This is a genomic window from Streptomyces sp. NPDC037083, from assembly GCF_055606485.1.
In genome coordinates this window covers 391659-449329 of record NZ_JBVJSQ010000006.1, presented here as the reverse complement: position 1 = coordinate 449329, position 57671 = coordinate 391659, and the positions used below count along the sequence as shown (strand labels likewise).

Genomic DNA, 57671 nt, shown 5'->3' with positions numbered 1-57671 from the left:
TTGCGGCAGAGACCTTGCTCACACGGGGATCCCCACCGCCGCGAGGGCCTCGCACTGCCGGGTGCTGGGACGCGCGGGGAAGTAGAGATAGCAGACGCCTCCGGTGCCGGATGCGACCTTGCCGCTCGCGTTGTGGCGCTTGGTCCGCAGCCAGACGTTCTCGAACTCCCGCCGCGGGTACACGCGCCGCACCGCCGCGTCGTCCGCCGAGAACGGGTCGTTGGCGATCACGTCGCCGGCGGCCGTGAACCCGATCACGGTCATCAGGTGCCCGGAGGTGCCGTATCCGGCCCCCGTGAGCTCCCCCTTGAGGAAGGACTGCGAGGTCATGGCCGGGATCCCGGCGCCGATCAGTCTCTCCAGGTCGGTGAGGGAGCCGAGCCGGGTGACCACGCCCTGCAAACCGGCGAAGGTGGCCGCGTAGGCGGCGTTGAACGGCCAGTTGCCGCAGCCGCCGTACTGGTAGTCGTACGTGGAGCGGGCGGCGTGGCACACCTGCGGGTCGCTGTAGGAGGGGTCGACCCAGGCCAGCTGCTCGGCGGTGAGCCGGCCGCCCCAGTACTCGACGATCATCTGCGAGGAGGTGGGGCTGCACCAGGCCTCGCCGCCGTTGTCGTACTCGGGGTAGCGGCCCCGGTGGATCTCCTGCGAGTAGCGCGGGACCTTCAGCTCGTGCGCGAGACCGGGCACGGAGGCCGGGACGGTGAAGCGGTCCGGGACGTCGGAGCCCATCGCGCCCAGCCGCCACACGGTCGGGGTGGCCTTCGCGCCGGGGCGGCGGTACAGGGTGAGACGCAGGCGGACGGCGTCCAGGCGCAGGCCCGTCGAGGCGTCGTCGACCGCCACGGTGTCGGTCCAGACGGTGCTTCTGCCGTCGGTCTGGCCGTCGACCGAGGTGCGCCTGATGTCCTGGTCGCCGGAGGCCCAGCGGCCCATCACGTACCACGGGGTGTCCGTGCCGTCGGAGTACCTGCCCTTCAGTTCCACCTGGAGCCAGGTCCCGGCGGGGGTGCTCGCGTTCCAGGAGGCGATCACCTCCGTGGCGGGGACGGCGAGCGCCTGGACCGGAGAGGTCCAGGTCGCGTACTCCCAGGCGGCGGTGGCCTTGGTGTGCGGGTCGGTGTAGTCGACGGCGCCGAGGGGGGTGGCGATGGCGACGCCCGGGCGGAGGCCCGCCACGGCACGGGTGCCGGCGGCCGCGCCGGCCCGCCAGTCGGCGTACGTGGTCCAGGCGCGGTAGTCGACGGACCGGGCCGGGGCGGTTTCCACCTCGCCGGTGTCCGCCGCGTCGGCGGCCGGGGCGGAGCCCCCGGCCACCGCGGCGGCGACGGCCGCGGCGAGGACCGTGCGGCGGGACGGCTGTTCGGCTCTGCTCATGGGCGGACGGACCCCCGAGGTGTCGGCGCGGCTGTGCGCCCACTATGGACAAAGGCGGGCGGGCCTTCCAGCACCCCCGCCCGTGCCACGCCCACCGAGCGGGGTCCGATCCACCGGTGTGGGCGTACGGCCGTAGACTTCCGGGCCGTACCGGCGTCTGCACCGCGCCGCTGTCCGGCCCCCGGCTCTCCGCGCCCCGCCCCCTCCCCTCTCTCCTCCCTCCCCTCTCTCTTCGCACCCCAGGACCCGCCATCCACCAGCTCGCCTCCCGGCTCCGCCGCCTGCCGCCGTCCTGCGGGCCGGTCCGTCTGATCGGCGTCGACGGCCACGCCGGCTCGGGGAAGTCCACCTTCGCCGGCAGGCTCGCCGAGGCCGTCGGCGGCGCCCCGGTGCTGCACCTCGACGACCTCGCCAGCCACGACGAGCCGTTCGCCTGGACCGGGCGGCTGACGACCCAGGTGATCGAGCCCTTCGGCCGCGGCGAGAGCGCGCACTACGCCCCCTACGACTGGCACGCACGCCGTTTCGGCCCGCCGCTGCCGCTGCCCGCCGCCCCCGTCGTCCTGGTGGAGGGAGTCGGGGCGGGCCGGCGCGCCCTGCGGCCGTTCCTGGCGTGCCTGCTGTGGATGGACGTGCCGCCGGAGCAGGCCTGGGCGCGGGGACGGTCGCGCGACGGCGAGGAGCAGCGGGAGTTCTGGGACGGCTGGGTTGCGGCCGAGGTCGGCCACTTCGCCGAGGATCCCTCACGGCCCCACGCCGACTTGCTGGTACGGCAGTTGAAGGAGGGGTACGAGGTGCTCAAGGGGCCGGCGGGAGAGTTTGGTCCGGACCAGGATGTCACCCACCGTGAGGGACCGCCCGCTATGTGGTGAACCTGTGAAGGCCCTTGCGTTCGAACTTCGCCAAGTGCTTCAACTCGGCTTGACCGGCGGCCCGTACAGGACTTACGTTCTCAATGTGCGGCATTCGAAGCCGCCCTCAGACGCGAAGCCCCCGGTTGTTCCCCCGTGATCGGGGGCTTCGTTCTGCCCTCCCCCGGTTCAGCGCCCCCGTTTCGGACGCCACGGGACACGGTTCGCTCACCCTGGGTCACCTTCCACTGTGCGCCCCGTGTGCTCCCACCTCGTCAAACGGCCTGTGCGGCACCCTACGGCGGGCGACGCCCGCGCGGGTACGATGCCTTCGGTGCGACCTGGACGACTGCTGCGCGCACCTTGCAACTCCGGTCCGCGGCACAGCGGTTCGACCAAGGCAGCCGACGGGCGACGGCCCGGCGGCAGACCGACGGGGCACGGTTTGTGGGGGACGTGATGGACTTCGGCACGCAGGGCCCCGAGGCCCCGGCCGACCTGGCCTGGCTGCGAGGCGTGGACGCCTACACCATGGGCGCCTATCCGCAGGCGGAGGAGGAGTTCCGCACCGCCGTGCGGATCGACCCCGGGATGGCCGACGGCTGGCTCGGGCTGCACGCGCTGCGCGTCGACACCACGACCGCGCTGCTCCGGATGTTCCGCCACCGTGAGCGCTTCGGCGAGCAGCGGACCCGGCACCGCCGCACCCTCAACTCCTGGTACTGGCTGGGCTGGTGGGTGCAACCGGTGCTGGAGAGCCCGCGCGACCTGCTCCTCGCGCACGCCTCGCACTGGCTGGACGGCCGCCACGTGCCCGAACTGGACCGGGCCCTCGCCGGACTCCCGCCCGTCGACGCCGACCATCAGGTCCGCTTCCTGCACGCGTGCCGCGCCTACCTGGTCAAGGACTGGGAGCAGCTGGTCCGGCACACCGACCCGCTGCTGGACGACTCCCTGCTCGGCATCGAGGCCGGCCTGTTCGGCGGGATGGCCCGGGTCCGCCTGGAGATGTACGGACAGGCCGAGCCGCTGCTCTCGGCCGCCCTGATGCGCTGCCGCAGTGAGCAGCCGCAGCGCAAGGAGCTGCGGTACTGGCTGGCCCGGGCGCACGAGGGCACCGGCCGTTCGGCGGCCGCCCTCCCCCTGTACCGGGCGGTCCACCGCGTCGACGCCGCCTTCATGGACACCTCGGCCCGCCTCGCCGCGATCGCCGAGGGCGACGGCTACGACGACACGGCCGACCTTGCGGCGATCACGCTCACCGGCATCGGGCAGGACGCGGTGGACGGGCCGGACGGTCTCGACCCGCTGTTCGGCACGGAGGGCCGGGACCTGAGGTTCACCGAGCCCGCCGACCTGCCTCCCGTCGTCCCGCTGCCGTCGGTGACCGACCCCGCGGTGCGGGAGAAGCACGCCGCCCCCTCGTCGCCGCTGCCGGCCGGTCCCACCGATCCCGCGTTACTGGAGGAGGCGCTCGCCGAGCTGGAGCGCATGGTGGGTCTGGAGCCGGTGAAGCGGCAGGTCAAGGCCTTGTCCGCACAGCTCAACATGGCTCGGCTGCGGACCGGGCAGGGCCTGCCGGTCCAGCCGCCGAAGCGGCACTTCGTCTTCTCCGGCCCGTCCGGCACCGGCAAGACCACGGTGGCGCGCATCCTCGGCCGCGTCTTCTACGCCCTCGGCCTGCTGGGCGGCGACCATCTCGTGGAGGCGCAGCGGGCCGACCTGGTCGGCGAGTACCTCGGCCAGACGGCCGTGAAGGCCAACGAGCTGATCGATTCGGCCCTCGGCGGCGTGCTCTTCGTCGACGAGGCCTACTCGCTCTCCAACTCCGGATACGGCAAGGGCGACGCCTACGGCGACGAGGCGTTGCAGGTGCTGCTGAAGCGCGCCGAGGACAACCGGGACCATCTGGTGGTGATCCTGGCCGGCTATCCCGAGGGCATGGACCGCCTGCTGGCCGCGAACCCCGGGCTGTCCTCCCGCTTCACGACCCGGGTCGACTTCCCCTCCTACCGCCCCCTCGAGCTCACCTCCATCGGCGAGGTGCTGGCCGCGGAGAACGGTGACGTGTGGGACGAGGAGGCACTGGACGAACTGCGCTCGATCGCCGGGCACGTGGTCGACCAGGGGTGGATCGACGAACTCGGCAACGGGCGGTTCCTGCGGACGCTGTACGAGAAGAGCTGCGCCTACCGGGATCTGCGGCTGTCGGCCTACCCGGGCGCACTGACCCGGGACGACTTGTCGACCCTGCGGCTCCCGGACCTGATGCAGGCGTACGGCGAGGTGCTGTCGGGGAGGGGGCCGCAGGATCCGTCGGCGATCTGACGGATCCCGCGGCCGCTCTCAGCTCGCCAGGGCCTGCTCCGGTTCGTCCCTCACCCTCGGCTCCGTCATCCGCACCTCGGGGATCTCCCGGTGCGCGGGATCGGTGACCTCGCCCACCAGGAGTTCCAGCACGTCCTCCAGCGCGACCAGGCCGAGGACCCGGCCGGAGGCGTCGGCGACCTGCGCCAGATGGGTCGCCGCCCGGCGCATCACCGTCAGCGCGTCGTCCAGCGGCAGTTCGGACCGCAGCGTCGTCATCGGACGCCACACCTGCTGGGGCACCGCCCGCTCGGAGTCCTCCAGGTCCAGGACGTCCTTCACATGCAGATAGCCCATGTAGGCGCCCTTCTCCGCGGCGACCGGGAAGCGGGAGTAGCCGGTGCGGGCGGTCAGCTCCACGATCTCGCCCGGGGTGACGGACGGGCTGACGGTGACCAGCGACTCGCGCTTGAGCAGCACGTCGGTGACGGGACGGGAGCCCAGCTCGAGGGCGTCCTCGAGGCGCTCCTGCTCCTCCGGGTCGAGCAGACCGGCCTGGCCGGAGTCCTCCAGCAGCCGGTTCAGCTGCTCGCTCGTGACGACGGCCTCCACCTCGTCCCTGGGCTCGACGTGGAAGAGCCGCAGGATGCCCCGGGCGCAGGCGCCGAGGGCCACGGTGATCGGCCGGCACACGCGGGCGAAGGCGACCAGACCGGGGCTGAGCCACAGCGCCGCCTTCTCGGGGGCCGCCATGGCCAGGTTCTTCGGCACCATCTCGCCGATGACGAGGTGGAAGAACACCACGGCCGCGAGGGCTATGACATAGCCCAGCGGGTGGATCACCCCGTGCGGCAGGCGGATCCACTCGAACAGCGGCTCCAGCAGCTTGGCGACCGTCGGCTCGGCGACCGCGCCCAGGGTGAGGGAGCAGACGGTGATGCCGAACTGGGCGGCCGCCATCATCTGGGGCAGCCGCTCCAGGCCGTAGAGGACCTGGCGGGCCCGGGCGGTGCCCAGGGGCTCGATCTGGCTGCGGCGGACGGAGACGAGCGCGAACTCGGCGCCGACGAAGAAACCGTTGGCGAGCACGAGCAGCGCGGCGAAGACGAGTTGGACGGCGCTCATCGGGTGACCTCCACGACCTGGCCGGTCCGCACCAGCCGGACCCGTTCGGCCCGGTAGTGGCCGACGCGGCGCACCGCGAGCCGCCAGCCGGGCAGCTCGGCCCGGTCGCCGACGGCCGGGATGCGGCCGAGCAGGTCGGCGACGAGGCCGGCGACCGTCTCGTACGGGCCCTCGGGGACCTCCAGGCCTATGCGCTGGAGGGTGTCGACGCGGCAGCTGCCGTCCACGTCCCAGGCGGGCCTGCCCTCCTCGGGCGGGGCGGCCGCGAGCTCGGGCGTGTCCTGACCGTCGTGCTCGTCGCGGACCTCGCCCACGATCTCCTCGACGATGTCCTCCAGGGTGACCACGCCGGCCGTGCCGCCGTACTCGTCCACGACGACGGCGATGGGCTGCTCGCTGCGCAGCCGGGCCAGCAGGGGCTGGACGGGCAGGGTCTCGGGGACCAGCAGGGACGGGCGGGCGATCCGGACGACCGGGGTGCGCAGCCGGTCGTGGACGGGGACCGCGAGGGCGTCCTTGAGGTGGACCATGCCGACGATCTCGTCGATCTTCTCGCGGTAGACCGGGAAGCGGGACAGGCCGGTGGCCCGGGTCAGGTTGACCACGTCCTCGGCGGTGGCCGACGACTGCAGGGCGCTGACCTTCACGCGCGGGGTCATGACGTGCTGCGCGGTCAGCTCGGCCAGCGACAGGGTCCGCACGAAGAGGTCGGCCGTGTCCTGTTCGAGCGCGCCGGCCTGGGCCGAGTGCCGGGCCAGCGACACGAGCTCGCCCGGGGTGCGGGCGGAGGCCAGCTCTTCGGCGGGCTCGACGCCCAGGGCGCGAACCAGCCGGTTGGCGACGGTGTTGAGCGCCGCGATCACGGGCCGGAAGAGGCGGGAGAAGCCGGCCTGTGGGCCCGCGACGAAGCGCGCGACCTGCAGGGGCTTGGACACCGCCCAGTTCTTGGGAACGAGTTCGCCGATCACCATCTGCACGGCGGACGCCAGCAGCATGCCGACGACCACGGCGACACCGGAGACGGCGCCCTCGGGGATGCCGATCGCGGTGAACGGGCCGTGCAGCAGCTCGGCGAGCGCCGGTTCGGCGAGCATGCCGACGACGAGGGAGGTGATGGTGATGCCGAGCTGGGTGCCGGAGAGCTGGAAGGACAGCTCCTTCAGCGACTCGACGACCGTGTGGGCTCGTCTGTCACCCTCGGCGGCGGCCTTCTCGGCCTCCGGGCGCTCGACCGTGACGAGGCCGAACTCGGCGGCGACGAAGAAACCGTTCGCGAGGATGAGCAGGAACGCGGCTGCCAGGAGCAGCAGGGGGATGGTCATGATGCCGCCGCCCGCGAACGATGTCGGGTGGGGGCGGCGCAGGTACTACAGGACGAACCGTCCATCGCCGGAGGGAGTCACTCCTCGGGTAGCAGGAACCCCTGTGAGCCCGGCAGGGCACAACAGGGGCGGAGGCGCAAGGGAGACGCCTCCGTCACCAGATTAATCAAGACAGGGGCTTCAGCGGCAGGGTGGACGGCCCCGAGTCAGCCCTGATCTTGTTCCGGGGGCGTCTGCGGGTCCCGGACCGACCGCGCCTCCGCGAGCGCCCGCAGGGTGCGCGCGTCGGCGATGGCCTGCCGTTTGTCGATGCCGGGCTGGATGCCGAGGGCGGGCAGGCTGGTGCCGTCGCTGAGGTCGAGGAAGACCCAGGGGTCGCCCGGGCGGAGGTTCACCCGGACGATCTCCGCCCACTCCAGCCGCCGTTGGCCGGCGATGTTCACGACGGTGACGCCTGCGTCGTCGGCGACGACCCGCACCCGGGAGAGCCGGGCCAGCACCCAGAAGATGAGGGCGCCGGTGAGGACGAAGCTGAGCCGCTCCCCCGGGCCGAGCTGCTCCAGCAGCATCGCGACGCCGGAGATGACGAGGAGGATCACCGCTCCGGCTGTGAGCAGGACCACACGAGTGCGGCCGGGCCGGAAGGTGACGGGGAGGGCGGTCAGGTCGCCACCCGGAAGATCGGACATGTTCCCGGCTGTGGTCAGAGTCGGCAGGCGTGGATGGCCGTGGTCAGGATGGCGCGGGCGCCGATGTCGTACAGGTCGTCCATGATCCGCTGGGCCTCCTTGGCGGGGACCATGGCACGGACGGCGACCCAGCCCTCGTTGTGCAGCGGCGAGACGGTCGGCGACTCCAGGCCCGGGGTCAGCGCGACGGCCTTCTCCAGCTGCTCGACGCGGCAGTCGTAGTCCATCATCACGTACGTCCGGGCCACCAGGACGCCCTGCAGGCGGCGCAGGAACTGCTGGACCTTCGGCTCGGCGGCGTCCTCGGCGTCCGCTCCGGTGCGGCGGATGACGACGGCCTCCGACTTCATGATCGGCTCGCCGAAGACCTCCAGACCGGCGTTGCGCAGCGAGGTGCCGGTCTCGACGACGTCGGCGATGACCTCGGCGACGCCCAGTTCGATGGCCGTCTCGACCGCGCCGTCGAGGTGGACGACGGAGGCTTCGACGCCCTGCTCGGCCAGGTGCTGGGCGACGATTCCCTCGTAGGAGGTGGCGATCGTCCGGCCCTTGAGGTCCGCCAGGGCGGTCGCCGTGCCCGGCTTGGCGGCGAAGCGGAAGGTGGAGCGGGCGAAGCCCAGGGGCAGGATCTCCTCGGCCTCGGCGGCGGAGTCGACCAGCAGGTCGCGGCCGGTGATGCCGATGTCCAGGCGGCCGGAGGAGACGTAGATCGCGATGTCGCGGGGGCGGAGGTAGAAGAACTCGACGTCGTTGACCGGGTCGACGATCCGCAGTTCCTTGGACTCGCGGCGCTGCTGGTAGCCGGCCTCATGGAGCATCTCCCCCGCGGGGCCTGACAGGGAACCCTTGTTGGGGACGGCGATGCGCAGCATGAGGTCGGCTTCCTTCGCGTGGAACGTGAAAAAGGGGCGGATGTGTGCGGACGGGTCTGGAGCAGTCCTACAGGTGGGCGTAGACGTCGTCCAGCGAGATTCCGCGGGCGACCATCATCACCTGGACGTGGTACAGCAGCTGCGAGATCTCCTCGGCGGCCGCTTCCTTGCCCTCGTACTCGGCCGCCATCCAGACCTCGGCGGCCTCTTCGACGACCTTCTTGCCGATGGCATGGACGCCCTTCCCGACCAGTTCGGCGGTGCGGGAAGTGGCCGGGTCGCCGTTGGCGGCCTTCTGCTGGAGCTCGGCGAAGAGCTCCTCGAAAGTCTTGTTCGACATGGTGAGGTCAGCCTAGCTCCAAGACCGGGTGGGTCAGTGCCAGGGTTCGGATACTGAGCGGAGGGTGGCCGCCGTCGCCACGGCAGCGGTCACCGCCTCGTGCCCCTTGTCCTCGCGGGAGCCCTCGATGCCGGCCCGGTCCAGGGCCTGCTCCTCGGTGTCGCAGGTGAGGACGCCGAAGCCGACGGGGACGCCGGTCTCGACGGAGACCTGGGTGAGGCCCTGGGTGACGCCGTGGCACACGTACTCGAAGTGGGGGGTGCCGCCCCGGATGACGACGCCGAGGGCGACGATCGCGTCGTAGCCCCGCCCGGCCAGCACCTTGGCGACGACCGGGAGCTCCCAGCTGCCGGGGACCCGCAGGAGGGTCGGCTCGTCGATGCCGAGGTCGTGCAGGGCGCGCAGCGCGCCGTCGACCAGACCGTCCATCACCTTCTCGTGCCACTGTGCCGCGATGACGGCGACCCGCAGGTCACCCACATTGCGTACGGACAGTTCCGGTGCGCCCTTGCCGCTCACGTCTCTCCTCTGATGCCCTTGTGCTGTGCTGTGCTGTGCTGTGCGTTGTTCGCTCGCGTGCTTGTTCACGTGCCGACTGGCGCGTGCCGACCTGCCGACCGCCGTCCGCCGGCCAGTGATCGCCGTCTACTGGTTGCCGCAGGGGGACACGGGGGCCGCGTCCAGCCAGGGCAGGTCGTGTCCCATCCGGTCCCGCTTGGTGCGCAGGTAGCGGATGTTGTGCTCGCCCGCCTGCACGGGCATGGGCTCGCGCCGGGTGACCTCGATGCCGTGCCGGACGAGCGCGTCGGTCTTCTCGGGGTTGTTGGTCATCAGGCGGACGCTGCGCACGCCGAGGTCGTCGAGGATCTGCGCGCCGGCCCCGTAGTCGCGGGCGTCGGCGGGCAGGCCCAGTTCGAGGTTGGCGTCGAGGGTGTCGTGCCCCTGCTCCTGCAGCTCGTAGGCGCGCAGCTTGGACAGCAGCCCGATGCCGCGCCCCTCGTGTCCGCGCAGGTAGACCACCACGCCCCGGCCCTCGCTCTGGATGCGCTCCAGGGACGCGTCGAGCTGAGGGCCGCAGTCGCAGCGCAGGGAGGCGAAGACGTCGCCGGTGAGGCACTCGGAGTGCACGCGCACCAGGACGTCCTCGCCGTCGCCGATCTCACCGTGCACGAGGGCGACGTGCTCGACGCCGTCGACGGTGGAGCGGTAGCCGTAGGCGGTGAACGTGCCGTGGACGGTGGGCAGTCGCGTCTCGGCCTCGCGGCGCACGGTGGGCTCGGAGCTGCGGCGGTAGGCGATCAGGTCCTCGATGGAGATGATCGTCAGGCCGTGCTTGCGGGCGAAGGGGACGAGCTCGGGCAGCCGGAGCATCCGCCCGTCCTCACCGGCGATCTCGACGATTGCGCCGGCCGGCCGCAGTCCCGCGAGCCGGGCCAGGTCCACGGCCGCCTCGGTGTGGCCGTTGCGGGTCAGGACGCCGCCGGGCCTGGCGCGCAGCGGGAAGACGTGGCCGGGCCGGACCAGGTCCGTCGGCTGCGCCTCGCCGCTCGCCAGGAGCCGCAGGGTGGTGGCGCGGTCGGCGGCGGAGATGCCGGTGGTCACGCCGTGGGCCGCGGAGGCGTCGACGGAGACCGTGAACGCGGTCTTCATCGACTCGGTGTTGTCCTCGACCATCTGCGGGAGCCGCAGGCGCTCCAGTTCGTCGCCCTCCATGGGGGCGCAGATCAGACCGCGGCACTCGCTCATCATGAAGGCGATGATCTCGGGGGTGGCCTTCTCGGCGGCGATGACGAGGTCGCCCTCGTTCTCGCGGTCCTCGTCGTCGACGACCACGATCGGCCGGCCTGCCGCGATGTCGGCGATGGCCTGCTCGACGGGGTCGAGCGAGAGGTCCTCGAGGCCGTCGGTGCTGTAGAGGATCGGTGCCGTGCTCATGCCGGCGCTCCTTCCATGACGGGTTGCGAGGCCTTGCGGGAGCGCAGCCACCAGTCGCGCATGCCCCACAGGACGAGCGCGCCGTAGATGACGTACACGAAGCCGGAGAAGGCGTAGCCGTTGGCGAAGTTGAGGGGTACGCCGACGACGTCGACGAGGAGCCAGGCGATCCAGAACTCGACCATGCCGCGCGCCTGGGCGTACATGGCGACGACGGTGCCGACGAAGATGTAGGCGTCCGGCCACGGGTCCCAGGACAGGGACGGGTGGGCCTTGAAGAGCAGTGCGACGGCGATCGTGCCGGCGGCGGCTGCGGCGATCATGGCCGCGCGCTCGGGCCAGGTGGCGAAGCGCGGGGTGATCTGGCCGTCCTCGGACCGCCCCTTGCTGCGGTTCCACTGCCACCAGCCGTACAGGGCGACGACCATGACGACGACCTGCTTGCCGGCGCTGCCGGCCAGGTGACCGTAGAAGGCGACGAAGAGGACGAGGCCGGAGAGGAACTGCACCGGCCAGGTCAGCAGCGAGCGGCGCCAGCCGAGGGCGAGGGTGATCAGGCCGAGGATGTTGCCGATCATGTCCGACCAGATGATGTGCTGGTCGAACATGACGAAGGCCTCGGAGTTCAGCCAGTTCACCGGGCCGCTCCCTGCGTGCTCGCCAGCAGGCGCTCGACGTACTTGGCGACGATGTCCACCTCGAGGTTGACCGGGTCGCCGGGCTGCTTGAGGCCGAGCGTGGTCAGGGCGAGGGTGGTGGGGATGAGGCTGACGGTGAAGAAGTCGGGTCCGGCGTCGACGACGGTGAGGCTGATGCCGTCGACCGTGATGGACCCCTTCTCCACGACGTACCGGGCGAGGCCGTCGGGCAGAGAGATCTTGACGATCTCCCAGTTCTCGGAGGGCCTGCGCTCCAACACCGCGCCGGTGCCGTCGACATGGCCCTGCACGATGTGCCCGCCGAGGCGCGCGCCGACGGCGGTGGGGCGTTCGAGGTTGACCCGCGAGCCGACGCCGAGAGCGCCGAGGCTGGAGCGGTCCAGGGTCTCCGCCATGACGTCGGCGGTGAACTCGTCGCCCTCGTGTTCGACGACGGTGAGACAGACCCCGTTCACGGCGATGGAGTCGCCGTGCTTCGCGCCGTCGGTCACGACGGGGCCGCGCAGCCGGAAGCGGGAGGCGTCGCCGAGGTTCTCGACGGCGGTGACCTCACCCAGCTCTTCGACGATTCCGGTGAACACTTCCCGGGTCCTCCTGCCTCTTCGGGCACGGACTCCGGGGCCTGTCGATGACGACAGCAGGTACGGGCAACGGCACCGGGGGCGACGCCGGACGTACTCGTCCGCGGACGAGTACGGATACGGCGGCGCGCACGAATGCCCGCCCGCCGCGCACTGCCTCCCATCCGGACTTTAACCGTCGGTCCAGGAATTTCACCTGGTCAACCGGCCGCTGGAAGCGGCCGGGTCGCGGACTGTAACCGCCGGTTCGGACTTTCACCGACCCCGGAGTGCGCTGCTTTAGGTACAGGGCCAGTGTGCCACGCCCGATCGGGGTCCAGACAGGTCAAGGATGTGGGGTGGCTCACAGACGGTGACCTCCCGGTACCTGCGCAGCACACCCTCGATTGGTCCATACCTATTGACGGTCCGATCCCGTCCTTCCTAGGGTCGGCGTGGACGCCCGGTGGCGGTGACGACGGCCCTTGCCCGCCGCCGGGTCTTCTTGCCGGGTCTTCTTGCCGGGTCCCCTCGTCCGGCCGGTCAGCGGCCCTGACAGGGTGACCGCATGACGACCGCGAGCGCCGACGAGTTCGAGGCCCACCGCCCCCGGCTGTTCGGGCTGGCGTACCGGATGCTGGGCTCGGCCCACGAGGCCGAGGACACGGTCCAGGACGCCTGTCTGCGGTTCAGCGGCGCCGACCGCGCGGGGATCGCGCACCCGGCGGCGTGGTTGGCGAAGACCGTCACCAACCTCTGTCTGACCCGGCTCACCTCGGCCCGGGCGCGACGCGAGAAGTACGTCGGCACATGGCTGCCCGAACCGGTCCTCACCTCGGACGGCACGCTCGGCCCGCAGGAGTCGGCGGAGCAGCGCGAGGCGGTCTCCCTGGCGATGCTGGTGCTGCTGGAACGGCTCACGCCCAAGGAGCGGGCGGTGTACGTACTGCGGGAGGCGTTCGCATACGCACATCGGGAGATCGCCGAGGTCCTCGATCTGAGCGAGGCCAACTGCCGCCAGCTGCACCGGCGGGCCGAGCAGCGGCTGGCGGCCGCGGAACGACGCTTCGAGGCCGCCCCCGAACGCCGGGAGGAGCTGGCGGCCTCCTTCGTCACGGCCGCCCGGGACGGGGATCTGGGCACGCTGGAGAGACTGCTCGCGCAGGACGTGATCTGGTGGAGCGACGGCGGAGGCCGGGTCACGGCGGCCCGACGGCCGATCCTGGGCCGTGAGAAGGTCCTGCGCTTCCTGGTCGGCGTCTCCCAGCGCTTCCCGGCCGACCTCACGTTCGCGGTCGTGGAACTCAACGGCGCGCCGGGCCTGCTCGTCCGGGACGGCGACGAGGTGACGGCCTCGCTCGGATTCGAGTCCCTCGACGGGGAGATCACCGCAGTGCAGGCAGTACTGAATCCGGACAAGCTGGACTACGTGCAGCGTCAGCTGGACCGGAGCCGGCGGAGCCTGTCACATCCGTGGTCGCCACTCGGTCCCAGCTGACGTGGGGCGCTCCGACCGGGAGCGTCCGGCGTTGCGAAGGGACCGAACGATGACCACGATCCTGGTGACCGGCGGCACCGGAACCCTCGGCCGGCTCGTCACCGAGCGGCTGCGGGCGGACGGGCACGAGGTGCGCGTGCTGAGCCGGCACAGCCGGCCGTACGCCGTCGACCTGCGCGAGGGCGGGGCCGCCCTGGACGCGGCCGTCGCCGGTGTGGACACCGTCGTGCACTGCGCGAGCTCCCCGCGCGGAGGCGACGAACGGGCGGCCGAGAACCTGATCGCCGCGGCGCGGCGAGCCGGGGTGAGGCATCTGGTCTACATCTCGATCGTCGGGGTGGACCGGGTGCCGTTCGGCTACTACAGGGCGAAGCTCGCCGTCGAGAGGCTGGTGGCGGAGTCGGGGCTGGGGTGGACGGTGCTGCGTGCGACGCAGTTCCACGATCTGCTGGTCCAGGTCTTCCAGGCGTTGGCCAAGGTACCGGTGATGCTGCTGCCGGCCGGGGTGAGCGACCAGCCGGTGGCGGTGGCCGAGGTGGCGGACCGGCTGGCGGAGCTGGCCGTCGGCGCGCCCGCCGGGCGGGTCGACGACATGGGCGGCCCCGAGGTGCGCACCGTCGAGTCGCTGGCCCGCGCCTTCCTCGAGGCCGGCGGCCGACGGTGTGCGGTGGTGAACGTGCCGCTGTGGGGCGCGGCCTACCGGGGCTTTCGCGCGGGCGGCCATCTGGCGCCGGAACAGGCGGTCGGGAAGGGCACGTTCGAGGAGTACCTGGCGACCCGCATCCGTCGCTGATCCTCCCCGGCGGGCGCCGGGCCCCTCGCTAGCGCGTGCCGAAGAGCTCCTCCTGCGCGGACTCGCGGGCCGTGAGCAGCGCCCCGCGCAGGACCGCGCCGCCGCCGAGGGCGCTGGGGCGCACCTCCGTGGGCAGGGGCGCCATCCGGCGCAGCCGCCGCGCGACGCGGCCCGCCAGCACCGCCCCGCCGGCGTGTCCGACCTCCCCGCCGAGCACCACGCAGCCCGGGTCGAGAACGGCGACGACGGAGGCGACCCCGAGAGCGAGACGATCGGCGAGCGCGTCCAGAAAAAGACCGGCGGAGACGCGCGAAAAGGGGTCGGCGGGGAGGTGCGGGGGGCGGCCGGCGGGTTCCCCCGGGGAGCGGCCGGCGGGAGCGTGCAGGGAGCCGTCACCGGGAGCGTGCGGGGAGCCGTCACCGGGACTGTGTGGGGAGCGGCGGGCGGGGTCCAGTGAGGCGATACCGGCCGGATCCTGCGACGCACGGTCCGCATGGTCCGCACGAGCCCCCGACGCCCGATCGGCACGGGCCTCCGCGGCATCCCCCGCACCGGCCTCCGCGGCGCGGTCGGTCGGGGTGGCGTGGGGCGCGTCGAGCGCCTGGACGGCGTGGGCCGCTCTGCGTACCAGTTCCGCTGCCACCGGCTCGTCGGCCCGGGCGCGCGCGGTCAGGCCGTGCTCCGCCGCCAGGGCGGTGATCGCGGCCGAGCCGGCCAGGGAGTGGAAGCCGCCCTCGCAGCCCGTCGCCGAGGGCAGGCCGTTCGTGCCGGGGACCGGGAGGAAGCCGATCTCGCCGGTGCCGCCGGAGGCTCCCCGACGCAGGGCGCCGTCCAGGACGACGGCCGCGCCGATGCCGTGTCCCAGCCACAGCAGGACGAAGGTGTCGCGGTCCCGGGCGCCGCCCTCGCGCTGCTCCGCCAGAGCGGCGAGGTTGGTCTCGTTCTCGACGTGCGCGCGGGCGTGCGGGAACCGTTCCTGCAGGGCGGCCACCAGGCGGCGGTGCCACTCGGGCAGGCCGCTGGAGTCGCGCAGTTGGCCGCTCGCGGGGTCGATCAGGCCCGGCGCGCCGACGCAGAGGGTGTGCAGCCGGTCGGCCCCGGCCTCCTTCGCCGCCTGTTCGACCAGCGTGACCGCCTGTTCCACGGCCGGCCCGGTGCCGGTGTCGCCGCCGATCGGCACGGACGCCTCGGCGAGCACCCGGCCGACGAGGTCGGAGACGAGCACGGCGACCCCCTCGGTGCGCACGTCCAGGGCGGCCAGATGCGCGCGGCCGGCGACGATGCCGTAGAGCTTGGCGTTGGGGCCGCGGCGCTGCCCCCCCGCCTCTCCGGCGACCTCGATCAGGCCGGCGTCCGTGAGGCGTTCGACGAGGTCGGCGACCGTGGGCCGGGACAGGCCGGTGAGCTGTTTCAACTGCCCTGCCGTCAGCGGGCCTTCGTCTTGCAGCAGGCGCAGGGCGAGCCGGTCGTTGATGGCCCGGGCGGTGCTCGGGGATGCGGGCATGGCGGGAATCCTCCCACGACCGAGGGGCACTCGGCCGACGCCTCCCGACCGGGTGCTCCTCTATTTATCAGGCAGGGTTCCTGATAGTTTACGACGGCATCGCGACGGCGCGGCGCGGAGCCGGGAGGGCGGAGAATGAGCGCAGTGGGCGAAGTGATCTACGCACCGTCGCAGGTACGGCGCGCCCGGTACGCCGTGGCGGCCGTGTTCGCCGTGCACGGCGCGGTCACCGGTTCGTTCGCCACCCGCGTGCCGTGGATCCAGGACCATGCCGACGTCTCCACCGGCCAGCTCGGCTTCGCCCTGGCCTTCACCGCGTTCGGGGCGGCCTGCGCCATGCCTCTGGCCGGTTCGGTCACCCACCGCTTCGGCAGCCGTGCGGCCCTGCGCGGCCTGCTCGCGCTGTGGACGCTGTCGCTGACCCTGCCCGCCGTGGCGCCGAACCTGCCGACCCTGTGTCTGGCGATGTTCGCCTACGGGGCGACCGCGGGCATGGCGGACGTCGCGATGAACGCCCTCGGCGTCGAGGTGGAGCGGCTGCTGGACCGGTCGATCATGTCCGGGCTGCACGGCATGTGGAGCGCGGGCGCGCTGATCGGCTCGGCCGGCGGGACGCTCGCCGCGCACCTGGGCTCGGACGCGCGCCTGCACCACGTGCTGGCGTCGGCCGTCCTGACCGCCCTCGGCCTGCTGGCCTGCCGTTGGGTGCTGGACATCAGGCCCACCGAGGACGAGGAGCCGCCCCCGCGGTTCGCGCTGCCGCCTCGCTCGGCGCTGCTGATCGGCGCGGTCGGGTTCTGCGCGGTCTTCGCGGAGGGCGCGAGCCTGGACTGGTCGGCCGTGTACCTGCGCGACCGGCTGGCGTCGTCGGCCGGGGTCGCGGCGGCCTGCACGACCGGCTTCATGCTCACCATGGCGGTGGCCCGGATCGCGGGTGACGTCGTGGTGAACCGGTTCGGGGCGGTGCGCACCGTGCGCGTCGGCGGTGTCCTCGCCGCGCTGGGCGGGCTGTTGATCGTCGTCGCCGACCATCAGGCGGTGGCGATCGGCGGGTTCGGGCTGATGGGGCTGGGCATCGCGGTCGTCGTACCGCTGTGCTTCGCAGCGGCCGGTCGCAGCGGGCCCAACCCCAGCCAGGCCATCGCGGGCGTCGCGACCATCACCTACACCTCCGGGCTGGTCGCCCCGAGCCTGATCGGCGGGGTGGCGCAGGCGACCAGTCTGACGGTGTCGTTCGCGATCGTGACGGTGCTGGCGGGCGGGCTCGTGGCCTTCGCGGGTGTGCTGCGCGGGGGCGACCGCAAGGGCGCGGAGGTCAGTCCGCCGGCCGCAGCAGTTCCCGGCCCCCGGCCCTGAGGGTCTCGCTCCACGGGGCGGGGCGCATGGTGGCCGCGTCCAGCCGGACGAGGACCCGGGCGCCGTGCGCGTACGTCACCGTCCCGTCCGTGGAGCAGAACCGGAAGCCGTAGGTCAGGCCGGTGTTGCCGAGCCGCTCCAGCCACAGGTGCACCGCGTACGCGCCCGGCCTGGTGACCGGGGCCTCATAGCTGATGCGCAGCTCCTTGACGGCGTTGCAGGCGTCCCCGGCCGCCGCCCAGTCGCCCTCGAAGCGGACGCCGTACTCCTGCCAGAGCTCGGTCCAGGCGCGTTCGACCATCAGCGGGTAGCGGGCGTTGTGCAGCAGCCCGAGCGCGTCCAGGTCGTCGAAGTGGACGGTGACGGGGAGGAGCCGGCCGTAGGACACAGCGGGGGCGGGCGGGGCTTCGGCGGTCACGGCGGGTACTCCTGTGCAGGTGTGAGGCGACGGCCACCATCCTAAGCGGTGCCTAAGCGGTCGCTCACCCTCCCGTCGCACGTGAGAATGACCGGGTCAGCCGCCCCCTCACGAAAGCGAATGCGCACCATGGATCTCGGCGTCCGATGGAAACTGCACGGCGACGGACGCACCCCGGCGCCCGGCGCGGTGGTCCGTCCCGACGAACGGCTGTCCTGGCCGCGCACGGCCGGGCTCGGCGCCCAGCACGTCGTGGCGATGTTCGGGGCGAGTTTCGTCGCGCCGGTCCTCATGGGCCTCGACCCCAACCTCGCCATCATGATGTCCGGCGTCGCCACCGTCGTCTTCCTGCTCGCCACCCGCGGCCGGGTGCCCAGTTACCTCGGGTGCTCCCTGTCCTTCGTGGGCGTGGCGGCGGTCGTCCGGGCCCAGGGCGGAACGAGCGCCACGGTCACCGGCGCGGTGTTCGTCGTCGGCGTCGCGCTGTTCCTCGTCGGTCTGGCCGTGCAGCGGTTCGGGGCACGGATCATCCACGCCGCGATGCCGCCGATCGTGACGGGGGCCGTGGTGATGCTGATCGGCTTCAACCTCGCCCCGGTCACCGCGACCACCTACTGGCCCCAGGACCAGTGGACGGCCCTGCTGGTCATGACGTTCACCGGGATGGCGGTGGTCTGCCTGCGCGGCTTCTGGTCCCGCATCGCGATCTTCCTCGGTCTCGTCTTCGGATACGCCGTCTCGTGGGCGCTCGACCGGATCTTCGGCCGGATCCACTCCGTCGACGCGAGCGGCAAGGTCACCGACCACTGGCGCCTCGACCTGTCCGGGGTCGGGCACGCCGACTGGGTCGGCCTGCCGTCCTTGCACGGCCCGTCCTTCGAGTGGTCGGCGATCCTGGTGGCACTGCCGGTCGTCATCGCGCTGGTCGCGGAGAACGCCGGGCACGTCAAGGCGGTCGGCGAGATGACCGGCGACAACCTGGACGACCGGCTCGGCACCGCGATCTCCGCCGACGGCGTCGGCTCGATGCTGTCCACGGCGGTGGGCGGCCCGCCCAACACCACCTACTCCGAGAACATCGGCGTGATGGCCGCGACCCGGGTCTACTCGACGGCCGCCTACTGGGCCGCCGCCGGGTTCGCCCTCCTCTTCGGCCTGTGCCCGAAGTTCGGCGCGGTCGTCGCCGCGATCCCCGGCGGGGTCCTCGGCGGCATCACCGTCATCCTGTACGGCATGATCGGCCTGCTGGGCGCGCAGATCTGGATCAACGCCGGGGTCGACCTGCGCAACCCGCTGAACCTGGTGCCGGCCGCGGCGGGCATCATCATCGGCGTCGGGAACGTCACGCTGGAGTTCACCGACACCTTCTCGCTGAGCGGGATCGCGCTCGGCACCGTCGTCGTCATCACCGGCTACCACGCGCTGCGCGCCTTCGCGCCCCCTCATCTCAGGACGCAGGCGCCGCTGCTGGACGAGGGCACCAGCAGCTACGACGACGCCAGTTCGTAGGCGTACGACGGGCTGAACTCGCCTGCCGCCCCCTTGCAGCCGTCCGACTCCCCCGGCAGCTTCACCCACAGATAGGCGTCGATCCTGTCCTGACCGGTGTCGAAGGTGGGGGCGCGGCCGATCCTCCGGCCGTCCGGGTCGCACCACTGGCCGTCGGCCGGCGCGCCGATGCCGTTGCGACTGGTGTCGATGACCGCGCCGAGGCCGGGCGGGCCGCCGAGGGCGTCCAGGACCCGGCCGTCGTAGGCCGCCTCGTGGGCGGTGCCGTGGAAGTGGGAGACGTTGCTGAAGATCCCGTCGGAGGACGCGGCCGAGGCGGCGCCGGCCCGTCGCAGCAGTGCGGCCTGCTCCGCCGGGGCGTTCCAGCCGGAGTGGCCCGCGTCGTAGTAGACCCGCGCCCTCGGGTCTGCCTCCTTCAGCACGCGCCCCGCGCGGGCCAGCGCGGCGAAGCGTTCGCCCCGTGCGCGCTCGTCGAGGCAGTCGGCCTGGGCTATCGAGTCCGGCTCCAGGATGACGACGACCTCGCCCGAGCCGAGCCCGGCGGCGAACCGGTCGATCCAGTCCGCGTAGGCGTCCATGCCGGGCGCCCCGCCCTCGGAGGCGCCGCCGCAGTCGCGGTCCGGTATCGCGTACGCCACGAGCACGGGCACCCTGCCCTGCGCGGCGGCCCCCGACGTGACCGCGCGCACCCGTGAGGCGACCGTGTCGGGGTCGTACGCGGCGAACCACACGGCCGCCGGACGGCTCGCGATCCGGGACTCGATGAGGGCGGCGCGCGGATCGGAGGGGTGCGCGCGGATCCAGTCGAGGACCTGGGAGTCGGGGTGGCGGTACGGGCTCGGGGACACCGCGGCCGCCCGCGGTCCTCTCGCGGTCCGGCGGGCCGAGGGCGTCGGCTTCGCGGCCGGGGCGGCCGTGGAGGCGGAGGCGGGCGCGAAGCTCGGAGCCGAGGGGGACACGAGCGTGGCGCTCGGCCGCGGGCGGTGCCGGCCTGCAGCGCGTCCGTCGTCGGCGTCGTCGCCGAGCGCGGTCATCGTCCCGGTCGCGGCGCCGAGGACGACCACCGCCGAGGCGACGGCGACCATGGCGCTCCGCCGGTCGGCCCGCCGCTCACGCATGCCTGGCACCGTGCTGTTCCCCCTCCCGCGCGACCGGCTCGTTCCCCCGTTCCGGGGAAGACTCGGGCCCGCCGGCACGCGGGCCAGCCTAGGACTGCGACCCTGCCCCCATGCCGCAATTGGAACAGTTCACTCCCCCCGTCGAACCGGGCGTCGACACGCTCGGCGCACTCTGCACGAGCGTCGACGACGTGCTCGCCCGGATGCGCGCCCTCGACGCGACCCTTCCTCCCCCCGACGGGGTCGCGGTCTTCAACCGGGTCTACCTGGCGGTGACCCAGGAGGTCGACCGGCGCATCGACAGGGGCCGGTTCGCCGACCCGCGAGCCGCGAGCACGCTGGACGTACGGTTCGCGGAGCGCTACCTGGACGCGGTCGACCCGGCGCCGCCGGAGGGGCGTGCGCCGGCCTGCTGGCGGCCGCTGCTGCAGTTCCGCCGCCATCCCGGCGTACGGCCGCTGCAGTTCGCGCTCGCGGGCATCAACGCGCACATCGGGCACGACCTCGCGCTCGCCGTCGTGGACGCCTGTCGTAGCCTCGGCTGCGAACCGGCCGAGCTGGAGGACGACTTCGACCGCGTGGGCGATCTCCTCGTCTCGCTGGAGGAGCGCATCCGCGAAGAGCTGATGCCGGGTCCCGACCTGCTGCAGATCGCCGATCCCCTCACCCACCTGCTGGGCTCGTGGAGCCTGGAGCGCGCCCGGGACGCCACCTGGACGGCGGCCCGGGCGCTGTGGGCGCTGCGCCGACTCCCGGACGTCGCCCAGGAGTTCACCGACCGGCTCGACACGGCCGTCGGCTTCGCGGGGCGGATGATGCTCACCCCGCTGTAGACCTCGTGCGGGGAGACCTCAGTCCTCCGGGAGCTCCACCGGCGCGATCTCCTCGTACACGTCGCCCGGGCCCGGGTTGGTCGCGTCGGTCGTCCCGCCGAAGTGGTGCATCACGCCCCAGACCGCGTTCAGCGCGGTCTGGACCGCTCCCTCGGCCCAGCCGGCCGTCCAGGAGATGTCGTCGCCGGCCAGGAAGATGCCCCGCTTGTCCTCGGGCAGGCGGTCCTGCATGAAGTGCGTGAACAGGCGCCGCTGGTAGCGGTAGTGGCCGGGCAGGTTGGCCTTGAACGCACCCATGAAGTAGGGCTCGTTCTCCCAGGAGACGGTCACCGGGTTGCCGATGACGTGCTTGCGGATGTCGACCTTCGGATAGATCTCGCCGAGTGACTTCAGCATGACCTCCATCCGCTCGTTCGCGGACAGCGGCAGCCACTTCAGGCTGTCGTCGCACCAGGTGTAGGACAGGCAGATGACGGCGGGCTTGTCGGGGCCGTCGTCGAGCAGGTACGTCCCGCGCGTCATGCGGTCGGTGAGCGTCATCGACATGACGTCCCGCCCCGTCTCCTCGTCCTTGTCCAGCCAGAAGGGCCGGTCGACGGGGACGAAGAGCTTCGAGCTCTCCATGTAGTGGGTGCGTTCGATCGCCGTCCAGTGATCGATCGGGAAGAGCGAGTCGTCGCAGGCGATCTTCGACAGCAGCATCCAGGACTGGGCGGTGAAGATGGCCGCCCGGTAGGTGCGGATGTCGCCGGCGGCGTCCGTCACGGTGATCCGGTTGCCGGCGGTGCGGTGCAGCCGGGTCACGGCCGGGCGGGGCTCTCCGCCCTCGTGCAGGCTCGCAAGCGAGGTGCCCCGGGCCCAGTGGACGATCTTCTCCGGCTCGCGCTCCCACAGGCGCAGCGGCAGTTGCTGGGAGCCGCCGACGATCCCGCGGTGGTGGTCGTCGGCCTCGGTGTAGACGACGCGGAGGATCTCCAGGATGGAGTTGGGGAAGTCGGTGTCCCAGCCGCCCGTGCCGAAGCCGACCTGGCCGAAGATCTCGCGGTGCCGGAAGGACCGGAACGCCTCGGAGTCGCAGAGGAAGCCGTAGAAGGTCTGGTTGTCGAGCTTCTCGACGAGCTTCGCCCAGATCTCGCGGATGCGCGGCACGTCGCGCTCGCGCATGGCCTGGTTCATGTCGGAGAAGTCGGCGCCCTCTTCGAGGCACTTGTTCCAGGCCGCGGCGACGTCGCGGTAGACCTGCGGCAGGTCCTCGATCGTCTCGGCGTAGTGCGACTCGCCCTTGAGGTCGACGACCGTCGAAGGGGTCGCCTCGGCGAGGGGGTTGGGGAACGGCCGGGTCTGCAGACCCACCAGGTCGATGTAGTGCTGCAGCGCCGTGGAGGACGGCGGGAAGCGCATCGCGCCCATCTCGGCCATGAGGGAGGGGTCGCAGCCGTCGAAGCCGACGGTGCGCAGACGCCCGCCGATCTTGTCCGCCTCGTAGACGACCGGCCTGAGGCCCATCTTCATCAGCTCGTACGCGGCCACGATGCCGGACAGGCCGCCGCCGATGACGGCGACCTCGGCGCCGTGCTCGGTCGCGGGGACCTGGCCGAGCCCCGCCGGATGGGCGAGGAAGTCGTCGTACGCGTACGGGAAGTCCGGGCCGAACATGGTGATCGGCGGCTGCTGCTCGTCTGCGTGCTCGACGGCGTTGGGCACGGTGGACGTCATGGGGTACGGACTCCTTGCGGCAAAGAAAGACGGCGTCGGCGAATGGCGGGGGTCAGACCAGGGACCCGTAGAGGCCGGGGCGGCGGTCCTGCAGATACGGGTTGGCCTCACGGGAGGCCGCGAGGGCGACCGGGTCGGCGTCGGCGAACACCAGCTCCTCGCCCCGCCCGGCGCGGGCCCGGACGACCCCGTCGGGACCGGCCAGCGCGGACAGCCCGACGAACTCGAACTCCCCTTCCAGGCCGACACGGTTGACGTAGGCGACGTACATCTGGTTCTCGAAGGCGCGCACCGGGATCATCGACTCGGCGACGAACTGGAAGGGGTGCATCTGCGCGGTCGGCACCACGAGGAGGTCGGTGCCGGCGAGGGCGTGGGCGCGGACGTTCTCCGGGAACTCGACGTCGTAGCAGATCAGGAGGCCGACGGTGAGGCCGTCGAGCTCGGCCTGGACCACCGGCTGTCCGCCCGGGCGGAAGTGGTCGCGCTCGAAGCAGCCGAAGAGGTGGGTCTTGCGGTAGTTCGCGAGCCGGGCGCCCTCGGCGGAGATCAGCTGGGCGGAGTTGAAGACGCTCTCGCCGTCGCGCTCCGGGTAGCCGTAGGCGATCGCCAGCCCGTGCCGTGTGGCGATCTCGGCGACCGCGTCCGCGGAGTCCCCGTCGGCGGGCTCGGCCAGGCGCGCGATGTCGTCGCCGATCGCGTACCCGGTGAGGAACATCTCCGGCGCGACGAGCAGCCCGGCGCCCGCGGCGGCGGCCCGGTCCGCCGCGTCGTCGAGGACCTTGAGGTTCTCGACGACCGAAGCGGGACGGCCGGAGCTCTGGAGCAGGGCGGTGCGCATGCGTGATCCTCACCGGTACGAGGGGGGCGGGGGGCCGAGGGGGGCCGTTGTAGGGGCCAGTTAGACGGTACGGTCGGCCGCGCGGGCCGGACAAGCAGGAGCCGTTGCGCGCCGGTGAGCGGATCGTTGCGTGCGTGGGGGGTGCGACGGCGATTCGTTGCGCGCGCTCACCGCCCTCTCCCCCGGGCCACCGCCAGCGCCGTCAGCAGGTACGGCAGCGCGCACAGCGCGAAGACGACGCCGTGGTCGAAGGCCGACCCCAGCACCCCGTAGGCGGCGTACACCCCGATGGTCACCAGCTCCGTGCCCAGACCCGCGACCGAGGTGAGCGTGGCCCGGCCGGCGCCCTCGATGCGCTGCTGGAGCCGCACGTCCGCCAGGACCGTCGCGAGCTGGAAGCCGCCGAAGGCGACGGCGACGAGGGCGATGCCGGCCGGGCGGCCCGTCAGCGCGCCGCCCGCCAGAGCGGACGCTGCGCCCGCGAGCAGCGCGGCGAGACCGGCGCGGCCGAGGCGTTCCGCCGCGCCGGAGAGCAGGCTGCCGGCCGTGACCCCGGCCCAGATCACCACGAGCAGGTACGGGACGCCGGCGTCCGGGACGCCGGTCTCCCGGACCAGCAGCGAGGTGTACTCGTCGAGCGCGCCCCACACCGCCGTGACCGCCGGCACGAGCAGCAGGGCGCCGACGAGGGAGCGGTCGTCGCGGACGTCGGCGAGTCCGGCGCGCAGGGCGGCGGCCCAGCCGGGGTCGGATCCGGCGGCCGGGGTGCGGTGCTCGGGGAAGCGGGTGGCGGCCGCGGCGCACAGGACGCTCGCCAGCACGCTGGCCGCGCCGACGGCCCGGTAGCCGCCGGCCGAGAACACCGGCCCGGCCAGCGCCATCGCCGAGATCACGGCCACCTGGCCCAGCGCATGCGCGCGGCCCATCAGCCGGGCGTAGCGGTCCGCCGCGCCGGCCCGCTCCAGCTCCTCGTAGACCAGCGCCTCCAGCGCGCCGGAGCCCAGCGCGCCGCGCGCGCCCCACAGGACGAAGCCGGCCGCGAACGCCCAGTAGGACGGGACGAGCACCCACAGTGCGAAGCCGCCCGCGCCCAGCAGCGGGCCGAGCCACAGCAGCAGCCGCCGGGAGACGGCGTCGGCCCAGGCCCCGGACGGGACCTCCAGCAGCACGCCGGTCAGCGACCACAGGGCGAAGAGGGACGAGATCTGCCCGACGGACAGCCCGCTGTCCGCGAACAGCAGGACGTACACCGGGTAGAGCAGCACGAACTCGTCGAGGAACGCGTACGCGTAGAGCGTGGCGGTCAGTCGACGGACGTCGGAGCCGGTTGTGGATCAATGTCGCCAGGTCATGGAACCGATGCTAGCGGCGGGCCGCCCCGCCGCCCAGCGGATTTCCGGCTCCGGGCCCCCGCCCGCCCCGGCGGTGTCGCCCTGTGGGACAGTCGCAGCCGGGGGACGGGTCCGACGTCATGGAGGTCCTGATGGAGATCGCTGCACTGCCCTGGGTCGACGAGCACTCGACGGTCGTCTCGGCGGAGCCCGCCGACGTCTGGCGCGAGCTCGGCGCGGGGCTCGACCGCTCTCTCGGCGGGGCCCGCAGGTCCCGCCGCGCCCGCCTCGTCGGCGCGGCCGAGGCCTCGGCGTCCGGGCCGCGGCCGCTCGCGCAGGGCGCCCGGCTCGCCGGTTTCCGGGTGGCCGGGGCCGTGCCGGGCCGGGAGCTGGTCCTCGTGGGAGGTCATCGCTTCTCGTCGTACGCGCTGATCTTCCGGCTCGCCGAGGCGGGGCCCGGCAGCACCCGGCTGAGCGCCGAGACCCGGGCCGTCTTCCCCGGCCGGGCCGGCGGTCTGTACCGGCGGCTCGTCATCGGCTCGGGCGGCCACGGGGCCGTCGTACGGCGCATGCTGACGAAGGTCCGCCGACGGGCGGAGAGCCGCTGACGGAGCGCCCGGTCAGCGCCTGGTCAGTACGGCTCTGATCAGTACGGCTCTGATCAGGTGGGCGAGCCCGAGGAGAAGCGGCGCAGCAGCGGGGACAGCACCAGCACCGACTTGGTGCGCTCCACGAACGGCTCCCCCGCGATGCGCTCCAGGACGCGTTCGAAGTGGCGCATGTCGGCCGCGAAGACCTGGGCGACCGCGTCCGCCTCGCCGGTGACGGTGGACGCGGCCACGACCTCCTGGTAGCGCTCCAGGCCGCGCTGGATGGTCTCCGGGGAGGTGTTGCGCCGGCAGTAGATCTCGACGAACCCCTCGGTCTCCCAGCCGAGGGCCGCCGGGTCGACCCGTACCGTGAAGCCGGTGATGGCTCCGGTGGCCCGCAGCCGGTCCACGCGCCGCTTCACGGCGGGGGCGGACAGGCCGACCAGGTGCCCGATGTCCGCGTAGGAGCGGCGGGCGTCCTCGGCGAGGGCGTGCACGATGCGTTCGTCGAGATCGTTCAGCACAGTGGGTTGTTCACTTCTCAGATGGTGCGGGTGACGCGAGTCGGGAACGGCGGTGGCCGTAGAGGAAGTACACCACGAGCCCGACCGCCATCCAGACCCCGAAGACCACCCAGGTGACCGCCGACAGGCTGCCCATCATCCACACGCAGAAGGCGAAGCCCAGCGCCGGCAGGACCGGAGAAAGGGGCACGCGGAAGGTGCGGGGCATCTCCGGACGGGTCCGGCGCAGCACCACGACCGCTATGTTGACCAGCCCGAACGCGAACAGCGTGCCGATGCTGGTGGCGTCGGCCAGCTGGCCGAGCGGGATCGCGGCGGCCAGGACACCGCAGAAGAGCGACACGAGGAGGGTGTTGGCGCGGGGCGTGCCGCTCTTCGGGTGGACGCGCGAGAACACCTTGGGCACCAGGCCGTCCCGGGACATCGCGAACAGGATGCGGGTCTGGCCGTACAGCACGGTCAGGACGACGCTGGCGATGGCGATGACCGCGCAGAAGGCGAGGAGGGTTCCCCAGAAGGACTGTCCGGTCACCTCGCGCATGATCTGGGCGAGCGCCGCCTCGGAGTCCCCGAACCGCTGCCACGGCTTGGCGCCGACGGCCACGGCCGCGACGAGCACGTACAGCGCGGTCACGATGACCAGCGACAGCATGATGGCGCGCGGCAGGTCGCGCTGCGCGTTCTTCGCCTCCTCGCCGGCGGTGGAGGCGGCGTCGAAGCCGATGTACGAGAAGAAGAGGGTCGCGCCGGCCGCGCTGACGCCCGCCATGCCCAGCGGCATGAAGTTGTCGTAGTTGCCGGAGCGGAAGCCCTGGATGCCGATGGCGCAGAACAGCACCAGTGCGGCGATCTTCACGGCGACCATGATGGTGTTGGCGCGCGCCGACTCGCGGGCGCCGCCCAGCAGGAAGGCCATCGCGAGGAGGACGACGACGAGGGCGGGCAGGTTGAAGACGCCCCCGTCGCCGGGCGGCGCGGACAGCGCGTCCGGGATCGTGACGCCGAAGGTCCCGTCGAGCAGCTCGTTGAGGTACTCGCCCCAGCCGACGGCGACGGCGGCGACCGAGACGCCGTACTCCAGCACCAGGCACCAGCCGCAGATCCAGGCGATCAGCTCACCCATCGTTGCGTACGCATACGAGTAGGAGGATCCCGCGACCGGGATCGTGCCGGCCAGCTCGGCGTAGGAGAGGGCCGAGAAGAGCGCCGTGAGACCGGCGATCACGAAGGAGAGGGTGACGGCCGGACCGGCCTTGGGGACGGCTTCGCCGAGCACGACGAAGATACCGGTGCCGAGCGTGGCGCCGATGCTGATCATGGTGAGCTGCCAGAGCCCGAGCGAGCGCCTGAGGGACCCGCCCTCGCCCTGACCGCCCTCGGCGACCAGGTGTTCCACGGGCTTGCGCCGCATGAGGCGCGCGACGTGCCCCGGGGACGCGGGGGCGGTCTGACTGCGCTGTTGCGGGGGTGCGCCTTGGTCGAGCACGCGCTGACTCCTTCGTCGCTGCCTCTCGGCGCGGCGGGGACCGGCGGCGCACCTGTGCGATCAGGAACCCACCGAGCGGAGTCCCCGCCACGCTACGTACAGCGCAGAACCCTACGAGCCGGAGCGTTGCCGCTGTAATGCAGCAACCTTGCGCGTATCCGCAAGATCGTTGCGTTCATCGCGGCACAGCGGGTGTTCGTTGCGCAGGGGATGCCGAGCGTTGCACAGGGCCTGGTCAGGAGGGTTCTCGGAACAGGAGGGCACCGGCTTCGACCCGCTCCGGCGGTCCCCCCGACGGTGGTCTTCGGAGCCCGGCCGTGACGGCCGGGGCGGCCGCACGGCCCGCGGATTCCCCGGGGGCCGTGCGGTGAGGAACCGGTTCAGCTCCAGCTGGCGTGCAGGGGCTTGCCCTCCGCGTAGCCGGCCGCGCTCTGGACGCCCACGACGGCCTTCTGGGCGAACTCCTCCAGGGAGGCCGCGCCCGCGTAGGTGCAGGAGGAGCGCACGCCCGCGATGATCGAGTCGACCAGGTCCTCGACGCCCGGGCGGGTCAGGTCGAGGAACATGCGGGAGGTGGAGATGCCCTCCTCGAAGAGCGCCTTGCGGGCGCGGTCGTACGAGGACTCCTCGGAGGTGCGGTTGCGGACGGCCCGCGCCGAGGCCATGCCGAACGACTCCTTGTACGGGCGGCCGTTCGCGTCGTGCTGCAGGTCGCCCGGGGACTCGTAGGTGCCCGCGAACCAGGAGCCGACCATCACGTTGGACGCGCCCGCGGCGAGCGCCATGGCGACGTCACGGGGGTGGCGGACACCGCCGTCGGCCCACACGTGCTTGCCGTGCTTCCTGGCCTCGGCCGCGCACTCCAGCACGGCCGAGAACTGCGGCCGGCCCACGCCGGTCATCATGCGGGTGGTGCACATGGCGCCGGGGCCGACTCCGACCTTGATGATGTCGGCGCCCGCCTCGATCAGATCCCTGACGCCCTCGGCCGAGACGATGTTGCCGGCCACGATCGGCACCCGCGGGTCGAGCGCGCGCACCGTGCGGACCGCGCTGATCATCGACTCCTGGTGACCGTGCGCGGTGTCGATGACGAGGGTGTCGACGCCCGCGTCGAGCAGCTGCTTGGCCTTGCCGGCGACGTCGCCGTTGATGCCGACGGCCGCGGCGATGCGCAGCTTGCCCTGCGCGTCGACGGCCGGCGTGTACAGCGTGGCGCGCAGGGCGCCCTTGCGGGTGAGGATGCCGGCGAGCTTGCCGTCCGCGTCCACGGCGGGGGCGTAGCGCCGGTTGGCCGCGTCGAGGGTGTTGAAGGCCTCGCGCGGGTCGATTCCGGCGTCGAGGAGCAGCAGGTCACGGGACATGACGACCTCGAGCTGCGTGAAGCGGTCGACGCCGCTCAGGTCCGCGTCGGTGACGACGCCGACCGGGCGGAAGTCCTCGTCGACGACGACGCCCGCGTTGTGCGCGCGCTTGGGCAGCAGGGCCAGGGCGTCGGCCACCGTCTGGTGCGGGGCGAGCACGATCGGCGTGTCCAGCACCAGGTGGCGGCTCTTGACCCAGGTGATGACGTCGGTGACGACGTCGATCGGAATGTCCTGGGGGATCACCACGAGTCCGCCGCGCCGGGCCATGGTCTCGGCCATCCGGCGACCGGCGACGGCGGTCATGTTGGCGACGACCAGCGGGATCGTGGTGCCGGTGCCGTCCGGGGCAATGAGGTCCACGCCCTGACGCGACCCGACCGCGCTGCGGCTCGGCACCATGAAGACGTCGTCGTAGGTGAGGTCGTAAGCGGGCTGGATGTCGTTGAGGAAACGCACGTGCTGCACATCCCAGTCGATCAGAGGTGACCCCCGGACAGGTCAGCCAGGGGGAGAAGCACGTACTTCATTCTCCCACGAGGGCCGGGATGTGATGCCCGGACGGAACGTCCAAGCAGCTCAGGGGGGCCTTAGGAGGATCCTCCGAGAGCGAGCACGACGGACAGCGCCGGGACCCGGTTCACCGCCGACGAGAAGACCTCCTGGGCGATCTCCCACTCCTCAGGCCGCACCTTGGCGTAGTGCCGCCAGTTGCGTACGACGACCAGCACCGGCCCGGACTCGGGCCCGTCGGGCAGGTCGCCGAGGCTGTCGGCGAGGGCGTCCCAGTTGCGGCCGAACCAGTCGGGCAGTTCGAGGTGCCGGGCGCAGCGGTCCATGAGGGACGCCTTGTCCGTGACCCCGTCGAGGTCGAGCGTGAGCACGTGCTCCGTCATCCAGGCACCGTCCTGAGCGAGTGGTGGTTACGGCAGAGGGGGACGGCCCGAACGACCGCCCCCCTCTCTCTGATCTACCGTCAGATCCCGTCCGGGTCAGACCGGTTGAGGGCGGGCTTGGGTGTCGAGCCCGCCGTCATCAGGTAGTCGGCGGCGGACGTGTCCGTCACCAGGCTGGTGACGAGCCCCGACCGCAGGACCGCGTCGATCGCGGCCGCCTTGCGCTGACCGCCCGCGATCGCGACGACCTCGGGGATCCTGCGCAGCTGGTCGGCCTTGACCGTGATGCACCGCTCGCCCAGGTCCCGTCCGACTCTGCGGCCCTCGGCGTCGAAGAGGTGCGCGGACATCTCGGCGGCGACGCCGAGCGAGGCGTAGTGTCCCCGCTCCTCGTCGCTGAGCATGTCGTGCACCGTCGAGATGCCCGGCTCCCAGGAGCCGATGGAGACGCAGGCGACCGTGACCTTGTCGAAGTACTCGAAGGCCCGGGCGATTCCGGTCTGGTGGCGCAGCGCGGTCGCGGTGGCCGCGTCCGGCAGCAGCATCGGCGCGTAGATGGGGTGCGCGTCGCCGCCGGACACCTGAGCGGCGCGGCGGACCGCCTCGACCGAACCGCGCTCGGCGGTCCCGGCGTCGTACACACCCGTCAACTGCACGACCGTGCACGGCGGCAGCCGGTCCAGCGCCGCCGCCATGTGAATCGTGGACCGGCCCCAGGCCAGCCCCAGTACATCCCCCTCATTGACCAGTTCGCCGAGCAGGTCGGCGGCCACTTCCCCCAGGTTCTCAGGGTCCGTGGTCTCCTCGGCCTCGGCCGGGGACTCGACCACGACGGCGTGCCTGAGGCCGTAGCGGGCGCGGAGCGCGTCGGAGCGCTCGGCGTCCAGTTCGGCCGGCACGCGGATCTCGATCCGTACGAGATCCCGTTCGAGGGCGGTCTCCAGGACCCGGGCCACCTTGAAGCGGCTGACGCCGAACTCCTCCGCGATCTGGATCTTGGACTTGCCCTCGAGGTAGAAGCGGCGGGCCATGGCCGCCGCCTGCACCAGCTCAGCGGGTCCCATCCGCATGGCTGACCGGCCCGCCGACATACCCGACACGGCGATCTCCTCACTGCTGTTCACACTCTGGATACGCCGTTCATCCTCGCAGATCCGGCGCAGTTGATCAGCTCTGATGGGAGCCGTTCACATTCCTGTCGGTAAGTGGTCGGGTTCAGTGTTCACAACCCCAGGTCGCTCCGGCGGTCGCCGCCTCGGCTTGAGCCCGCAGGCCACGGACCGCCTCGGCCGGGTCGTCGGCGCCGTACACGGCGGAACCGGCCACGAACACGTCCGCGCCCGCCTCGGCGCACCGCTCGATCGTGGCGGCCGACACTCCGCCGTCGATCTGCAGCCACAGGTCGAGACCGTGCTTGCTGATCAACTCGCGGGTCCGGCGGATCTTGGGGAGCATGATGTCGAGGAAGGCCTGGCCGCCGAAGCCCGGCTCGACCGTCATGATCAGCAGCATGTCGAGCTCGGGCAGCAGGTCCTCGTACGGCTCGATGGGCGTGGCCGGCCTGAGCGCCATGGAGGCACGCGCCCCCTTGGCGCGGATCTCGCGGGCGAGCCGCACGGGCGCTGCGGCCGCCTCGACGTGAAAGGTGACGGACGAGGCACCCGCCTCGACGTACTGCGGGGCCCAGCGATCGGGGGCCTCGATCATCAGATGGCAGTCCAGCGGAGTGTCCGTCGCACGGGCCAGAGACTCTACGACCGGCACACCGAGCGTGAGGTTCGGGACGAAATGGTTGTCCATGACGTCGACGTGGAGCCAGTCGGCTCCTTCGACCGCCTTCGCCTCGTCCGCAAGGCGGGCGAAGTCTGCGGACAGGATGCTGGGGTTGATCTGCACGGCCATGCCCCAAGACTGCCATGCCCTCCGGGGGGTGGTGGCATCGGTCCGGGATGGATACGGTCGTTCGCCCGGTGCCGGCCGTCCGCGGCCGGGCGCGCAGTTCCCCGCGTCCCGCACGGGGCGCCGCTGCGGGGGTGGGTATGAACGGCAACCGTGGGATCGCGCACCTCGTGTGCGGGCGGCGCGCGAAGTGGCTGGTGCTCGCACTGTGGCTGGTGGTGCTGTTCCTGATGGCACCCTTCGCCTCGAAGCTCACCGACGCCCAGGACAACGACGCGGCCTCCTGGCTGCCGGGGTCGGCCGAGTCGACCCAGGTCCTGGAGGTCTCGGAGGATTTCCGGCCCGAGCAGATCCCGGCGGTCGTCGTCTACGCCCGTGACGGCGGTCTGACGGCACAGGACCGGGCGCAGATCGCCGAGGACGCCGTCCGGCTCCGGCAGCTCGCCGACCACGGCATCCGGGGCGCCGAGACCCGTGGCCCGATCTTCGACCGCCCGAGCGACCCCCGCGCCGCCCAGATCCTCGTGCCGATCACCATGGACGAGCAGGGCTGGCAGCGCATCGCCCCGGCCGTCGACTCGATCCGTGACGTCGTCGGCGACGGCGGAGCCGGGTTCGCCGTGCACATCACCGGCCCCGGCGGCACCTCGGCGGACTTCTCCGAGGCCTTCGAGGGCATCGACTCCACCCTGCTGCTGTCGGCGATGGCGGTGGTCGTCGTCATGCTCCTGATCACCTATCGCAGTCCCACCCTCCTGCTCGTCCCGGTGCTCGCCGTGGTCGCCGCCCTGTTCACCGCGCAGGCGCTGATCTACTTCCTGGCACAGAACGGCGGTCTGACGGTGAACGGCCAGAGCGCCGGCATCCTGACGGTGCTCGTGTTCGGCGCGGGGACGGACTACGCCCTGCTGCTGGTCGCCCGTTACCGCGAGGAGTTGCGCCGTCACGACGACCGGCACGAGGCGATGGCCCGGGCGCTGCACCGGGCCGGCCCGGCGGTGCTGGCCTCGGGCGCCACGGTCGTCCTGAGCATGCTCGTCCTGACGGTCGCCGAGATGAACTCCACCGCCGGTCTGGGTCCGGTGGCGGCGATCGGCGTGGCGGTGGCGCTGCTCGCGATGACGACCCTCTTCCCGGCGCTGCTGGTGATCTTCGGCCGCTGGATCTTCTGGCCGGTGATCCCGCACTCCGGTTCGGCCGACCCGACCGAGCACGGCGTCTGGGCCCGCACCGGCCGGGGCATCGCCCGCCGCCCGCGCATGATCTGGGCGGTGACGGCGCTCGTCCTGGCGGTCTGCTCCCTGGGCCTGATCCAGCTGCGCGCGGAGGGCATCGCCAACGCGGACGCGTTCACCGGCAAGCCCGACTCGATCACCGGCCAGGAGGTGTCGGCGAAGTACTTCCCCGGAGGCAGCGGCGATCCGCTCGTCGTCATCTCCGACCAGGCCCGGGCCGGGCAGGTGAGACAGACGGTGGCCGCCACCGACGGCGTCGTGCCCACCTCCCTCGCACTGCCGCCGGGCACCAAACCCGTGCACGAGGGCAAGGTGCTGTTCGAGGCGACGATGACCGCCCCTGCGGACAGCGAGGCCGCGAAGCAGACCGTGGAGCGGGTCCGGGACGCGGTGCACGCGGTGCCGGACGCCGACGCCCAGGTGGGCGGCGGCACGGCGGCCCTGCTGGACATGGACGCGGCGACCACGCACGACAACATCGTGATCATCCCGCTGGTCCTGATCGTGGTCCTGGTGATCCTCTGCGGCCTGCTGCGCGCCCTGATCGCCCCGCTGCTGCTGGTCGGGACGGTCATCCTGTCCTTCGCGGCGGCCCTGGGCATCAGCGCGCTGGCCTTCCGTCACGTGTTCGACTACGCGGGCGAGTCCACGGACTTCCCCCTGTTCGTCTTCGTGTTCCTGGTGGCCCTGGGCATCGACTACAACATCTTCCTGACCACCCGGATCCGCGAGGAGGCCGCCCACCAGGGCACCCGGGAGGGGGTGGTGACGGGCCTGGCGGCGACCGGCGCGGTGATCACCTCGGCGGGCCTGGTCCTGGCCGGCACCTTCGCCGCCCTCGGCACGCTCCCCATGGTCGGCTTCGCGGAGATCGGCTTCGCGGTGGCCCTGGGCGTCCTGCTGGACACCTTCATCGTGCGGTCGGTCCTGGTCACGGCGCTGTTCCTGGACGTCGGGCCGAAGGTGTGGTGGCCGCACCGGCTGGCCCGGGACGACGGCGCGACCGGCGCGAAGGAGCCCGCGAGGGCGGGCGCCGGGGACCCCTTTGCATGACCATGCGAGTTCATGCATAATCTTCCTATGTCCAAGGTCCTCACCTCCCTTCCCGCCGGCGAGCGCGTCGGCATCGCCTTCTCCGGCGGGCTCGACACCTCGGTCGCGGTCGCGTGGATGCGTGACAAGGGCGCCGTCCCGTGCACCTACACCGCCGACATCGGCCAGTACGACGAGCCCGACATCGCCTCGGTGCCCGGCCGCGCGAAGACGTACGGCGCCGAGATCGCGCGCCTGGTCGACTGCCGCGCCGCGCTGGTCGAGGAGGGCCTTGCCGCGCTCACCTGCGGGGCGTTCCACATCCGCTCGGGCGGCCGCGCCTACTTCAACACCACTCCGCTGGGCCGGGCCGTCACGGGCACCCTGCTGGTGAGGGCCATGCTCGAGGACGACGTCCAGATCTGGGGCGACGGCTCGACCTTCAAGGGCAACGACATCGAGCGGTTCTACCGCTACGGCCTGCTCGCCAACCCGCACCTGCGGATCTACAAGCCCTGGCTGGACGCGGACTTCGTGACCGAGCTCGGCGGCCGCAAGGAAATGTCGGAGTGGCTGCTCGCCCACGGCCTGCCCTACCGGGACAGCACGGAGAAGGCGTACTCCACCGACGCCAACATCTGGGGCGCCACCCACGAGGCCAAGACCCTGGAGCACCTGGACACCGGCGTCGAGACCGTCGAGCCCATCATGGGCGTCCGGTTCTGGGACCCGTCGGTCGAGATCGCCGCCGAGGACGTGACGATCGGCTTCGACCAGGGCCGCCCGGTGACGGTCAACGGCAAGGAGTTCGCCTCCCCCGTCGACCTGGTGATGGAGGCCAACGCCATCGGCGGCCGCCACGGCCTCGGCATGTCCGACCAGATCGAGAACCGGATCATCGAGGCCAAGAGCCGCGGCATCTACGAGGCCCCGGGCATGGCCCTGCTGCACGCCGCCTACGAGCGCCTGGTCAACGCGATCCACAACGAGGACACCGTCGCCCAGTACCACAATGAGGGGCGGCGCCTGGGCCGCCTCATGTACGAGGGCCGTTGGCTGGACCCGCAGGCGCTGATGATCCGGGAGTCGCTCCAGCGCTGGGTCGGCGCGGCCGTCACCGGCGAGGTGACCCTGCGGCTGCGGCGCGGCGAGGACTACTCGCTCCTCGACACCACGGGCCCGGCGTTCAGCTACCACCCGGACAAGCTCTCCATGGAGCGCACCGAGGACTCCGCGTTCGGTCCCGTCGACCGGATCGGCCAGCTCACCATGCGCAACCTCGACATCGCCGACTCGCGCGCCAAGCTGGAGCAATACGCCGGGCTCGGTCTGATCGGCACCGGCAGCCCCGCCATCGGCGCGGCCCAGGCGGCCTCGACCGGCCTCATCGGCACCATGCCGGAGATGCCGCAGGGCGGCGCCGAGGCCATCGCCTCCCGCGGCGAGGTCTCCGACGCGGACGAGCTGCTGGACCGCGCGGCGATGGAGTTCGGCACCGACTGACCCTCCGGGACACACACCGACGGTGAGGGCCGGCCCGACGCTCAACGAGCGCCGGGCCGGCCCTCACCGCGTCCGGCCGCTGCGTCCGGCACCGGGAACGGCGGAGCCAGGCCACCCTGGGCCTGCCCGGGCGCAGCCGGCGCCCGGGCGGAGTCCGCCGGGGCCGGTGCCGGTGCCGGAGCCGGTGCGCGGGCCGCCGGCGGGCCCGTCCGGGCCGGCGCCGGTGCAGCGGGGCGGTGCACCTGCCCCTGCCCATGGTCGGAGCCGCTGCGCGGGCTCGTGCCGGGCCTGCCCGGGGCGATGCCGGGCCTGCCCGCCCCGGGGCTCCTGCCTCGGCCGGGGCCGTCCGGGCCCTACTGGTGCCGAGACCGGTACCAGTGCCCCTGTCCAAGCCGGGGCCGAGCTGTCCAGGCCGGGGGCCGCCGCCCCGCCCAGGCCAGAGCCGGACGCCGGCGGACCTGTCCGAGTCGATGTCAGGCCCGTCCGGCCCATACCGGGGCTGCTGCCCGGGCCTGTGCCCCATGCCCGAGCCGGCTCCAGGCCTGTCCGGACCCGCGGCCCCTGACCAGGCCAGTGCCGGGCCGCCGGCGGACCTGTCCGGGTTGATGTCGGGCTTGGCCAAGCCGATGCCAGGGCTGCTGCTCGGACCTGTGCCAGTGCCCCTGCCGGCCGGTGCCGGGCCTGTTCGGACCCGCCGCCTATGCCCAGGCCGGGGCCGAGCCCGTTCAGGCCGGGGCCCGGGCACGCTGGATGAGACGGTGCCGGGGCTGCGGTGGTGCCGTTGCCCGAGCGGCGGCGGGCTGTGGGATCGTCAGCCGGTTTTCCTGATCAGGGCCAGGTACATCGCGTCGGTCCCGTGCAGGTGGGGCCACAGCTGGACGTCGGGGCCCTCGCCCAGGGCCGGCACGCCGGGCAGCAGGGGGCGCGCGTCGATCAACTCCGCCTCCGGGCACTGCTTGAGCACGTCGGAGACGACGGCCCTGGTCTCGGCGAGGTGCGGCGAGCAGGTGGCGTATCCGACGACGCCTCCGACCCGGACGGAGTCCAGGGCCGTCCGCAGCAGTCCGCGCTGCAGCGGACCGAAGCCGTCGAGGTCCTCCGGCCGACGCCGCCACCGCGCCTCGGGCCGTCGGCGCAGGGCGCCGAGTCCGGTGCACGGCACGTCCATCAGCACGCGGTCGAAGGAGCCCGGCCGCCATGGCGGACGCGTGCCGTCGGCGGCGATGACCTGGTAGGGCCCGGGGTTGCCGGCCAGCGCCTTGGCGACCAGGCCCGCCCGGTGCGGCTGCTTCTCGGAGGCCAGGAGGGCGGCCCCCCGCTCGGCGGCGAGGGCGGCGAGCAGCGCTGCCTTGCCGCCGGGGCCGGCACACCCGTCCAGCCACTTCGTGTCCGGCCCGTCGAGGGGCGCGTTCGCCAGGGCGAGCGCCACGAGCTGACTGCCCTCGTCCTGCACGCCGGCCCGTCCGTCCCGCACGGCGTCGATGGCGCCGGGCTCGCCGCCCTCGGTGAGCCGGACCGCGTACGGCGACCAGCGGCCCGCGACCGCGGCCTCCTCGCGGAGCAGCTCCTCGGTCGTGGCCCGCCCGGGCCGGGCCACCAGCGTGACCTCGGGCCGCTCGTTGTCCGCCTCCAGCAGGTCCTCGATCCCGGCCCGCCCGCCGCCGAGGGAGTCCCAGAGCGCGGAGACGACCCAGCGCGGGTGGGAGTGCACGACGGCGAGGTGGTCCTCGGGATCGTCGTCGTAGGGCGGCGCGACCCTCTCGATCCACTCGTCGAGATCGTGCTGGGCGATCTTCCGCAGCACGGCGTTGACGAACTTGGAACGCCCGTCGCCGAGGACGACCCGGGCGAGGTCCACGGTGGCGGACACCGCGGCGTGCGTCGGGATGCGCGTCCCCAGCAGCTGGTGCGCGCCGAGGCTGAGGACGTCGAGGACCGGCGGATCGACCTCGCGCAGCGGTCGGTCGACGCACGCGGAGATGACGGCGTCGTACGTCCCCTGCCGACGCAGCGTCCCGTAGACCAGCTCGGTGGCCAGGGCCGCGTCGCGCCCGTCGAACTTGTCGGGTCCCTCCTTCTCCCGCGCCTTGCGCAGCAGGGGCGGGAGCACGAGGTTGGCGTACGCGTCCCGCTCGTCCACGGCTCGCAGCGCCTCGAAGGCGAGGAGGCGGACGGGGTCCTTCTGGGGCCGGCGGTAGGGCTTGCCCGACTTGCGGGGACGCTGGGGCTGTTCGCTCACGAAAAGGTGCTCCGGATTGCAGGATGAAAGATGCGACCAGCGTACGTCGAAGCGCGCGCCGCCCGACCTCGCGGACCGGACGGACCCGCAGTCGGGCAGGACGGGGCCCATGCAGGAGCGTTACGCCCCGAGGACCTCTTCCTCACCGATGCGGACGCCCCGCGCCCAGTCGGCGGCCCGCATCGGCTTCTTGCCCTGCGCCTGCACCCACACCAGCTCCACCGCGTACGAGCCGGTGCCCACGTGGACGCTGTTCTTGCCGACGGCCAGAGCGCCCGGCGCGAGGTCGGTCCGCTCGGGAACGGGCAGGACCTGGATGAGCTTGAGCCGCTCACCGCGGAAGGTGGTCCAGGCCCCCGGGGCGGGGGTACAGCCGCGCACGACGCGGTCGACGCGCAGCGCCGGCGTGGCCCAGTCGACCAGGGCGTCCTCCACGGTGATCTTCGGCGCGAGGGTGATCCCCTCGCCCGGCTGCGGCACGGCCTTCAGGGCGCCGTCCTCGATCCCGTCCATGGTCGCGGAGAGCAGCCCACTGCCCGCGAACGCCAGCCGGGTGAGCAGGTCGCCGCTGGTGTCGGTGGACCGGATCTCCTCGGTGACCGTCCCGTACACCGGCCCCGAGTCCAGCCCCTCCTCGATGAGGAAGGTGGAGGCGCCGGTGATCTCGTCCCCCGCCATGATGGCGTGCTGCACGGGAGCGGCCCCGCGCCAGGCGGGCAGCAGCGAGAAGTGCAGGTTGACCCAGCCGTGGGCGGGGATGTCCAGGGCCACCCTGGGCAGCAGCGCCCCGTAGGCCACGACGGGGCAGCAGTCGGGCGCGATCTCCTTCAGCCGCGCCAGGAACTCGGGATCCCGGGGCTTGACCGGCTTCAGCACCTCGATGCCGGCCTCCTCGGCCCGCTGGGCGACGGGAGAGGCGACCAGCCTGCGCCCCCGCCCGGCCGGCGCGTCGGGGCGCGTGACGACGGCGGCCACCTCGTGACGCCCGGAGGCGATCAGAGCGTCCAGAGCGGGGACGGCGACCTCGGGGGTGCCGGCGAAGACGAGCTTCATGAGTGGGCGGGGCCTCTCGGAGGGACGGACGACGGGCAGCACACAAGTCTAGGACGACGGCCTGAGCCACCGCAGACCCCTTTTTGCGCGGGTGAACGGCCGGCCGCCCACCCCGTAACGCCCTCCAGGAGACGCGCGGTTCCCCACCCCACCGGACACGGCGCGCGAGGGTGGGAGACGAAGTCGGCGAGGCCCGGCGGCCGAGCCGCGCGCATCCCCGACCAGGGGGCGTACGCATATGCCCATACGCCCCCACACCGTGACCAGCGGAGCGAACCCGCGTTGGTCAAGAAAGAGTTGACCACACCTTCTTCAACGCCGGTTCGAGAGGCTTGTTCATGGCCGACCATGCAACCCACGACGCCCAGGCCCGGGCCAGCCTGCACTTGCTGGTGCGGGACATCGAGCGGGTCCGCCGGCAGGTGGACGCACTGCGCACCCTCACCGCCCAGCTGGGCAACGTCTACCGCCCGCGGCGCTCCGGCCCCTCCACGGGCTTCGTCGTCTACGGACGCGCCCCCGCCCCCACGGTCCGCCTCGCCCAGGAGCTGCGGGACAGCGTCGAGACCCTGGTCACCGCGGCGGTGGACTTCGACCGATCGCTCGGTTTCTCGTGGGACGCGGTGGGCTCCGCGCTCGGGGTCACCAAGCAGGCGGTCCATCGCCGCTACGGCGCCCGCCGAGCCACCGCGCAGACCGCCACCGCCACCGCCACTGCCACCGCCCCCGCCGCGGCGACGGCCACGGCCGAGGCCGAGCGGCCGACGGAGCCGGCAGGCGCCCGCACGGTCAGCGTGAACACGGGCATCCCGGCGGTTCCCACCGTTCCCGCCGCCCGCTCGATGCCGACCCAGCCGACGGCCGGCAGCCCGGCGCTGCGCGACGAGGCGAGGCCGACCGTGTTCCCCGGCCCGCGCAACGGCTGACGCGTCCGCCCGGACACCACGCCCCCGACAGCGTCCCCGCCCTGCCCTCTCGGCAAGATCCGAGAGGGCAGCCGCATGTCCCCCTCATCCCCCTCCCCGCCACCCACCGCACACCCGTCCCACCCGCTGCCGCCCCCAAGCGGCCGTCGGTCGGGGGACGACAGCGGCCACCCCGGCAGCGGGCCGCAGGCAGCCGTCCCACCCGCCGCCGGTCGGCAGACGACAGCGGCCACCCGGTGCCCGGCCCCAGACCGCGGGCCCCATGCTGCAGACAGCAGGGAAACGCCCCCGTACCCTGCCGGCAACACCCCTCACCCGATGTCCGGCGGGTCGATCCGCACTCGCACGGCCTCCTCACCGCCCCGGGCCATCCGAGCCGCCTGCGCCGCCTTCAACGCGGCGGCCAGCGCCGCGCCCCTCCCCGGCGGCACCCGGATCAGCGCCCGTTCCCACTGCTCCCCGGGCGGCGGCGCTCCCGGACGCCGAGGCCGCCCGGCGGGGGTGGCCGGGACCGGGACAGGGCCCAGCAGCTCGGCCTCCCGAGGCAGTTCGACGGCTCCCAGGAACGCGGCCAGCGCCTCCGCGGACCCCGACACCGCGGCCATCCGCGACACCGGCGGAAAGCCCAGCTCGGCCCGCTCGGCGAGTTCACGCACCGCGTGCCCCACGGGGTCCCAGCGCACCAGCGCCTGCACGGGCCGCAGGGTCGGCTCGGCGACGACGACCACGGTCCCCCCGGCCTCCTGCGGACGCACCAGCGCGGCGGCCGCGATCCAGCGACGCAACGCGTCCTCCCCGGCCCGCAGGTCGGGGCGGCCGAGCATGGCCCAGCCGTCCAGCAGCAACGCGGCCGCGTAGCCGTCCTCGGCGACCGGCTCGGCGCCGGGCGTGGACACGACGAGCGCGGGCGACGCAGGCACCGTGTCCAGCACGTGCTCACGCCCGGACGTACGCACCGGCACGGCGGGAAACGCCCGCCCCAGTTCCTCGGCGGTGCGTCGCGCGCCCACGATCTGCGCCCGCAGACGGAACGAGCCGCACTCGGGGCAGTGCCAGGCGCTCTCCTCGCGCCCGCACCACGCGCACCACAGGGCACCGGCGCCCGCCGCGCCCCCGTCGCGCGCCTCCAGTGGCCCGGAGCAGTGCCGGCACCGGGCGGCGGCACGGCACTGCGCACACGCCATCCGCGGCACGTACCCGCGCCGGGGCACCTGCACGAGCACCGGCCCGTGCCGCAGCCCCTCGCGGACCGCCTGCCAGGCGAGGGTGGGCAGCCGAGCGGCCCGGGCGGCCTCGTCCCGCGCCAGATCCTGGTCCCCCACGGTCCGCACCAGCGGAGCGGCCCGCCGCACCTGCTCCCGGCCGGCGACCAGCGGCCGCGCCCACCCGGTCTCCACGAGCTGGGCGCCCTCGACCGTGAAGCTCCAACCCCCCAGCAGGAAACCGCACTTGTCCTGCGCGGCCCGCAGCAGCAGCACCTCCCGGGCATGGGGCTGCGGGGCATGCTGCTCACTGTGGCTGTCGTCCCCGTCGTCCCAGAGGGCGACCAGTCCGAGGTCCTGGACCGGGGCGAACATCGCGGCACGCGTTCCGACGACCGCCCGCACGGACCCGCGTCGCACCGCGAGCCACTCCCGGTACCGCTTCTCGGGCCCGGCGTCGGCGGTGAGCAGCGCATGCCGCCCCTCCCCCAGCAACGCCGTCAGCGCCGCGTCGAGACGCGCGGCGGCCCGTCCGTCAGGTACGACGACCAGGGCCCCGCGTCCCGATGCGAGCGTCGCGGCGACGGCCCGTGCCATCTCCTCGGTCCACCCGGGACCGGGCAGCGCGTTCCACACGGCCCGCGGCGCGCCGCCGGACTCCAGCGACTCCAGGAACGCGCTCCCCCGCTCGTACCTCCCCCAGGTCCCGGTCTGCGGCGGCGCAGGCGGCGGGAGCGGCGCGGGCGAGGGGCGCTGCTCGGCTCGCGCGTTGCGGGGCGGCACGGCCAGCTGCAGCACATCGGCCAGGCTCCCCGCGTACCGGTCGGCGACGGCCCGCGCCAGCCCCAGCAGCTCCGGGCTCAGCACCGGCTCGGGCGAGACGACCTGGGCAAGTGCGGCCAGCGGCCCCGAGTAGTCGGACTCGGGGAGCCGCTCGACGAGGAAGCCGTCGATGAGCCCCCCGCCCTCGCGCCGCCCCTCCCGCACCCGGTGCCGGCCGGCCCCGAACCGCACCCGTACCCGCACCCCGGGTTGTGCGTCGGCGTCCAGCTCCTCCGGGACGGCATAGTCGAAGTACCGGTCGAGATGGAGCACACCCTTGTCGACCAGCACCCGCGCGACAGGGAGCTCCTTCGCCAGCGCGGCCCCCCGCCACGTCCTCGGCTTGGCCCGCGGGGTCTTCGCGTTGCGCACGCTCTCCCGGATGAGCGCGAGCTGTTCCGGCGGCGCGCCCTCCCCGGCCTCGCCGCCCCCCTGCCCGTTCTCGCTGCTCACACCTGCATTCTTACCAAACCCCACTGACAACCGAGGACGCCCGAAGGCGCCCCGGCGTCACCCTGCCGGGTTCAAGCCGGCAGCGGCACGGACCTGCGTGGTTTCACCGCACTCCCGCACCGGGACGAGACCCGCCGGGACGCGCCGAGGCCCGGCCCTCCGAGGAGAGCCGGGCCTCGGCGTTTCGCTGAGGGGCTGGACTACAGACCCGCGGCCTTGCGCAGCGCGTCCACGCGGTCCGTGCGCTCCCAGGTGAAGTCGGGAAGCTCACGGCCGAAGTGGCCGTAGGCAGCGGTCTGGGCGTAGATCGGGCGCAGCAGGTCGAGGTCGCGGATGATCGCGGCCGGCCGGAGGTCGAAGACCTCGTCGATGGCCTTCTCGATCTTCTCGGCGTCGATCTTGGCCGTGCCGAAGGTCTCGACGAAGAGACCGACCGGCTCCGCCTTGCCGATCGCGTAGGCGACCTGGACCTCGCAGCGCGCGGCGAGACCCGCGGCGACGACGTTCTTCGCCACCCAGCGCATCGCGTAGGCGGCCGAGCGGTCCACCTTGGACGGGTCCTTGCCCGAGAAGGCGCCGCCGCCGTGGCGGGCGAAACCGCCGTAGGTGTCGATGATGATCTTGCGACCGGTGAGGCCGGCGTCGCCCATCGGGCCGCCGATCTCGAAGCGGCCGGTCGGGTTGACCAGCAGGCGGTAGTTCTCGGTGTCGAGCTTGATGCCGTCGTCCAGAAGCGCCTTGAGCTCGGGCTCCACGACGAACTCACGGATGTCGGGGGCCAGCAGCGAGTCCAGGTCGATGTCGGACGCGTGCTGCGAGGAGACCACGACGGTGTCCAGGCGGACCGCCTTGTCGCCGTCGTACTCGATGGTGACCTGGGTCTTGCCGTCGGGGCGCAGGTAGGGGATGGTCCCGTTCTTGCGGACGTCCGACAGCCGCTTCGACAGGCGGTGCGCCAGGAAGATGGGCAGCGGCATCAGCGTCGGCGTCTCGTCGGAGGCGTAGCCGAACATCAGGCCCTGGTCGCCCGCGCCCTGGCGGTCCAGCTCGTCCTCGTCGCCCTCGACGCGGGTCTCGTACGCCGTGTCGACGCCCTGGGCGATGTCCGGGGACTGCGCGCCGATGGACACCGAGACGCCGCAGGAGGCGCCGTCGAAGCCCTTCTTGGAGGAGTCGTAGCCGATCTCGAGGATCTTGTCGCGCACGAGCTGGGGGATCGGCGCGTAGGCCTTGGTGGTGACCTCACCGGCCACGTGCACCAGGCCGGTCGTGATCAGGGTCTCGACGGCGACCCGGGAGGTCGGGTCCTCACGCAGCAGGGCGTCGAGAATGGTGTCGCTGATCTGGTCAGCGATCTTGTCGGGGTGACCCTCGGTCACAGACTCCGAAGTGAACAGGCGACGGGACACAACGCTCCCTGGGGTTGCAGCGGCTGCTGGCTGATCATTGGCGGACGCGACGGGAGCTGCGCCCGGCGTCGTCCGAGAACAGTTTATCGGTCGTGCCCTGCCACCGGCCCACCCGTCTCGCCTCTCGGGAGCGCTGTGACCTGCGGCACGGGCATTCTGCCGAAAGCCGAGCGCCCTTGGCCAGGGGCCCGCGACCGAATCGAGCGAGGCACGAGGCATCGGCGAGGCGTATCGAACAGTCAGCCGAGTCGCCGCGTCACCAGGTCCCACACGATTTCGGCCAGGGCCTCCTTGGGGCCGTGTGCCACGGGCGTTTCACTGCCGTCGGCCCCCAGCACGACCGCCTCGTTCTCCTCGGATCCGAACGTCCTGCGCTCCCCCACCTCGTTCACCACCAGCAGATCGCACCCCTTGCGGCGGAGCTTCTTCCGACCGTTGGCGAGCACGTCGTCGGTCTCGGCGGCGAAGCCCACGACCACCTGATTGGGGCGCGCCCGGTCGGCGGACACCTCCGCGAGGATGTCCGGATTTCGCACCAGGACGATCGGGTCCGGTTCCTTGCCGTCCTTCTTCTTGATCTTTCCGGTCGCGTAGGTCTCCGGCCGGAAATCCGCCACGGCGGCCGCCATGACGACCGCGTCGGCGTCGGCGGCCGCCTTCAGGACGGCCTCGCGCAGTTGCACGGCGGTGCCGACCTGGACGACGTCGACCCCGGCCGGGTCGGGCAGCCCGGTGTTCGCCGCGATCAGCGTGACGCGGGCGCCCCGGGCGGCGGCGGTGCGGGCGAGGGCGTAGCCCTGCTTGCCGGAGGAGCGGTTACCGAGGAAGCGGACCGGGTCGAGGGGCTCGCGGGTGCCGCCGGCGCTCACCACCACGTGCCGGCCGGTCAGGTCGGGCTCCCGCACGCCCCTGGCCAGGACGCGCCGGCAGACCTCGAAGATCTCGCCGGGATCGGGCAGCCGGCCCTTGCCGGTGTCGACGCCGGTGAGGCGGCCGACGGCCGGTTCGATCACGACGGCGCCCCGGCGGCGCAGCGTCGCCACGTTCTCCTGGGTGGCCGGGTGCTCCCACATCTCGGTGTGCATCGCGGGGGCGAAGACGACCGGACAGCGGGCGGTGAGCAGGGTGTTGGTGAGGAGGTCGTCGGCAAGGCCGTGGGCGGCCCTGGCGAGCGTGTCGGCCGTGGCCGGGGCGACGACCACCAGGTCGGCGTGCTGGCCGATGCGAACGTGCGGGACCTCGTGGACGTCGTCCCAGACCTCCGTGGAGACGGGGTGACCGGAGAGGGCGGACCAGGTGGCGGCGCCGACGAAGTGCAACGCGGAGGCGGTGGGGACGACGCGTACGTCATGACCCGACTCCGTCAGTCTGCGCAGCAGCTCGCAGGCCTTGTAGGCGGCGATGCCCCCACTGACCCCGAGAACGACCTTCGGCTTGTCCACCGTCTCTCCCCGACCTTCGACGACTCGTCCGCCGCGGCTCCCGGCGTACGGGTCCATCACACACCACAGGCCCGGCAGTCGCGCTGCCGGGCCTGTGGAAAAACCAATTGCGAGCCGAAAATACTACTGGGCCGGGCCTTCGACAGCCTCGGACGTCAGCAGACCGGCGTTGATCTCGCGGAGGGCGATCGAGAGCGGCTTCTCGTGGACGTGGGTGTCGACGAGCGGACCGACGTACTCGAGGAGGCCCTCGCCGAGCTGCGAGTAGTACGCGTTGATCTGGCGGGCCCGCTTGGCCGCGTAGATCACGAGGCTGTACTTCGAGTCGGTGGCCTCGAGGAGCTCGTCGATCGGCGGGTTGATGATGCCCTCGGGCGCGGAGATGGAAGAGGACACGCTCTACCTTCCGATGGATGGGAAAAGACCGGTCGTGATCACGGAAGTCATGAAGGACCCGCGATCACACAACATCCATCAAGGCTAGCAGCTCACGCGCCACGTCCTCGACGGAGGTGTTGACCAGGGTCACGTCGAACTCCGGCTCGGCCGCGAGTTCGATCTTCGCCGCCGCGAGGCGGCGCTCGATGACCTCGGGGGGTTCGGTGCCCCGCCCGGTGAGCCGGCGCACCAGCTCCTCCCAGGAGGGAGGAGCCAGGAACACCAGTTGGGCCTCGGGCATGGACTCGCGGACCTGCCGGGCGCCCTGGAGGTCGATCTCCAGGAGGACCGGCTCGCCCGACTCCAGGCGCTCCAGCACGGCGGCACGCGGAGTGCCGTAGCGGTTGCCGGCGAACTCGGCCCACTCCAGCAGCTCGCCGTTGGCGATCAGCTTGTCCATCTCCTCGTCGGTGACGAAGAAGTAGTGGACACCGTGCTGCTCGCCGGGGCGGGGCCTACGGGTCGTCGCCGACACCGAGAGCCACACCTCGGGGTGTTCCTTGCGCATATGGGCGACGACCGTGCTCTTGCCGACCCCGGAGGGGCCGGAGAGCACGGTCAGCCGCGGACGTACGTCCGGGGGCTCGGGGGTCGTCCCCCGGAATGTTGCAGCCATGCAGCGATTATTCCAGCAATCCCGGAGTGCCCGGGACTCCCTTCCCGGCAGGACCCGGGAATCAGGAGCCGGTGCTGCCGAACTCACGCTCCAGGGAGGCGATCTGGTTGGAACCGAGACCGCGCACGCGGCGGCTCTCGGAGATGCCGAGTCGCTCCATGATCTGCTTGGCGCGGACCTTGCCCACGCCCGGGAGCGACTCCAGGAGGGCGGAGACCTTCATCTTGCCGATGACGTCGTTTTCCTGACCCTGCTTGATGACCTCGTGAAGCGAGGCACCGGAGTGCTTGAGTCGATTCTTGACCTCGGCCCGCTCCCGGCGAGCCGCGGCGGCCTTTTCGAGCGCGGCTGCGCGCTGTTCGGGGGTAAGGGGCGGAAGAGCCACGCCTACGTCACCTCGGATGTCGAACTGTCGGATACGGACCGGTGAGGAACCTAGTCGCCCCTCACCTGGTGAGCCACGAGCAACACGCTGCCCGTTCACTCTCCGTCGGAGACTAGCGGCCAACTCCGCCAGAGTCAGCGAGAACAGAGGAAAAGTCCTGGTCAGCCTCCATAGGACCGGACATTTAAGACATAGTGCCCAGGATTTGAGGATGTATCCAGACTCAAGTCGGCCCCCGGCCGCCCGCCCGAGCCCCCGGTCGGGCGGCCGGCGCCCCTCAGGCGGACGCCACAGCGGCGCGCACCTCTCGCTCGAACCGCTCCACGGCGTCACGCAGAGCGACGACGTCGGGACCGTGGCGCAGCACGCCCCGGCTCACGTTCGGCACGACGTTGCGCAGCGCGGACCCGAAGACCCGTGGAAGATCGGCCGGGGTCGCCCCCTGGGCGCCCACGCCGGGCGCGAGCAACGGCCCGTTGATGTCGAGGTCGTACGCCGACAGGTCGCCCAGCGTGGCGCCGACGACCGCGCCGAAGGAGCCCAGCGGCTCCTCCCCCAGGTTCTCGGCGGCCAGGTGCGCCAGCATCGTCGCGCCCACGTTCCGTCCGTCGGCGCGCACCGCGTGCTGCACCTCGCCGCCCTCCGGGTTGGAGGTCAGCGCCAGCACGAACAGCCCCGCACCGCTCTCGCGGGCCAGCGCCACCGCCGGCGAGAGCGACCCGTAGCCGAGGTACGGCGAGACGGTGAGCGCGTCGGAGAACAGCGGCGCGTCCTTGTGCAGGAAGGACTCGGCGTACGCGGCCATCGTCGAGCCGATGTCACCGCGCTTGGCGTCCATCACGACCAGCGCGCCGGCCGCCCGCGCCTCCTGCACCGACCTCTCCAGGACGGCGACCCCGCGCGAGCCGAACCGCTCGAAGAACGCGCTCTGCGGCTTCAGCAGGGCGACCCGGTCGGCCGTCGCCTCGACGACCGTGCGGCTGAACCGCTCCAGGCCGGCGACGTCGTCATTGAGACCCCACTCGGCGAGCAGGGAGGAGTGCGGGTCGATGCCGACGCACAGGGGGCCGCGCTCGTCCATGGCGCGACGCAGCCGCGCGCCGAAGGGCTCCAGGGTCATGCCGTCTTCCTCACGTCGGCGCCGACCGCGTCGGCGAGAGTGGCGTAGGGGCTCGTGCGCAGGCGCGCGGCGAGGCCCTTGTGGATCGCGCGCCCCCAGAAGGGACCCTCGTAGACGAAGGCGCTGTACCCCTGGACCAGGGTGGCGCCGGCCAGGATGCGCTGCCAGACGTCCTCGGCGGTCTCGACGCCGCCGACGCCCACGAGGGTGATGCGGTCGCCCACGCGCGCGTAGAGGCGGCGCAGCACCTCCAGGGAGCGGGCCTTCAGGGGCGCGCCGGACAGCCCGCCGGTCTCCTTCACCAGCGAGGGATCGGACGTCAGCCCGAGGCCCTCGCGCGCGATGGTGGTGTTGGTGGCGATGATCCCGTCCAGGCCGAGCTCCACCGCCAGGTCGGCGACCGCGTCGACGTCCTCGTCGGCGAGGTCCGGGGCGATCTTCACGAGCAGCGGGACGCGGCGCGTGGTCACCACGCGGTCGGCGGCCTCGCGGACGGCGCTCAGCAGCGGCCGCAGCGCCTCGGTGGCCTGGAGGTTGCGCAGCCCCGGGGTGTTCGGCGAGGACACGTTGACGACCAGGTAGTCGGCGTGGGGCGCGAGGCGCTCGGCCGACTTCACGTAGTCGCCGACGGCCTCCTCCTCGGGCACGACCTTGGTCTTGCCGATGTTGACGCCGACCACGGGCTTGAAGACGGGCGTGCGGGAGGCCAGACGCGCGGCGACGGCCAGCGAACCGTCGTTGTTGAAGCCCATGCGGTTGATGAGCGCCCGGTCCTTCACGAGCCGGAACAGGCGCTGCTTGGGGTTGCCGGGCTGCGGCTCGCCGGTGACCGTGCCGATCTCGACATGGTCGAAGCCGAGCATCGACATGCCGTCGATCGCGATCGCGTTCTTGTCGAAGCCGGCCGCGAGCCCGAAGGGGCCGTGCATGCGCAGGCCGAAGGCCTCGGTGCGCAGCTCCTTGTAGCGGGGGGCCAGCGCGGCCGCGACGAACGTGCGCAGCACCGGGACGCGGACGGCCAGGCGGATCCAGCGGAACGCCAGGTAATGGGCCTGCTCGGGGTCCATCCGCTGGAAGACCAGGCGGAAGAAGAGCTTGTACATGGTCATGTCCTCGAAGGAGCCTCACGAAGAGGTCTCATGAAGAGGGGGACACCGTTTTCCGGTGTCCCCCTCGGGGCTGCTAGTCGCGGGCCGCGATCAGCTGTTCGGCGTGTTCCTGGAGCGAGCGGACGCCCACGTCACCGTGGTTGAGGGCGTCGATGCCCTGGACGGCGGCGGCGAGCGCCTGGACCGTCGTCAGGCAGGGCACGGACCGCGCCACGGCCGCCGTGCGGATCTCGTAGCCGTCGAGGCGGCCGCCGGTGCCGTACGGGGTGTTGACGATGAGGTCGACCTCGCCCTCGTGGATGAGCTGGACGATGGTCTTCTCACCGTTCGGGCCGGTGCCCTCGGACTGCTTGCGCACGACCGTGGCGTTGATGCCGTTGCGCCGGAGCACCTCGGCCGTGCCGGAGGTGGCGAGCAGCTCGAAGCCGTGGCCGACCAGCTCGCGCGCCGGGAAGATCATCGAGCGCTTGTCGCGGTTGGCGACCGAGATGAACGCGCGGCCCTTGGTGGGCAGCGGGCCGTAGGCGCCCGCCTGCGACTTGGCGTACGCCGTGCCGAAGACGGAGTCGATGCCCATGACCTCGCCGGTGGAGCGCATCTCCGGGCCGAGGACGGTGTCGACGCCGCGGCCTGAGGTGTCCCGGAAGCGGCTCCACGGCATCACGGCCTCCTTGACGGAGATCGGCGCGTCCAGCGGCAGCTCGCCGCCGTCGCCGGTGGCCGGGAGCAGTCCCTCCGCCCGCAGCTCGGCGATGCTCGCGCCCAGCGAGATCCGGGCGGCGGCCTTCGCCAGCGGCACCGCGGTCGCCTTCGAGGTGAAGGGGACGGTGCGGGACGCGCGCGGGTTGGCCTCCAGCACGTAGAGGATGTCGCCGGCCATCGCGAACTGGATGTTGATCAGGCCGCGCACGCCCACGCCCTTGGCGATCGCCTCGGTGGAGGCCCGCAGGCGCTTGATGTCGAAGCCGCCCAGGGTGATCGGGGGCAGGGCGCACGCCGAGTCGCCGGAGTGGATGCCGGCCTCCTCGATGTGCTCCATGACGCCGCCGAGGTACAGCTCGACGCCGTCGTAGAGGGCGTCGACGTCGATCTCGATCGCATCGTCGAGGAAGCGGTCGACCAGGACCGGCCGGGTGGGGCTGATCTCGGTCGACTCGGCGATGTAGGACGACAGCCGGGTCTCGTCGTAGACGATCTCCATGCCGCGGCCGCCGAGCACGTACGAGGGCCGCACGAGGACCGGGTAGCCGATCTCGTCCGCGATGGCCTTGGCCTCGGCGAAGGTGGTGGCCGTGCCGTGCTTGGGGGCCGGCAGGCCGGCCTCGGCGAGCACGCGCCCGAAGGCGCCCCGGTCCTCCGCCGCGTGGATGGCCTCGGGCGAGGTGCCGACGATCGGCACGCCGTTGTCCTTCAGAGCCTGCGCAAGACCGAGCGGGGTCTGGCCGCCGAGCTGGACGACGACACCGGCGATCGGGCCGGCCAGCGACTCCGCGTGCACGATCTCCAGCACGTCTTCCAGCGTCAGCGGCTCGAAGTACAGGCGGTCGGAGGTGTCGTAGTCCGTGGAGACGGTCTCCGGGTTGCAGTTGACCATCACGGTCTCGTAGCCCGCGGCGCTCAGCGCGAAGGAGGCGTGGACGCAGGAGTAGTCGAACTCGATGCCCTGGCCGATGCGGTTCGGGCCCGAGCCCAGGATGATCACCGCGGGCTTCTCGCGCGGCGCGACCTCGCTCTCCTCGTCGTAGGAGGAGTAGAAGTACGGCGTCTTCGCCGCGAACTCGGCGGCGCAGGTGTCGACCGTCTTGTAGACCGGACGCACGCCCAGCGCGTGGCGGACCTCGCGGACGACGTCCTCGCGCAGCCCGCGGATCTCGGCGATCTGGTGGTCGGAGAAGCCGTGCCGCTTGGCCTCGGCGAGCAGGTCGCCGTCCAGCCGGTCGGCGGCGGCCAGCTCGTCGGCGGTCTCCTTGATCAGGAAGAGCTGGTCGACGAACCAGGGGTCGATCTTGGTGTACTCGAAGACCTCCTCGGGCGTGGCGCCCGCACGGATGGCCTGCATGACGGTGTTGATGCGGCCGTCGGTGGGCCGGACGGCCTCGCGCAGCAGCTCGTCCTTGTCGCCGGGCTCGCCGACGAAGGTGAACTGGCTGCCCTTCTTCTCCAGCGAGCGCAGCGCCTTCTGGAAGGCCTCGGTGAAGTTGCGGCCGATGGCCATGGCCTCGCCGACCGATTTCATGGTGGTCGTCAGCGTGGAGTCGGCGCTCGGGAACTTCTCGAAGGCGAAGCGCGGGGCCTTCACGACCACGTAGTCGAGCGTCGGCTCGAAGGAGGCCGGGGTCTCCTTCGTGATGTCGTTCGGGATCTCGTCGAGGGTGTAGCCGACGGCGAGCTTGGCCGCGATCTTGGCGATCGGGAAGCCGGTCGCCTTGGAGGCGAGGGCCGACGAACGCGAGACGCGCGGGTTCATCTCGATGACGATGATGCGGCCGTCGTCGGGGTTGACCGCGAACTGGATGTTGCAGCCGCCGGTGTCGACGCCGACCTCGCGGATGATCGCAATGCCGATGTCGCGCAGCCGCTGGTACTCGCGGTCGGTCAGCGTCATCGCGGGCGCGACGGTGATCGAGTCTCCGGTGTGGACGCCCATGGGGTCGAAGTTCTCGATGGAGCAGACGACCACGACGTTGTCGTTCTTGTCGCGCATCAGCTCCAGCTCGTACTCCTTCCAGCCGAGGATGGACTCCTCCAGGAGCACCTCGGTGGTCGGGGAGAGCGTCAGGCCCTGGCCGGCGATGCGGCGCAGCTCCTCCTCGTCGTGGGCGAAGCCGGAGCCGGCGCCGCCCATGGTGAAGGAGGGCCGGACGACGACGGGGTACCCGCCGAGCGTCTCGACGCCCGCGATCACGTCGTCCATGGAGTGGCAGATCACGGACCGGGCGGACTCGCCGTGCCCGATCTTCTCGCGGACGGCCTCGACCACGCCCTTGAACAGGTCGCGGTCCTCGCCCTTGTTGATGGCCTCGACGTTGGCGCCGATCAGCTCGACGCCGTACTTCTCCAGCACACCCTGCTCGTGCATGGAGATCGCGGTGTTGAGGGCCGTCTGGCCGCCGAGCGTCGGCAGCAGGACGTCCGGGCGCTCCTTGGCGATGATCTTCTCGACGAACTCGGGGGTGATCGGCTCGACGTAGGTGGCGTCGGCGATCTCCGGGTCGGTCATGATCGTCGCCGGGTTGGAGTTCACCAGGATGACGCGCAGGCCTTCGGCGCGCAGGATGCGGCACGCCTGGGTGCCGGAGTAGTCGAACTCGGCGGCCTGGCCGATGACGATCGGGCCGGAGCCGATGACCAGGACGGACTGGATATCGGTGCGCTTAGGCACGCTGGCCCTCCATCAGGGATACGAACCGGTCGAAAAGGTATGCGGCGTCGTGAGGACCCGCTGCCGCTTCGGGGTGGTACTGGACGGAGAAGGCCGGCTGGTCGAGCAGCTGCAGGCCTTCCACGACATCGTCGTTGAGGCAGACGTGGGAGACCTCGGCGCGGCCGAACTTCGTCTCGCTGACCTGGTCGAGCGGCGCGTCCACGGCGAAGCCGTGGTTGTGCGCGGTGACCTCGACCTTGCCGGTCGTGCGGTCCTGGACCGGCTGGTTGATGCCCCGGTGCCCGTACTTCAGCTTGTAGGTGCCGAAGCCGAGGGCGCGGCCGAGGATCTGGTTGCCGAAGCAGATGCCGAACAGCGGCGTCCTGCGCTCCAGCACCTCGGTCATCAGCGCGACCGGGCCGTCCGCGGTGGCCGGGTCGCCCGGGCCGTTGGAGAAGAACACGCCGTCGGGGTTCACGGCGTACACCTCGTCCGCCGAGGCCGTCGCGGGCAGCACGTGCACCTCGATGCCGCGCTCGGCCATGCGGTGCGGGGTCATGCCCTTGATGCCGAGGTCGATGGCGGCGACGGTGAACCGTTTCTCGCCGACCGCCGGGACGACGTAGGCCTCCTGGGTGGCGACCTCCTCGTAGAGGCTCGCGCCCTTCATGTGCGGCTGGGCCTGCACGCGCTCGATGAGCTCGGCCTCCGAGGCGATCGACTCGCCGGAGAAGATGCCGGCGCGCATCGAGCCGCGCTCGCGCAGGTGGCGGGTGAGGGCGCGGGTGTCGATGCCGGAGATCCCGACGACGCCCTGGGCGACGAGCTCGTCGTCCAGGGAGCGCTTGGACCGCCAGTTGGACGCCACGCGCGCGGGGTCGCGCACGACGTAGCCGGAGACCCAGATGCGGGCGGACTCGTCGTCCTCGTCGTTCCAGCCGGTGTTGCCGATCTGCGGGGCGGTCGCGACGACGATCTGCCGGTCGTACGAGGGGTCGGTCAGGGTCTCCTGGTAGCCGGTCATGCCGGTGGAGAACACCGCTTCGCCGAAGGTCTCCCCCACGGCCCCGTAGGCACGGCCGCGGAAGCTCCGCCCGTCCTCCAGGACTAGTACGGCGGGAACCCTTGCGGCTCCCCTGGTGGAGGTCGTCATCGTGCGCCTTCCGTTTCCGTCGGATTTTCCGTCTTGTCGATCATCGAGTTGATGGCGGCGACCCACTCGTCGTGCTCGGCCGCGTGGTCCGAGCGGAACCCGGAGTCCAGCAGCCGGTCGCCGTGCGCCCAGGTCACCACCAGCAGTCCGCCCTCGGTGAGGACCTTGCCCGCGATGCCCTTGTCGAGCCGGGCCTCGCGCAGTGCGGCCGCCGGGACGAAGAAGTCGGTGGCGCCGGGGCGCACGACGTCCAGTCCCGCGTCCGTCAGGGTGAGCTCGACCCGGCTGCGGGTGCCCAGGCCGTGCGCCACGATGCGGTCGAGCCACTGCCCGGCGGTGGTGGAACCGTGGTAGCGGCCGCTCATCGACAACACGGTCAGTCTCGCCCCGCCCGGCTCGGAGGGCGCGACAGGGAGCTCGGGCAGGTCGCCCTGGAGCGTGCCGCGCCACTTCCAGCCCTCGCGCATCAGCCAGTACACGAGCGCGACGAAGAGGCCGAGGCCGACCACCCAGCCGATCCGGGCCGCCCAGTCGGTCACTTGGGCCGATTCCTTCTCGGCCGCGAGCAGTAGTGCTGCAGATGTCACGTGAGCTTCCCGTCGACGAGCGTGGCCTTGCCCCGGAGCCAGGTGTGCGTGACACGGCCCGGCAGCTCACGCCCCTCGTACGGGGTGTTCCGGCTGCGCGAGGCGAAGCCCGCGGGGTCCACGGACCCACGGTATTCCGTGTCGACGAGCGTGAGGTTGGCGGGCTCACCAGCCGAGACGGGCCGCCCGTGGCCCTGCGCCCGCCCGATCCTGGCCGGCGCGAAGGACATGCGGTCGGCGACCCCGGCCCAGTCCAGCAGGCCCGTCCCCACCATCGTCTCCTGGACCACCGACAGCGCGGTCTCCAGGCCGACCATGCCCATGGCGGCCGCGGCCCACTCGCAGTCCTTGTCCTCGTGCGGGTGCGGGGCGTGGTCGGTGGCCACGATGTCGATCGTGCCGTCGGCGAGGGCCTCGCGCAGCGCGAGCACGTCCCGCTCGGTGCGCAGCGGCGGGTTCACCTTGTAGACCGGGTTGTACGACCGGACCAGCTCGTCCGTCAGGAGCAGGTGGTGCGGGGTGACCTCGGCGGTCACGTCGATGCCGCGGGACTTGGCCCAGCGGACGATCTCGACCGACCCCGCGGTCGACAGGTGGCAGATGTGGACGCGGGAGCCGACGTGCTCGGCGAGCAGGACGTCCCGGGCGATGATCGACTCCTCGGCCACCGCGGGCCAGCCCCCGAGGCCCAGCTCGGCCGAGACGACGCCCTCGTTCATCTGCGCGCCCTCGGTCAGCCGGGGCTCCTGCGCGTGCTGGGCGACGACCCCGCCGAAGGCCTTCACGTACTCCAGGGCGCGCCGCATGATCACGGCGTCGTCGACGCACTTGCCGTCGTCGGAGAAGACGGTGACGCCGGCGGCCGACTCGTGCATGGCGCCCAGCTCGGCGAGCTTGCGCCCCTCCAGGCCGACGGTGACCGCGCCGATGGGCTGCACGTCGCAGTATCCGTGCTCCCGGCCGAGCCGGTAGACCTGCTCGACCACGCCGGCGGTGTCGGCGACGGGGAAGGTGTTGGCCATGGCGAAGACGGCCGTGTAGCCGCCGCGGGCCGCCGCGCGGGTGCCGGTGAGGACGGTCTCGGAGTCCTCGCGGCCCGGCTCGCGCAGGTGGGTGTGCAGGTCGACCAGGCCCGGCAGCAGCACCTTGCCCGCGGCCTCGACGACCTCGGCGCCGTCGGCCGACAGCCCCCGGCCCACCTCGGCGATGGTCTCGCCGTCGACCAGGACGTCCTGCTGCTCGCCGCCGAGCACCTTCGCACCACGGATCAGGATCTTGCTCATGTCTGTTACTTCTCCTCGGTGGTACGGGCGTGGCTGACGGCGGGTTCGTTGCCGCCCAGGAGCAGGTAGAGGACGGCCATCCGGATGGACACGCCGTTGGCGACCTGTTCGACGACGGTGCAGCGCTCGGAGTCGGCGACCTCGGCGGTGATCTCCATGCCGCGCACCATGGGGCCGGGGTGCATCACGACGGCGTGCTCGGGCATCCGCGCCATCCGGTCGCCGTCGAGGCCGTAGCGCCGCGAGTACTCGCGCTCGGTCGGGAAGAACGCGGCGTTCATCCGCTCGCGCTGCACGCGCAGCATCATCACCGCGTCGGACTTGGGCAGCGTGCTGTCGAGGTCGTACGACACCTCGCAGGGCCAGGCCTCGATGCCGACCGGCACCAGCGTGGGCGGGGCGACCAGGGTGACCTCGGCGCCGAGCGTGTGCAGCAGGTCGACGTTGGAGCGGGCGACCCGGCTGTGCAGGACGTCGCCGACGATCGTGATGCGCTTGCCGGAGAGGTCCCGGCCGAGCCCGGCGTCCCGGCCGACCAGGCGGCGGCGCATGGTGAAGGCGTCCAGGAGGGCCTGGGTGGGGTGCTGGTGGGTGCCGTCGCCGGCGTTGACGACGACCGCGTCGATCCAGCCGGAAGTGGCCAGCCGGTACGGCGCGCCGGAGGCCCCGTGCCGGATGACGACCGCGTCGACGCCCATGGCCTCCAGCGTCTGGGCGGTGTCCTTCAGGGACTCGCCCTTGGACACGCTCGAGCCCTTGGCGGAGAAGTTGATGACGTCCGCGGACAGCCGCTTCTCGGCGGCCTCGAACGAGATGCGCGTGCGCGTGGAGTCCTCGAAGAAGAGGTTGACGATCGTGCGGCCGCGCAGGGTGGGCAGTTTCTTGATGGGCCGGTCGGCCACCCGTGCCATCTCCTCGGCGGTGTCGAGGATGAGGACGGCGTCGTCGCGGGTGAGGTCGGCGGCCGAGATGAGATGACGCTGCATCTGTCAGGCTCCGTAAGGCAGTTCAGGAATTCGGGAGGTTCCGGGCAGGCAGGGGCACGCCTGCGGGACGCACGGCGGTGAGGCCGTACGCGCGCGTGCTACTGCTGGGCGGTCTGCTTCACACCGAGCAGCACGGTGTCGCGACCGTCCTCCTCGGCGAGCTGGACCTTGACCGTCTCCCGCAGCGACGTGGGGAGGTTCTTGCCCACGTAGTCGGCGCGGATGGGCAGTTCGCGGTGGCCGCGGTCGACAAGGACCGCGAGCTGCACCGCGCGCGGGCGCCCGAGGTCGTTGAGCGCGTCGAGGGCGGCGCGGATGGTGCGGCCGGAGAAGAGCACGTCGTCCACGAGGACGACCAGCTTGCCGTCCAGGCCGTCGCCGGGGATCTCGGTGCGGGCCAGCGCACGCGGAGGGTGCATGCGCAGGTCGTCGCGGTACATGGTGATGTCGAGGGAGCCGACGGGGATCTTGCGGTCGGTGACCTGCTCGAGCTTGGCGCCGAGCCGCTGGGCGAGGAAGACGCCGCGGGTCGGGATGCCGAGGAGGACCACGTCGTCGGCGCCCTTGGCGCGTTCGACGATCTCGTGGGCGATACGGGTCAGCACACGCGCGATATCGGGGGCCTCGAGGACGGGCCGCGCGTCGGCCTGCCCGGGATCCTGCTCAAAGTCCTGCTTGTCCATACGAAACGGACCTCCTTCTCCGCCTCACGGGACGGACCTTAAAGGACGTCGGATTTGCGCCATCCACGGTAGCAGGCCCCGACGACCCCCCTGATCACCCCCTTGGCCTAATCGGCCACCGATACCACGGAAGCGTCGGTGTGGACCATTCGGCTTGACGCAGAAGAATCACGCTGCGTAACCTCACAGTGAGTTACCAGCACGCGGCTCGTACCGCGTCGACCCATTGCCGGGAGCCATATGTCCAGCGAATACGCCAAACAGCTCGGGGCCAAGCTCCGGGCGATCCGCACCCAGCAGGGCCTTTCCCTCCACGGTGTCGAGGAGAAGTCCCAGGGACGCTGGAAGGCGGTCGTGGTCGGTTCTTACGAGCGCGGCGACCGCGCCGTGACCGTGCAGCGCCTTGCCGAGTTGGCGGATTTCTACGGCGTTCCCGTGCAGGAACTGCTGCCGGGCACCACCCCGGGCGGAGCGGCCGAGCCGCCGCCGAAGCTGGTCCTGGACCTGGAGCGACTGGCTCACGTGCCGGTCGAGAAGGCGGGCCCGCTGCAGCGCTACGCGGCCACGATCCAGTCGCAGCGCGGTGACTACAACGGCAAGGTGCTGTCGATCCGCCAGGACGACCTGCGCACCCTCGCCGTCATCTACGACCAGTCGCCCTCGGTCCTGACCGAGCAGCTGATCAGCTGGGGCGTCCTGGACGCGGACGCGCGTCGCGCCGTCTCCCACGAGGAGAACTAGCCCGCTCCGCGGTTGAGCAGAAACGTACCCTCGGGATGGCCGGAACCGGACGGTTCCGGCCATCCCTGTGGGGGGGGGGGGAAGACGGAAAGGGAAAAAACAGCGTTTTGGGGGGCCCCACAACATCTCCCCCCCCCAAAAATGAGGGGGGCGAGCTAGTCTTCCTAGGAGCGACCC

At 72.2% G+C, this 57671-nt stretch carries 50 protein-coding genes and 1 riboswitch; of the genes, 12 read left to right on the top strand and 38 right to left on the bottom strand.

Going from position 1 to position 57671, the window contains the following annotated elements:
* Positions 1-18: 18 nt before the first annotated feature.
* Positions 19-1377, bottom strand: a complete 1359-nt coding sequence (locus ACZ7DE_RS19470) for a peptidase C39 family protein (RefSeq protein ID WP_470762723.1) — start codon at positions 1375-1377, stop codon at positions 19-21.
* A 251-nt stretch (positions 1378-1628) separates the two neighbouring features.
* Between ACZ7DE_RS19470 and ACZ7DE_RS19465 the strand changes: the two genes are divergently transcribed.
* On the top strand, positions 1629-2249 hold the full coding sequence (locus ACZ7DE_RS19465) for a uridine kinase family protein (protein WP_470762854.1): 621 nt from the start codon (positions 1629-1631) through the stop codon (positions 2247-2249).
* 438 nt (positions 2250-2687) lie between these two features.
* Complete coding sequence (locus ACZ7DE_RS19460) at positions 2688-4556, top strand: AAA family ATPase (protein ID WP_470762721.1); 1869 nt, start codon at positions 2688-2690, stop codon at positions 4554-4556.
* An 18-nt stretch (positions 4557-4574) separates the two neighbouring features.
* Here ACZ7DE_RS19460 and ACZ7DE_RS19455 read toward each other — a convergent pair whose 3' ends face one another.
* From ACZ7DE_RS19455 to ACZ7DE_RS19415, 9 genes are all read right to left on the bottom strand, one after another.
* Positions 4575-5660, bottom strand: coding sequence for a hemolysin family protein (locus ACZ7DE_RS19455; RefSeq protein WP_470762719.1), 1086 nt, complete (start codon positions 5658-5660; stop codon positions 4575-4577).
* A complete protein-coding gene (locus ACZ7DE_RS19450) occupies positions 5657-6982 on the bottom strand; it encodes a hemolysin family protein (protein ID WP_470762717.1) in 1326 nt (441 codons plus the stop codon). The genes ACZ7DE_RS19455 and ACZ7DE_RS19450 overlap by 4 nt, the downstream gene beginning before the upstream one ends.
* A 206-nt stretch (positions 6983-7188) precedes the next feature.
* Positions 7189-7671 carry a PH domain-containing protein gene (locus ACZ7DE_RS19445; RefSeq protein ID WP_470762715.1) on the bottom strand — a complete coding sequence of 161 codons (483 nt, stop codon included), beginning with the start codon at positions 7669-7671 and terminating at the stop codon, positions 7189-7191.
* A gap of 14 nt (positions 7672-7685) precedes the next feature.
* Positions 7686-8543 carry an ATP phosphoribosyltransferase gene (hisG, locus tag ACZ7DE_RS19440; protein ID WP_470762713.1) on the bottom strand — a complete coding sequence of 286 codons (858 nt, stop codon included), beginning with the start codon at positions 8541-8543 and terminating at the stop codon, positions 7686-7688.
* A 67-nt stretch (positions 8544-8610) separates the two neighbouring features.
* Complete coding sequence (locus tag ACZ7DE_RS19435; protein WP_470762711.1) at positions 8611-8883, bottom strand: phosphoribosyl-ATP diphosphatase; 273 nt, start codon at positions 8881-8883, stop codon at positions 8611-8613.
* Positions 8884-8916: 33 nt separating this feature from the next.
* Positions 8917-9402: a 6,7-dimethyl-8-ribityllumazine synthase gene (ribH, locus tag ACZ7DE_RS19430; protein ID WP_470762709.1), complete on the bottom strand. Its 486-nt coding sequence runs from the start codon at positions 9400-9402 to the stop codon at positions 8917-8919.
* A 126-nt stretch (positions 9403-9528) separates the two neighbouring features.
* Positions 9529-10818, bottom strand: coding sequence for a bifunctional 3,4-dihydroxy-2-butanone-4-phosphate synthase/GTP cyclohydrolase II (locus ACZ7DE_RS19425; RefSeq protein WP_470762707.1), 1290 nt, complete (start codon positions 10816-10818; stop codon positions 9529-9531).
* Positions 10815-11456, bottom strand: coding sequence for a nicotinamide riboside transporter PnuC (gene pnuC / locus ACZ7DE_RS19420; protein WP_470762705.1), 642 nt, complete (start codon positions 11454-11456; stop codon positions 10815-10817). Before pnuC ends, ACZ7DE_RS19425 begins: the two co-directional genes overlap by 4 nt.
* Entirely contained in the window at positions 11453-12058 is a 606-nt protein-coding gene (locus ACZ7DE_RS19415; RefSeq protein WP_470762703.1) for a riboflavin synthase, read from the bottom strand. The genes pnuC and ACZ7DE_RS19415 overlap by 4 nt, the downstream gene beginning before the upstream one ends.
* 146 nt (positions 12059-12204) lie before the next feature.
* Positions 12205-12335: riboswitch (FMN riboswitch) on the bottom strand.
* Between the two features lie 270 nt (positions 12336-12605).
* Here ACZ7DE_RS19415 and ACZ7DE_RS19410 point away from each other — a divergent pair.
* Entirely contained in the window at positions 12606-13535 is a 930-nt protein-coding gene (locus tag ACZ7DE_RS19410) for an RNA polymerase sigma-70 factor (RefSeq protein ID WP_470762701.1), read from the top strand.
* Positions 13536-13584: 49 nt separating this feature from the next.
* A complete protein-coding gene (locus tag ACZ7DE_RS19405) occupies positions 13585-14328 on the top strand; it encodes an SDR family oxidoreductase (RefSeq protein WP_470762699.1) in 744 nt (247 codons plus the stop codon).
* Positions 14329-14356: 28 nt separating this feature from the next.
* Here ACZ7DE_RS19405 and ACZ7DE_RS19400 read toward each other — a convergent pair whose 3' ends face one another.
* Positions 14357-15832, bottom strand: coding sequence for an ROK family transcriptional regulator (locus tag ACZ7DE_RS19400; RefSeq protein WP_470762697.1), 1476 nt, complete (start codon positions 15830-15832; stop codon positions 14357-14359).
* 135 nt (positions 15833-15967) lie between these two features.
* Between ACZ7DE_RS19400 and ACZ7DE_RS19395 the strand changes: the two genes are divergently transcribed.
* On the top strand, positions 15968-17188 hold the full coding sequence (locus ACZ7DE_RS19395; RefSeq protein ID WP_470762696.1) for an MFS transporter: 1221 nt from the start codon (positions 15968-15970) through the stop codon (positions 17186-17188).
* Here the strand turns inward: ACZ7DE_RS19395 and ACZ7DE_RS19390 are convergent.
* Positions 17148-17606, bottom strand: coding sequence for an acyl-CoA thioesterase (locus ACZ7DE_RS19390; RefSeq protein WP_470762694.1), 459 nt, complete (start codon positions 17604-17606; stop codon positions 17148-17150). The two genes, ACZ7DE_RS19395 and ACZ7DE_RS19390, sit on opposite strands and share 41 nt — an antisense overlap.
* Before the next feature lie 129 nt (positions 17607-17735).
* Here ACZ7DE_RS19390 and ACZ7DE_RS19385 point away from each other — a divergent pair, with 129 nt between their 5' ends.
* The gene (locus ACZ7DE_RS19385; protein ID WP_470762852.1) at positions 17736-19115 is read left to right on the top strand and encodes a uracil-xanthine permease family protein; all 1380 of its coding nucleotides are present in this window, start codon (positions 17736-17738) and stop codon (positions 19113-19115) included.
* On the opposite strand, the gene ACZ7DE_RS19380 is transcribed toward ACZ7DE_RS19385, so the two are convergent.
* Positions 19094-20200, bottom strand: coding sequence for a glycoside hydrolase family 6 protein (locus tag ACZ7DE_RS19380; RefSeq protein ID WP_470762850.1), 1107 nt, complete (start codon positions 20198-20200; stop codon positions 19094-19096). The two genes, ACZ7DE_RS19385 and ACZ7DE_RS19380, sit on opposite strands and share 22 nt — an antisense overlap.
* A gap of 143 nt (positions 20201-20343) precedes the next feature.
* Here ACZ7DE_RS19380 and ACZ7DE_RS19375 point away from each other — a divergent pair, with 143 nt between their 5' ends.
* Complete coding sequence (locus tag ACZ7DE_RS19375) at positions 20344-21066, top strand: DUF5995 family protein (RefSeq protein WP_470762691.1); 723 nt, start codon at positions 20344-20346, stop codon at positions 21064-21066.
* An 18-nt stretch (positions 21067-21084) separates the two neighbouring features.
* On the opposite strand, the gene ACZ7DE_RS19370 is transcribed toward ACZ7DE_RS19375, so the two are convergent.
* From ACZ7DE_RS19370 to ACZ7DE_RS19360, 3 genes are all read right to left on the bottom strand, one after another.
* Positions 21085-22782, bottom strand: a complete 1698-nt coding sequence (locus ACZ7DE_RS19370) for a flavin monoamine oxidase family protein (protein ID WP_470762689.1) — start codon at positions 22780-22782, stop codon at positions 21085-21087.
* Positions 22783-22834: 52 nt separating this feature from the next.
* Positions 22835-23623, bottom strand: a complete 789-nt coding sequence (locus ACZ7DE_RS19365) for a carbon-nitrogen hydrolase family protein (protein ID WP_470762687.1) — start codon at positions 23621-23623, stop codon at positions 22835-22837.
* Between the two features lie 167 nt (positions 23624-23790).
* A complete protein-coding gene (locus ACZ7DE_RS19360; RefSeq protein WP_470762849.1) occupies positions 23791-24930 on the bottom strand; it encodes an MFS transporter in 1140 nt (379 codons plus the stop codon).
* A gap of 176 nt (positions 24931-25106) precedes the next feature.
* On the opposite strand from ACZ7DE_RS19360, the gene ACZ7DE_RS19355 reads away from it, so the two are divergent.
* Positions 25107-25562, top strand: coding sequence for a hypothetical protein (locus ACZ7DE_RS19355; RefSeq protein WP_470762685.1), 456 nt, complete (start codon positions 25107-25109; stop codon positions 25560-25562).
* A gap of 53 nt (positions 25563-25615) precedes the next feature.
* Here ACZ7DE_RS19355 and ACZ7DE_RS19350 read toward each other — a convergent pair whose 3' ends face one another.
* The 6 genes from ACZ7DE_RS19350 to rpe form a co-directional block, all read right to left on the bottom strand.
* On the bottom strand, positions 25616-26068 hold the full coding sequence (locus ACZ7DE_RS19350; protein ID WP_055638498.1) for an Lrp/AsnC family transcriptional regulator: 453 nt from the start codon (positions 26066-26068) through the stop codon (positions 25616-25618).
* A 10-nt stretch (positions 26069-26078) separates the two neighbouring features.
* Positions 26079-27554 (bottom strand): amino acid permease, encoded by a 1476-nt coding sequence (locus ACZ7DE_RS19345; RefSeq protein ID WP_470762683.1) that lies wholly within the window; start codon positions 27552-27554, stop codon positions 26079-26081.
* A gap of 380 nt (positions 27555-27934) precedes the next feature.
* On the bottom strand, positions 27935-29377 hold the full coding sequence (locus ACZ7DE_RS19340; protein ID WP_470762846.1) for a GuaB1 family IMP dehydrogenase-related protein: 1443 nt from the start codon (positions 29375-29377) through the stop codon (positions 27935-27937).
* 131 nt (positions 29378-29508) lie between these two features.
* Positions 29509-29814 (bottom strand): barstar family protein, encoded by a 306-nt coding sequence (locus tag ACZ7DE_RS19335; RefSeq protein WP_470762681.1) that lies wholly within the window; start codon positions 29812-29814, stop codon positions 29509-29511.
* Between the two features lie 80 nt (positions 29815-29894).
* Positions 29895-30938, bottom strand: a complete 1044-nt coding sequence (locus tag ACZ7DE_RS19330; RefSeq protein ID WP_470762679.1) for a sugar-binding transcriptional regulator — start codon at positions 30936-30938, stop codon at positions 29895-29897.
* 91 nt (positions 30939-31029) lie between these two features.
* The gene (gene rpe / locus ACZ7DE_RS19325) at positions 31030-31716 is read right to left on the bottom strand and encodes a ribulose-phosphate 3-epimerase (protein ID WP_109001615.1); all 687 of its coding nucleotides are present in this window, start codon (positions 31714-31716) and stop codon (positions 31030-31032) included.
* 137 nt (positions 31717-31853) lie between these two features.
* Between rpe and ACZ7DE_RS19320 the strand changes: the two genes are divergently transcribed.
* Positions 31854-34001: an MMPL family transporter gene (locus ACZ7DE_RS19320; RefSeq protein WP_470762676.1), complete on the top strand. Its 2148-nt coding sequence runs from the start codon at positions 31854-31856 to the stop codon at positions 33999-34001.
* Between the two features lie 27 nt (positions 34002-34028).
* Positions 34029-35483: an argininosuccinate synthase gene (argG, locus tag ACZ7DE_RS19315; RefSeq protein WP_470762674.1), complete on the top strand. Its 1455-nt coding sequence runs from the start codon at positions 34029-34031 to the stop codon at positions 35481-35483.
* Positions 35484-36294: 811 nt separating this feature from the next.
* Here the strand turns inward: argG and ACZ7DE_RS19310 are convergent.
* The gene (locus tag ACZ7DE_RS19310) at positions 36295-37722 is read right to left on the bottom strand and encodes an RsmB/NOP family class I SAM-dependent RNA methyltransferase (protein WP_470762672.1); all 1428 of its coding nucleotides are present in this window, start codon (positions 37720-37722) and stop codon (positions 36295-36297) included.
* A 120-nt stretch (positions 37723-37842) separates the two neighbouring features.
* Positions 37843-38775 (bottom strand): methionyl-tRNA formyltransferase, encoded by a 933-nt coding sequence (fmt, locus tag ACZ7DE_RS19305; protein WP_470762670.1) that lies wholly within the window; start codon positions 38773-38775, stop codon positions 37843-37845.
* A 338-nt stretch (positions 38776-39113) separates the two neighbouring features.
* On the opposite strand from fmt, the gene ACZ7DE_RS19300 reads away from it, so the two are divergent.
* Complete coding sequence (locus tag ACZ7DE_RS19300; RefSeq protein ID WP_470762668.1) at positions 39114-39701, top strand: hypothetical protein; 588 nt, start codon at positions 39114-39116, stop codon at positions 39699-39701.
* A 311-nt stretch (positions 39702-40012) separates the two neighbouring features.
* Here ACZ7DE_RS19300 and ACZ7DE_RS19295 read toward each other — a convergent pair whose 3' ends face one another.
* The 14 genes from ACZ7DE_RS19295 to pyrR all read right to left on the bottom strand — a co-directional run bounded on the left by ACZ7DE_RS19295 (position 40013) and on the right by pyrR (position 56753).
* Positions 40013-42178, bottom strand: coding sequence for a primosomal protein N' (locus ACZ7DE_RS19295; RefSeq protein ID WP_470762666.1), 2166 nt, complete (start codon positions 42176-42178; stop codon positions 40013-40015).
* 200 nt (positions 42179-42378) lie between these two features.
* Positions 42379-43587 carry a methionine adenosyltransferase gene (gene metK / locus ACZ7DE_RS19290; RefSeq protein ID WP_470762664.1) on the bottom strand — a complete coding sequence of 403 codons (1209 nt, stop codon included), beginning with the start codon at positions 43585-43587 and terminating at the stop codon, positions 42379-42381.
* A 239-nt stretch (positions 43588-43826) separates the two neighbouring features.
* Positions 43827-45029, bottom strand: a complete 1203-nt coding sequence (gene coaBC, locus ACZ7DE_RS19285) for a bifunctional phosphopantothenoylcysteine decarboxylase/phosphopantothenate--cysteine ligase CoaBC (protein ID WP_470762662.1) — start codon at positions 45027-45029, stop codon at positions 43827-43829.
* 123 nt (positions 45030-45152) lie between these two features.
* Positions 45153-45425, bottom strand: coding sequence for a DNA-directed RNA polymerase subunit omega (gene rpoZ, locus ACZ7DE_RS19280; protein ID WP_003988945.1), 273 nt, complete (start codon positions 45423-45425; stop codon positions 45153-45155).
* A 64-nt stretch (positions 45426-45489) separates the two neighbouring features.
* Complete coding sequence (gmk, locus tag ACZ7DE_RS19275) at positions 45490-46083, bottom strand: guanylate kinase (RefSeq protein WP_470762660.1); 594 nt, start codon at positions 46081-46083, stop codon at positions 45490-45492.
* 61 nt (positions 46084-46144) lie between these two features.
* Complete coding sequence (locus ACZ7DE_RS19270; RefSeq protein ID WP_003977346.1) at positions 46145-46468, bottom strand: integration host factor; 324 nt, start codon at positions 46466-46468, stop codon at positions 46145-46147.
* Between the two features lie 277 nt (positions 46469-46745).
* Positions 46746-47588: an orotidine-5'-phosphate decarboxylase gene (pyrF, locus tag ACZ7DE_RS19265; protein WP_470762658.1), complete on the bottom strand. Its 843-nt coding sequence runs from the start codon at positions 47586-47588 to the stop codon at positions 46746-46748.
* Positions 47585-48691, bottom strand: coding sequence for a quinone-dependent dihydroorotate dehydrogenase (locus tag ACZ7DE_RS19260; RefSeq protein WP_470762844.1), 1107 nt, complete (start codon positions 48689-48691; stop codon positions 47585-47587). The genes pyrF and ACZ7DE_RS19260 overlap by 4 nt, the downstream gene beginning before the upstream one ends.
* 79 nt (positions 48692-48770) lie before the next feature.
* Positions 48771-52079 carry a carbamoyl-phosphate synthase large subunit gene (gene carB / locus ACZ7DE_RS19255; RefSeq protein ID WP_470762656.1) on the bottom strand — a complete coding sequence of 1103 codons (3309 nt, stop codon included), beginning with the start codon at positions 52077-52079 and terminating at the stop codon, positions 48771-48773.
* On the bottom strand, positions 52072-53214 hold the full coding sequence (gene carA, locus ACZ7DE_RS19250) for a glutamine-hydrolyzing carbamoyl-phosphate synthase small subunit (RefSeq protein ID WP_470762655.1): 1143 nt from the start codon (positions 53212-53214) through the stop codon (positions 52072-52074). The genes carB and carA overlap by 8 nt, the downstream gene beginning before the upstream one ends.
* Positions 53211-53801, bottom strand: a complete 591-nt coding sequence (locus ACZ7DE_RS19245) for a PH-like domain-containing protein (protein ID WP_470762652.1) — start codon at positions 53799-53801, stop codon at positions 53211-53213. The genes carA and ACZ7DE_RS19245 overlap by 4 nt, the downstream gene beginning before the upstream one ends.
* Positions 53798-55084 (bottom strand): dihydroorotase, encoded by a 1287-nt coding sequence (locus tag ACZ7DE_RS19240; protein WP_470762650.1) that lies wholly within the window; start codon positions 55082-55084, stop codon positions 53798-53800. The genes ACZ7DE_RS19245 and ACZ7DE_RS19240 overlap by 4 nt, the downstream gene beginning before the upstream one ends.
* A gap of 5 nt (positions 55085-55089) precedes the next feature.
* Positions 55090-56070: an aspartate carbamoyltransferase catalytic subunit gene (locus ACZ7DE_RS19235; protein ID WP_470762648.1), complete on the bottom strand. Its 981-nt coding sequence runs from the start codon at positions 56068-56070 to the stop codon at positions 55090-55092.
* 98 nt (positions 56071-56168) lie between these two features.
* Positions 56169-56753, bottom strand: coding sequence for a bifunctional pyr operon transcriptional regulator/uracil phosphoribosyltransferase PyrR (gene pyrR / locus ACZ7DE_RS19230; RefSeq protein WP_470762646.1), 585 nt, complete (start codon positions 56751-56753; stop codon positions 56169-56171).
* 240 nt (positions 56754-56993) lie between these two features.
* Here pyrR and bldD point away from each other — a divergent pair, with 240 nt between their 5' ends.
* A complete protein-coding gene (bldD, locus tag ACZ7DE_RS19225) occupies positions 56994-57494 on the top strand; it encodes a transcriptional regulator BldD (protein ID WP_030785871.1) in 501 nt (166 codons plus the stop codon).
* Positions 57495-57671: the final 177 nt, after the last annotated feature.

Coding starts and splice junctions, on each gene's coding strand:
- ACZ7DE_RS19365 (WP_470762687.1), bottom strand. CDS start 23,623: ATGCGCACCGCCCTGCTCCAGAGCTCCGGCCGTCCCGCTTCGGTCGTC.
- ACZ7DE_RS19335 (WP_470762681.1), bottom strand. CDS start 29,814: ATGACGGAGCACGTGCTCACGCTCGACCTCGACGGGGTCACGGACAAG.
- hisG (WP_470762713.1), bottom strand. CDS start 8,543: ATGCTGCGCATCGCCGTCCCCAACAAGGGTTCCCTGTCAGGCCCCGCG.
- ACZ7DE_RS19425 (WP_470762707.1), bottom strand. CDS start 10,818: ATGAGCACGGCACCGATCCTCTACAGCACCGACGGCCTCGAGGACCTC.
- ACZ7DE_RS19355 (WP_470762685.1), top strand. CDS start 25,107: ATGGAGATCGCTGCACTGCCCTGGGTCGACGAGCACTCGACGGTCGTC.
- ACZ7DE_RS19320 (WP_470762676.1), top strand. CDS start 31,854: ATGAACGGCAACCGTGGGATCGCGCACCTCGTGTGCGGGCGGCGCGCG.
- ACZ7DE_RS19410 (WP_470762701.1), top strand. CDS start 12,606: ATGACGACCGCGAGCGCCGACGAGTTCGAGGCCCACCGCCCCCGGCTG.
- ACZ7DE_RS19445 (WP_470762715.1), bottom strand. CDS start 7,671: ATGTCCGATCTTCCGGGTGGCGACCTGACCGCCCTCCCCGTCACCTTC.
- ACZ7DE_RS19470 (WP_470762723.1), bottom strand. CDS start 1,377: ATGAGCAGAGCCGAACAGCCGTCCCGCCGCACGGTCCTCGCCGCGGCC.
- pyrF (WP_470762658.1), bottom strand. CDS start 47,588: ATGACCCTGGAGCCCTTCGGCGCGCGGCTGCGTCGCGCCATGGACGAG.
- ACZ7DE_RS19460 (WP_470762721.1), top strand. CDS start 2,688: ATGGACTTCGGCACGCAGGGCCCCGAGGCCCCGGCCGACCTGGCCTGG.
- ACZ7DE_RS19455 (WP_470762719.1), bottom strand. CDS start 5,660: ATGAGCGCCGTCCAACTCGTCTTCGCCGCGCTGCTCGTGCTCGCCAAC.
- gmk (WP_470762660.1), bottom strand. CDS start 46,083: ATGGCTGCAACATTCCGGGGGACGACCCCCGAGCCCCCGGACGTACGT.
- ACZ7DE_RS19370 (WP_470762689.1), bottom strand. CDS start 22,782: ATGACGTCCACCGTGCCCAACGCCGTCGAGCACGCAGACGAGCAGCAG.
- bldD (WP_030785871.1), top strand. CDS start 56,994: ATGTCCAGCGAATACGCCAAACAGCTCGGGGCCAAGCTCCGGGCGATC.
- ACZ7DE_RS19235 (WP_470762648.1), bottom strand. CDS start 56,070: ATGCAGCGTCATCTCATCTCGGCCGCCGACCTCACCCGCGACGACGCC.
- ACZ7DE_RS19435 (WP_470762711.1), bottom strand. CDS start 8,883: ATGTCGAACAAGACTTTCGAGGAGCTCTTCGCCGAGCTCCAGCAGAAG.
- ACZ7DE_RS19405 (WP_470762699.1), top strand. CDS start 13,585: ATGACCACGATCCTGGTGACCGGCGGCACCGGAACCCTCGGCCGGCTC.
- carA (WP_470762655.1), bottom strand. CDS start 53,214: ATGACGACCTCCACCAGGGGAGCCGCAAGGGTTCCCGCCGTACTAGTC.
- pyrR (WP_470762646.1), bottom strand. CDS start 56,753: ATGGACAAGCAGGACTTTGAGCAGGATCCCGGGCAGGCCGACGCGCGG.
- ACZ7DE_RS19240 (WP_470762650.1), bottom strand. CDS start 55,084: ATGAGCAAGATCCTGATCCGTGGTGCGAAGGTGCTCGGCGGCGAGCAG.
- fmt (WP_470762670.1), bottom strand. CDS start 38,775: ATGAAGCTCGTCTTCGCCGGCACCCCCGAGGTCGCCGTCCCCGCTCTG.
- ACZ7DE_RS19375 (WP_470762691.1), top strand. CDS start 20,344: ATGCCGCAATTGGAACAGTTCACTCCCCCCGTCGAACCGGGCGTCGAC.
- ACZ7DE_RS19395 (WP_470762696.1), top strand. CDS start 15,968: ATGAGCGCAGTGGGCGAAGTGATCTACGCACCGTCGCAGGTACGGCGC.
- ACZ7DE_RS19260 (WP_470762844.1), bottom strand. CDS start 48,691: ATGTACAAGCTCTTCTTCCGCCTGGTCTTCCAGCGGATGGACCCCGAG.
- rpe (WP_109001615.1), bottom strand. CDS start 31,716: ATGGCCGTGCAGATCAACCCCAGCATCCTGTCCGCAGACTTCGCCCGC.
- ACZ7DE_RS19300 (WP_470762668.1), top strand. CDS start 39,114: ATGGCCGACCATGCAACCCACGACGCCCAGGCCCGGGCCAGCCTGCAC.
- argG (WP_470762674.1), top strand. CDS start 34,029: ATGTCCAAGGTCCTCACCTCCCTTCCCGCCGGCGAGCGCGTCGGCATC.
- ACZ7DE_RS19400 (WP_470762697.1), bottom strand. CDS start 15,832: ATGCCCGCATCCCCGAGCACCGCCCGGGCCATCAACGACCGGCTCGCC.
- ACZ7DE_RS19450 (WP_470762717.1), bottom strand. CDS start 6,982: ATGACCATCCCCCTGCTGCTCCTGGCAGCCGCGTTCCTGCTCATCCTC.
- ACZ7DE_RS19385 (WP_470762852.1), top strand. CDS start 17,736: ATGGATCTCGGCGTCCGATGGAAACTGCACGGCGACGGACGCACCCCG.
- ACZ7DE_RS19380 (WP_470762850.1), bottom strand. CDS start 20,200: ATGGTCGCCGTCGCCTCGGCGGTGGTCGTCCTCGGCGCCGCGACCGGG.